The sequence below is a fragment of the Streptomyces sp. NPDC054834 genome (genome assembly GCF_053611185.1).
This window is the reverse complement of record NZ_JBSGZV010000047.1, coordinates 1-55,807: the sequence shown is the minus strand read 5'-3', so window position 1 is coordinate 55,807 and position 55,807 is coordinate 1. Positions and strand designations below refer to the sequence as shown.

The window sequence follows — 55,807 nt, the reverse complement described above, 5'->3', positions numbered from 1 at the left end:
GTCCTGCGCTTCGCCGGGACGGAAGCGCTGGTGTATCTCCCGCGCCGCCGCCGCGGGAGCCGTACTGCCACAAAGGGAGCCGTGTGAACATGCGCCGAAGAAGGACCGCACTGGCCGGGGTGGGGGCCCTGACCGTCGGCCTCCTCCTCACCTCACCCCAGTCCGCCGAGGCCGCCAACCACATCAGGAACCCCGGCTTCGAGACCGCGGGCACGGACGGCATGCCGTACTGCTGGGAGAAGTCGGGCTGGGGCGACAACGACTTCACCTACGACACCACGACCGACGCCCACTCCGGCGGCAAGGCCATGAAGGTCACGCTCACCCGCCGCGTCGGCGGCGACCGCAAGGCCCTGATCACCGAGTCGACGGAGTGCGCGCCGGCGGTGAGCGTGGGCAAGCAGTACGACCTGTCGCTCTGGTACAGGTCGACGACCCCGGACACCTCCGTCACGCTGTTCCGGCACGACGCGACCGCCGGCTGGCAGTACTGGACCGACCTCAAGACCCTGGACATGGCCTCCGCCTGGACCGAGGCCACGGTCCGCACCCCCGAGGTCCCGGCCGGCACCGACCGGATCACCTGGGGTGTGTCGGTGTACGGCACCGGGTCGGCGACCACCGACGACTACACGATGGAGCAGGTCCGGGACACCGTCCCGCCCCCCACATGCACCGGCACCACCGACCAGTGTGCGAACGGCAGTTGGTCGGTGCTGCCCGCGCGGAACCCGGTCCGCTCCATGCACTCCGTCGTCCTCAACAACGGCAAGGTGCTGCTCATCGCGGGCTCCGGCAACAGCGAGGAGCAGTTCGACGCGGGCTCGTTCACCAGCGCCGTGTACGACCCGGCGAACGGCACCTACAAGGTGATCCCGACGCCGAAGGACATGTTCTGCGCCGGACACGTCCAGCTCCAGGACGGGCGCGTGCTCGTCATGAGCGGCAACAAGGCGTACCCGGTCGCGGGCGGGCACGGCTACGAGGGCTTCAAGGACTCGTACATCTTCGACCCGAGGACCGAGACCTACAGCAGGACCAACGACCTGAACGACGGCCACTGGTACCCGTCGGCGACCGAGCTCGGCAACGGTGACGTGATCTCCTTCGGCGGGCTGCGCGAGGACTCGACCGGCTCGGTGACCGCCGAGTACTGGTCGGACGCCCAGCAGAAGTGGCTGGCACTGTGGCAGGTCAACCAGACCTGGTCGTACTGGGGGCTGTACCCCTCGATGATCCTGATGCAGGACGGCCGCCTCTTCTACTCGGGCAGCCACGTCTTCGGCAACAACATTCCGGGCACCGGCTCGGCGGTCTACGACTACGGCGCCAACACGATCACGCAGATCCCGGGCCTGCGGAACAAGGACGAGCGCGACCAGTCGGCGAGCGTGCTGCTGCCGCCGGCGCAGGACCAGAAGGTCCTCACCCTGGGCGGCGGCAACATCGACTCCAACCCGGACGCGAACCGCCTGACCGACATCATCGACCTCAAGCGGGCCGACCCCTCGTACGTCGCCGGGCCGCCGCTGCCGCAGGGCACGGTCGACCTCGGAGGCGGACCACAGCCGGAGACCGGTGGCCAGGGCAAGATGTACGTCTCCGCCGTGCTGCTGCCCGACGGCAAGGTGCTGGAGACGGGCGGCGCGCTGCACAACCGGGCCAATCCGGTGTACGAGTCGTCCATCTACGACCCGGCGACCTCCGCCTTCGATCCGGTGGCCGCCGACCCCGAGGCCCGCGGCTACCACTCCTCGGCGTTCCTGCTGCCCGACGGCCGGGTGATGGCCACCGGTGACAACCCGGGCAACGGCACCTGGAACCACAACGTGTCGATCTACACCCCGCCCTACCTCTACACGGGCACCCGCCCGACGATCACCTCGCTGATCAACACCGAGTGGAAGTACGGCGACACCCAGCGGATCACCGTCGACCGTCCGATCGCCAAGGCGGAACTGATCCGCCCGGCCGCCGTCACCCACTCCTCCGACCCCAACCAGCGTTTCGTCGACCTGCCCCTGTCCGTGGACGGCGACAATGTCGACCTGAACGTGACGAGCAACCCGGACCTGGCCCCGCCCGGCTGGTACATGCTCTTCGCGGTCGACGCCAACGGGGTGCCCTCGGTGGCGAAATGGGTGCATCTCCAGGGGCCGGCCGCGCTCAGCGCCTCCGACGCCTCCGCGCACGTCCACTCCTTCGCCGACTCCCCCCGGGGCAAGGTCTCCGGGCCCGGCAGGAAGCGCGCCGCGCAGAAGGTCAGCCCCACCCTCTCCGGCTGCGACCGGCACTACGGCTCGGTCAACGTGTGCGTGCCGACCGTCTTCCCGCCCGAGGTCAGGAAGACGACGGCGGCCCGCTGCGGCTGGCTCGCGCAGAACCACTACGGCCGCCTGAGGATCAACGGCAAGGACGACCCTCTGGGCCTGGACCCGGACCGGGACGGGGTGGCCTGCGGGAAGGGCGACCTGAGGAGGCGCTAGCCCCGGTCGGTGAACTCCGCGAGGGCGCGCTCCACGATGGCCTCCAACTGGTCGTGGTGCGCGCCCTTCCAGTAGGCGCGACCGCACTCGGCGCACTGGGCGAAGACGTCGTACGAGCGCTGGGTGCCGTGCTTGAGCTGGTCGGCGACCTCCTCCTTCGTGGCGTCCCGCAGCACGCCGTTGCACGCGGTGCAGCGGGTCCAGGGGCGCAGGTCGGGGTGGAAGCGGTCGAGGACGTCGCGGAGCTGGTCGTCGGGGCGGGTGCTGTAGACGTAGGCGCCCGCCCACAGTTCGCGGCGGCGCAGCAGGCCCCGGTCGCGGCTGAGCATGACCCGCTGCTCGGCCGCCGAGCGGGCGGCCAGCGCCGGATCGCCGATGTCCGTCGACTCGTACGCCGTGTCCACGCCGAGCAGGCGCAGCCGGCGGGCCAGGGTGCCGAGATGGACGTCGAGGAGGAAGCGCAGGGGCGCGCCGGGGACGAGCTGGGGGCGCTCGACCGCCCGTACGTCCACCCGCTCGCCGGCCGCCGGGACGTGCGAGGTGGGCACCACGCGGCCGTCCACGACGAGTGCGCCGACCTCGGTCAGCGGTACGCCGAGGGACTCGACGACGTGGCCGAGGGTCGAGACGCCGTCGGTGGGGAGCGGGGTGGCGCCCAGGCGCCGGGCGTGCGGCACGAACAGCCGCAGCTCGGGGGCGACTTCGACGTGGATCTCGGGACCGTTCACCTGGTCAGGATCGCACGGGGAGGGGGCCGGGTCTCAGCGGTTTTCGGTGGGCAGGCCGCGTTCCATGACGTCCAGGGCGCGGTCCATGAGGTCGCGGAGGTCTCCCTGGTAGCCGTTCTCCGCCCAGTACATGGAGACCTCCATCAGTCCTCCGACGAGGGACATCGCCCGGACCCGGACCTCCAGGGAGTCGGGTGCCAGGCCGGTGCGGTCCGCTATCGCCTCACAGAGCAGCCGGCCGGTGGCCGACATGCTCTCCATCATCCGGGAGCGGACCGCCGGCACCTCGACCCCGAGGCGGGCCCGCAGCCGGGCCACCTCGGGATCGTCCTGCATCCCGGCGGCGACGGCCTTGTGCATCACGTGCCGCAGGGATTCGGCCCACGGTTCGTCCGTGGGCCGGGCGCGCAGTTCCTCGAGGAGGACCGGGTCGTACTCGTCCGTGAGGACGATGTCCTCCTTGGTCGGGAAGTACCGGAAGACGGTCGACGGCGAGACCTCGGCCCGGTCGGCGATCTGCTCGATCGTGGTGGCCTCGTAGCCCTGCTCCTCGACCAGGGCGTATGTCGCCGTGCGGATCGCCTCACGGGTCTTGATCTTCTTCCGCTCCCGCAGGCTCAGCTGCGGGCGGTCCGCCGGGGAGGAGGTGCGTGCCGTCATGGTGGTCATTGTCAGGCATCCAGCTCGGAGGCGACCACGCGCGGGGCGGTCGCCAGGGGCTCCGCGGCGGTGGCGGGTCCCTCCGCAGCGGGGGCCTGACCGGCCGTGCTGAGCGCGGTGTCGGTGGCCGCCGCGGGGGCCTGGCCGGGCGTGGCCGGGGCGGGACGCTTGCCGTTCGCGGTCGGCGCGGTGGGCAGGAACGCTCCGGCGAACAGTGCGGTGACCAGGGAGGCGATGCCGCAGACCAGCAGGACCAGGCCCATGCCGTGTACGTAGGCGCCGTTCGCGGAGGCCGCCAGATGGGCCGAACCCGCCTTCTCGGCCACGATGTGCGCGGCGACCACCGACTCACCGGCGGTGTGCGCGGCCTCGCCGGGCAGCCCGGTGACGTCCAGCCGGTCGCGGAAGGCGCTCGCCAGCAGGCTGCCCAGCAGGGCGATACCGATCGCGCCGCCGACCTGGCGCAGCGTCATCAGCAGTCCCGAGCCGCTGCCGGCCCGGTCGGCGGGCAGGGCCGCCAGCGCCCCGTCCATCGCGGGCACCACCGAGAAGCCGAAGCCGAGACCGGCGATCGACAGCCACAGCGCGGTGAAGCCGTAGCCGGAGTCCACGCTGGTACGGCTGCCGAGCAGTGCGGCGAAGGCGAGCACCACCAGACCCGCGCTGACCACGGCCCGCGCCCCGAACCGGGCGACGACCGGCTGAGCGCCCTTCGCGGCGACCATCAGCCCGCCCATCATCGGCAGCAGCCTGAGGCCGGTGCCGAAGGCGTCGTGACCGAGGACGGCCTGGAGGTAGGGCGGCAGGACGAACATCAGGCCGGACAGGACGAACATCACCAGGGTCGCGGCGATGGTGTTGAGCAGGAAGCCGCGCTGGCCGAGCAGCGTCATGTCGAGCATGGGCCGGGTCATCCGGCGCTCACGCAGCACCAGTCCGGTGAGGAGCACGGCGGCGGCGGCGAACATCCCGGCCACCAGCGGGTCGCCCCAGCCGCGGTCGGGCGCCTCGATGATCGCGTAGATGAGGGCGCCGAGGCCGGCCGCGGTGAGCGCGGTGGAGAGCGCGTCGACCTTGGGGGAGGCCGGGTCGCGGGTCTCGGGGAGCAGGAAGACGCAGGCCGCGACGCCGATGCCGACCATGGGCACGTTGATCAGGAACACCGAGCCCCACCAGAAGTGGTTCAGCAGCCAGCCGCCGATGATCGGGCCGAGCGGCATGCCCAGCGCGGAGGCGGCGGAGATGATGCCGACGGCCTTGGTGCGCTCGTCCGACCCGAACAGCGAGGGCAGGATGGACAGTGCGAGCGGGGTGATCAGGGCGCCGCCGATGCCCATGAACGCGCGGGCGGCGATCACCCAGTTCACGTCCTCGGCCAGCGAGCCGACCAGCGAGCCCGCCAGGAAGACGCCGAGGCCGGCGATCAGCATCCGGCGGCGGCCGAAGCGGTCGCCGAGCAGTCCGGCGGGGAGCATCAGCGCCGCGAAGACGATGACGTACGCGTCCGCCATCCACTGCTGTTCGCCGGTGGTGGCCCCGAGCTGCTCCGCCATGCTCGGCAGCGCCACATTGAGGATCGTCATGTCGAAGCCGAGCACCAGCATGCTCGCGACCAGGGCTCCGAGAGCCCACCAGCGGCGGGGATCACGCCGCGTCTCTTCGATGTTCGTGACAGTAGCCATGAAATGAGAGTAACTCCCAAATGCTGGTCTCCGTCAATAACCAGCGAGTGTCATGGCACGAAAAATGGCCACGGCTCTCGCGAGCCGTGGCCACTGGGCGGAGTGGAGCTTCAGCGGTGTTTGTATGCCACCAGAGAGATGCCCACGTAGTGGACGACGAAGGCGGCGAGGGTGAGGGAGTGGAACACCTCGTGGAAGCCGAACCAGCGCGGTGACGGGTTGGGCCGCTTGATCCCGTAGATCACGCCGCCCGCGCTGTAGAGCAGGCCGCCGACGACCACCAGGACCAGGACGGCGATGCCCCCGGTGTGCAGGAAGTCCGGCAGGAAGAAGACGGCCGCCCAGCCCATCGCGATGTAGCACGGGGTGTAGAGCCAACGTGGGGCGCCGACCCAGAAGACGCGGAAGACGATGCCCGCGGCGGCCGCCGCCCAGACGCTCCAGAGCAGCCACTGTCCCTTGGCGCCCGGCAGGAGCAGCATCGTCAGCGGGGTGTAGGTGCCCGCGATGATCAGGAAGATGTTGGCGTGGTCGAGTCTGCGCAGGATGCCGTCCACGCGCGGGCTCCAGTTGCCCCGGTGGTACAGCGCGCTGACGCCGAACAGCAGGCAGGCGGTCAGTACGTAGATCCCGCAGGCGATCCGGCCGCGGGCGGAGTCGGCGAGGGCGGTGAGTACCAGGCCCGCGATGAGTACGGCCGGAAACATGCCCAGATGCAGCCAGCCACGGAGCTTGGGCTTGACCGGGTGCGGCAGAGAGAGCGCGACGGGACCGCGGCCGGCAGCCGGCATGTCCCTGGGCGCGTCGGAGGCGGACGCAGTCATGACCGGCATCGTACCTACGGAACCGTAAGTTACGGCAGAGTCCCGGTCGATGACCGTCGGAGAGTGTCCATTCTCTCACGGGCGACCCGGAGCCGCAGCGCAAAAAATCTCTCAGGCGAACCCAACGTGCACGCAAAGGATCCCGGAGTTATCCCGGAAGGGTGCGGCTAACCGTGGTGTTCCTCACGTCGCTCACTTGTGAGGCACTCTGGACAGATGCGCAGTAGCATCGGATGATCAAATGAGTGCGGTCGGCACCGGATGAGCGGCTACGAAGCGTCCGGGCCGCAGCCCCCACGGGGCCCAAAAGAACAAAATCCCTCATTTAGGAGCAATCGTGGCGCGCGACATCGCGGCTCCCCCCGTCATCCCCACCAAGCACCAGGAACTGATCTCGTGGGTGAACGAGATCGCCGAACTGACGCAGCCGGACAACGTGGTCTGGTGTGACGGATCCGAGGCCGAGTACCAGCGACTGAGCGAGGAGCTCGTCGCCAAGGGGACCTTCAAGAAACTCGACCCCGTCAAGCGCCCCCACTCCTACTACGCCGCGTCGGACCCGACCGATGTCGCCCGGGTCGAGGACCGGACCTTCATCTGCTCCGAGAAGGAGGAGGACGCGGGTCCGACCAACCACTGGAAGGCGCCCGCGGAGATGCGGGACATATTCCAGGGCGAGAACGGCCTGTTCCGCGGCTCGATGCGGGGCCGCACGATGTACGTCGTGCCCTTCTGCATGGGCCCGCTCGGCTCGCCGCTGTCGGCGCTCGGCGTGGAGATCACGGACTCGGCGTACGTCGCCGTGTCGATGCGCACGATGACGCGCATGGGCCGGCCGGTGCTGGACGAGCTCGGCGACGAGGGCTTCTTCGTGAAGGCCGTGCACACCCTCGGCGCCCCGCTGGAGCCCGGCCAGGAGGACGTGCCCTGGCCCTGCAACTCGACCAAGTACATCTCGCACTTCCCCGAGAGCCGCGAGATCTGGTCCTACGGCTCCGGCTACGGCGGCAACGCCCTGCTCGGCAAGAAGTGCTACGCCCTGCGCATCGCCTCCGTCATGGCGCGCGACGAGGGCTGGCTGGCCGAGCACATGCTGATCCTCAAGCTCACCCCGCCGCAGGGCGAGTCGAAGTACGTCGCCGCGGCCTTCCCCTCCGCCTGCGGCAAGACCAACCTCGCCATGCTGGAGCCGACGATCTCCGGCTGGACGGTGGAGACGATCGGCGACGACATCGCCTGGATGCGGTTCGGCGAGGACGGCCGCCTCTACGCGATCAACCCCGAGGCCGGTTTCTTCGGTGTCGCGCCCGGTACCGGTGAGCACACCAACGCCAACGCGATGAAGACGCTGTGGGGCAACGCGGTCTTCACCAACGTCGCCCTCACCGACGACGACGACATCTGGTGGGAGGGGATGACCGAGGAGCAGCCCGCCCACCTGACGGACTGGAAGGGCAACGACTGGACCCCGGCGTCCGACACCCCGGCCGCCCACCCCAACGCCCGCTTCACCGTCCCGGCCTCACAGTGCCCGATCATCGCGCCGGAGTGGGAGGACCCCAAGGGCGTGCCGATCTCGGCGATCCTGTTCGGCGGCCGCCGGGCGTCGGCGGTGCCGCTGGTGACGGAGTCCTTCGACTGGAACCACGGCGTCTTCCTCGGCGCCAACGTGGCCTCCGAGAAGACCGCCGCGGCCGAGGGCAAGGTGGGCGAACTGCGCCGCGACCCGTTCGCGATGCTGCCCTTCTGCGGCTACAACATGGGCGACTACATGGCCCACTGGGTCGACGTGGCCAAGGACAAGGACCAGTCCAAGCTGCCGAAGATCTACTACGTCAACTGGTTCCGCAAGAACGACGAGGGCAAGTTCGTCTGGCCCGGCTTCGGCGAGAACAGCCGCGTCCTGAAGTGGATCGTGGAGCGCCTGGACGGCAAGGCGGACGGCGTCGAGACCCCGATCGGCGTGCTGCCGACCCGGGAGGCCCTCGACACGGGCGGCCTCGACCTCGCCGACTCCGACCTCGACTTGCTGCTCACGGTCGACAAGGAGGTCTGGCGCGAGGAGGCGGCCCTGATCCCCGAGCACCTCAACACCTTCGGCAGCCACACCCCGAAGGAACTGTGGGACCAGTACCACGCCCTGGTCTCCCGCCTGGGCTGACCTGACGCTCCACTGGGGGCCGGATCCGCAACTACGTCGTTGTGGGTCCGGCCCTTTGGCGTGCTTGCGTTGTGGGGCCAGAGGCGGCGTGGGTTGCTCGCGGTTCGGTACCGCCGCAGGCCGCCGCTATGGCTGAGCGCCGTCGCGGCGGATCAGACGTGGCGGCGGATCAGACGTGGCGGCGGCTTCAAGGGGCAGCGGATGGCCGTGCCCGCGGCAACCTCCGCTCTGCGCCAACCTTGGCTCTGCGCCAACCCCGCCTCTGCGGCAACCTCGCATCCGCCGCAACGGCGCTCAGCCGCGAGGGCGTTGACCGGCGGTCTGCACGTCGCTCGGCCCACGACAGGGGACCCGCCGCGCATACACACACCGCCCGACCACGAAACCCGGCCGAAGCCAACGCAGTGCTGTGGCGCCCGGTCCGCGCGTCGCTGCGGGTGCACGCGGACCGGGGCCGTCGAGGGGACCCCGGGGGGTCAGTGGGCGGCGCTGATCGGTTCCTGGGCCGCCGCGTGGGCGTCCATCCGCTCCGCCGCGAGGATCGCCGCCGCCGTGTCGGCGCGGGAGGCCGCGACGACGAGGGCGCGGCCCGCGAGGGCGTGGGCCCGCTGGTGGAGCGTCGACGCCTCGGTGGCCGGAGTCGTGGACGCGCGGAGCGGGCCGTGGCCGCCCCGCAGGCGCGACACCTGCGCGGCGAGCCGTTCGGCCGCCGTGTCCAGGTCGGCCGAGGGGGCCAGTGCGCGCAGTTCGTCCGTGACGGCGAGGAGCGCGGCGAGGTGGCCGGCGAGCTGGATGTCCAGCTCCTCCTCGCGCGACCGGTGGGGGAAGTTCGAGGTGGTGCCGGCCATCGCGCGGTGGACCGACTTGGTGCGGATCGGCTCGTACATGGGAGATGGCCTCCTGTGCTCTGACAGGAAGCCATCCTAGCTTAGATTTCGTCTAAAGTTGGCTGTAGCCGTCGAGGAAGGTCCCGATCCGGGTCACCGCGTCCCGCAGATCGCCCACCGACGGCAGGGTCACCACCCGGAAGTGGTCCGGCTCGGGCCAGTTGAAGCCGGTCCCCTGGACCACCATGATCTTCTCCTGGCGGAGCAGGTCCAGGACCATCCGCCGGTCGTCCTTGATCTTGAAGACCTGCGGATCCAGGCGCGGGAACAGATACAGCGCCCCCTTCGGCCGTACGCACGTCACGCCCGGGATCTGGGTGAGCAGGTCGTAGGCGACGTCCACCTGCTCCTTCAGCCGCCCGCCCGGCAGCACCAGGTCCTTGATCGACTGCCGCCCGCTGAGCGCGGCCACCACCCCGTGCTGGCCCGGCATGTTCGCGCACAGGCGCATGTTGGCCAGGATGGTCAGGCCCTCGATGTAGGAGTCGGCGTGCGCGCGCGGGCCGGAGATCGACATCCAGCCCACCCGGTACCCGGCCACCCGGTAGGCCTTCGACATGCCGTTGAAGGTGAGGGTCATCAGGTCCGGGGCGATGGCCGCGGTCGGCGTGTGCGTCGCGCCCTCGTAGAGGATCTTGTCGTAGATCTCGTCCGAGCAGACCAGCAGATTGTGGCGGCGGGCGATGTCGGTCAGCCCGCGCAGCATCGTCTCGTCGTACACCGCGCCCGTCGGGTTGTTCGGGTTGATGATGACGATCGCCTTGGTGCGGTCGGTGACCTTGCGCTCCACGTCGGCGAGGTCGGGCATCCAGTCGGACTGCTCGTCGCATCGGTAGTGGACCGCTGTACCGCCGGAGAGGGAGACCGCCGCGGTCCACAGGGGGTAGTCCGGCGCGGGTACGAGGACCTCGTCGCCGTCGTCCAGCAGGCCCTGCATCGCCATCACGATCAGCTCGGAGACGCCGTTGCCGATGAAGACGTGCTCGACGTCCGTCTCGATGCCGATGGTCTGGTTGTGCATGACGACCGCGCGGCGGGCGGCCAGCAGGCCCTTGGCGTCGCCGTAGCCGTGGGCCGTGGAGACGTTGCGGAGGATGTCCTCGAGGATCTCCGGCGGGCAGTCGAAGCCGAACGCGGCGGGGTTGCCGGTGTTCAGCTTCAGGATGCGGTGTCCCGCCGCCTCCAGCCGCATCGCCTCCTCGAGCACCGGGCCCCGGATCTCGTAACAGACGTTGGCGAGCTTCGTCGACTGGATCACCTGCATGTCAGGGAGCTTACGGCCCGGTAACGCCCCATGGCCCGTGTTTTCCGACACGTGAGACGGGTCGGTTTGGTCTGTTATCGCCGGTAGCTGTCCCAGGAACCACACAGGTACCTACAATCGCAGGCCATGTCGACGCCCGCCCAGCCGCAACCGGACCGCGAGCCCGTGCCGCCGCCGAACGTGTACCACCCGTCGGCCGTAGCGGCTCCGGCGTACGACGAGTACGCCGACCCGGCTGCCGCCCACGGCTGGCAGAACGCGTACGACGCGACGCGCGAGCTGCCGGTGACCGTCGGCGAGGAGCCGTCCGTCGGCAGCCCCGCCGGGCGCCGCCACGCCGGCGGGCGGGGAGCCCGGAGGCGGGCGGCCGGCCGGCGCGGCCGCCGTACGGCGGTCGCCGTCGGGGCCGTGTGCGTCGTGTCCCTCGCCGCCGTGATCGCCGGGTTGTCGGGCTCGGGGTCGTCGGACGCGCCGCACAGGCGTACGGCGTCGACGGCGGGGGATGACACCACGGCACCGGCGCGGTCGGCGTCCCCGGCCGACTCCTCCGGTGCCGCGACGGCGGGCATTCCGGAGCCCGGCACATCGGCCGCCGTCAGGTCGGGGGGTACGGCGTCCGCCGGCGGCGCCCCGGACGACGCGGCGCGTTCCGCGAGCCCCGGCACCACGTCCGCCGCCCCGTCCGGCGCCCCGTCGACCGCCTCGGCCACTCCGGCGCCCACGGCCTCCGCCACGATGGGCACATCCGCCCCGGGAAACTCCAGGGGGCATGGCCGGGGGAACACCAAGGGTCCCAAGTAGGGCTGTTTCGTGGCGGGTTGACCCTCGCGCGACGCGCGGCGCTTTGTATGCGGCTTATTGCCGTCACCCCCTCTTCACATCACAATGCACATGACAAGACGGGCGGCCGGAAGATCTCCGGTCGCTCACGTCTCAAGAGGGGACCCCCACATGAACAAGCCTCTCCTTGCCGCGCTCGCGACCCTGGTGATCACCGGGGTGGGCATGGCACCGGCGGCCGCCGCCACGGCCACCACCGAGAGCGCCGCCGCGACCAGGGCCGCCGCCTCCGTGACCAAGGCCGCGGCACCCGCGATCAAGGCGGTCAACTTCGCCGGCACCGTCTCGCTCAGCAACTGCTCCGGCTCGGTCGTCCGCCTCCCCGGCTCCGCGGACAGCGACCCCGCGCTGGTCATGACCAACGGCCACTGCCTGGAGACCGGCTTCCCGGATCCCGGCGAGGTCATCGTCGGCCAGTCCTCCAGCCGCACCTTCGGCCTGCTCAACTCCTCGGCCACCCGGGTCGGCACGCTGCGCGCGAGCAAGGTCGTGTACTCGACGATGACCGACACCGACGTCACGCTCTACCAGCTGACCACCACGTACGCGCAGATCAAGAGCTCCTACGGGATCAGCGCGCTGACGCTCCAGGACACGCACCCGGTCGCCGGCACCGCCATCACGGTCGTCTCCGGCTACTGGAAGAAGACGTACGCCTGCAACGTCGACGGCTTCGTCTACCGCCTCAAGGAGGGCGACTGGACCTGGAAGGACTCGCTCCGCTACACCTCCGCCTGCCAGACCATCGGCGGCACCTCGGGCTCGCCGGTCATCGACAACTCCACCGGCAAGGTCGTCGCCGTCAACAACACCGGCAACGAGGACGGCGAGCGCTGCACCGAGAACAACCCGTGCGAGGTCGACGCCAACGGCACTGTGACCGTCCGCGAGGGCGTCAACTACGCGGAGGAGACCTACAACATCCCGGCCTGCTTCACCACCGGCAACAAGCTGGACCTCACCCTCAGCGGCTGCACCCTGCCCAAGCCGTGACAGGGGCATGACGGGCGTGACGTGACGTGACGGGCGTGACGTGACGGGCGGGCGGTCACCGGGGAGTCCGGCGGACCGCCCGTCCCGCCAGCACATCCGTCCGGCGGCCGTCCTCGATCACGAACCGGCCGTCGACCAGGACGTAGGGGATGCCGACGGGCAGCGCGCGCGGCTGCTCGAAGGTGGACCCCGCCGCGACCGTCGCCGGGTCGAACAGGACCAGGTCGGCGCGGTGTCCCTCGCGGACGAGCCCCCGGTCCGGCAGGCGCAGCCGGGCCGCGGGCCGCGCGGTGAGGTGGTGGACGCACTCCTCCAGCGACAGCACGCCCAACTCCCGCACATAGCGGCCGAGGTAGTGCGGGAAGGTGCCGTACGCCCGCGGATGCGGCTTGGCGCCCTGGAGGATGCCGTCCGAGCCGCCGGTGTGCGTGCGGTGCCGCATGATCGCCCGGACGTTCTCCTCGTGGCCGACGTGCTGGAGGATCGTCGAGCCCAGCCGGTCCTCGACCAGCAGCCGCCGGGCGGTGGTCCAGGGGGCCTCGCCGCGCTGCCGGGCCGACTCCATGACCGTACGCCCCACCTGGCCGGCGAGGGCGGGGTCCGCCACGCCGGAGATCTCGATCGTGTCCCACTCGACGGGTACGCCGTGGCAGCCGTCCGAGCCGGTGACCTCCAGGTCGTGCCGGATCCGCTCGGCCGTCGTCCCGTCCGCGAGCCGCGCGAGGACCGCCTCCGGGCCGCCCGCGCTCGCCCAGCTCGGCAGCAGCGCGGCGAGGGTCGTGCAGCCGGGCGTGTAGGGATAGGTGTCGAGGCTTATGTCGGCCCCGGCGGCGAGGGCGTCGTCCAGGAGGGCCAGCAGGTCGGCCGCGCGGCCCTTGTTCACGCCGAAGTTCATGGTGGCGTGGGCCAGATGGAGCGGGCAGCCCGCCTTCCGGCTCAGTTCCACCATCTCCGCGTACGCCTCCAGCGCGCCCGCCCCGTACGAGCGGTGGTGCGGGCAGTAGTAGCCGCCGTACGACCCCACCACCCGGCACAGCTCGGTGAGTTCGGCGTCGTCGGCGTACATGCCGGGCGTGTAGGTGAGCCCGGACGACATGCCGACCGCGCCCTGCTCCATCCCCTCCGCGACCAGCTCCCGCATCCGGCCCAGCTCTTCCGGTGTCGCCGGGCGGTCCTCCCAGCCGACGACGACAGCGCGGACCGTGCCCTGCGGGATCAGATAGGCCGCGTTCACGGCGATGCCCCGGTCCAGCCGGTCCAGGTAACCGCCCACCGACCGCCAGTCGAAGTCGATGTCGTCGCCGTGCCCGTTCCAGCCGGTGATCGCCCGGCGCACCCCGTCGAGCGTACGGTCGTCGACCGGCGCGTACGACAGCCCGTCCTGGCCGACGACCTCCAGCGTCACCCCCTGCGCGGCCTTCGCGCCGTGGTCGGGGTCGCGCAACAGGGCCAGGTCGCTGTGCGCGTGCATGTCGATGAAGCCGGGGGAGAGGACCAGGCCCTCCGCGTCCAGCTCCCGCATCGCGCGCGGACGCTGGCAGCCCGCCGCCGCGGCCTCCTTGACGATGGCGGTGATCCTGCCGTCGTCGATCACCACGTCCGCGCGGTACGACGGCTCACCGCTGCCGTCCACGACGTCGGCGTCCCGGATGACTAGGTCTTCCACGTCCGGCCTCCTAGAAGAACGTGCGGATGTAGTCGACGACCGTGCCGTCCGCCTGGGCCACCGGGATCAGCGGCCACTTGTCGAAGGACGTGCACGGGTGGGACAGCCCCATGCCCAGCCAGTCGCCGACCTCCAGGTCCGCCTCGGCGGTGGTGCTGAGCCAGGCGTGCTGGTCGGACAGGCCGGTGACGGAGATCCCCGTGGCGGGCCGTTCGACACCGTCCCGGCGGACCACCTGGGCGAAGGGCAGGTCGAGGTCGTGGGCCGCGTCCCGCTTGCCCGCGTTCACGAATGCCTGCTCTGCCGACGGGCGGGACACCACCTGCGCCCACAGCCGGAACGCGGGCTCCAGGGCACCCTCCTCGGGCACGCGGTTGAAGGGGGTGAGCTTCCGGTAGTGGCCGTCGTCGTGCGAGACGTACGCGCCCGAGCGCAGCAGCTTCAGGACGGGCAGGGAGAGCTCCGGGACGCCGGCGAAGACGTCGGCCACCGCGTCGAACCAGGCGCTGCCGCCCGCGCTCACCACGATCTCGTCGAGGCCGGCCGTCGAGAACCGCCCCGCCTTGTCGAAGTCGACGGCCAGCGCGACCAGTCGCCGCAGCCAGGCGTCCACCCGCTCCGGATCGGCCTGAGGCACCTCGCCCTCGTAACCGGCCACCCCGACCAGCCGCAGTGTCGGTACGGACGCCACCGCGTCCGCGACGGCCGCGCACTCCGCCTCCGACCGCACCCCGGTCCGGGCACCCTCCCCGGCGGCCAGCTCGACCACCACGTCCACCGGGCGGGCGGCCCCCTTCAGCGCCGCGGCCATCAGCTCCACGCCGCGCACCGAGTCGACGTAACAGACGAACCGGAAGGACGGGTCGGCGTCCAGCTCGGCGGAGACCCAGCGCAGGGCCGCCGCGTCGACCAGCTCGTTGGCGAGGAACACCCGCCGGATCCCGAACGCCCGCGCCACCCGCACCTGGTGGGGCACCGCGAGCGTGATGCCCCACGCCCCGTGCTCGATCTGCCGCTGGAAGAGCTGGGGCGCCATGGACGTCTTGCCGTGCGGCGCGAACGCGAGGCCGTGCCGGTCCGCGTACGTCTCCATGAGCCTCAGATTGTGCTCCAGGCGCTCCGCGGACAGGGCGAGGACCGGGGTCGCGAAACCGTCGGTGAAGAGGTTGCGGCGCTGGGCGGCCAGCTCTCCGACGGTGAGGCCGTCGGCGTCCGGCGGGAGGCCCTTGAAGCGGTGGTCGACGCGTTCCCCGGCCAGTCGGGCGAGCGCTTCGGTGCTCATAAGGCCTCCTGAAATCGGCCGTTGCAATATCTGCAACACTCGTTGCGTATTTCGCTTACCGCTGTCTAACATCTCGGCCACCCGGGGTCAACGGCGCCCGCCGACCCCAGCCGGACCGAGGAGCTACGACGATCGTGACCATCACCGGACCCCGCAAGGCCCCCGGCGTCGTGGACGTCGTCGCGCTCGGCGAGTCCATGGTCACCTTCCTGCCCACCCGGCCCGGGCGCCTCGCGGACGTACCGTCCTTCGACCGCGCGATCGGCGGCGCCGAGTCCAACGTGGCCTGCGTGCTGGCATCCGCCGGTCACTCCGTACGGTGGGTCAGCCGGGTCGGCGCGGACGGATTCGGCGACCACCTGGTCGAGACGATCGGCGGGTACGGCGTCGACGTCAGCGCCGTCCGCCGCGACCCCGCCAGGCCGACCGGCGTCTACTTCCGCACCGCCGGGGACCGGGGCACCGACGCCCACGAGGTGGCGTACTACCGGTCGGGGTCGGCGGCCTCCGCGATGTCGGCCGACACGGTGGACCTGACGGAGGTGCGCGCCGGACGCGTACTGCACCTGTCCGGGATCACCGCGGCACTCTCCCCGCAGTGCCTGGCGCTGACGCGCGAACTGACCGCCCCTCGCCCCGGCCGCCCGCTGATCTCCTTCGACGTCAATCACCGGCCCGGACTGTGGGGCGGCACGGACGGACCCCGGGTGCTGCTGGAACTGGCCCGCGCCGCGGACCTCGTCTTCGTCGGGCAGGACGAGGCGGAGGAGGTGTGGGGCATCGAGGGCAGCCCGTCCGCCATCCGGGACGCGCTCCCGGAACCGGAGCTCCTGGTGGTGAAGCAGGGCGCGCACGGGGCGACGGCCCTGCACGCCGACGGCGCCGCCTTCGTCCCGGCCCTCACGGTCGACGTCGTGGCGACGACCGGCGCCGGGGACGCCTTCGCCGCCGGCTTCCTCTCCGCCACCCTGCGCGGACTCCCCGTCCGCGACCGGCTCCGGCACGGCCACCTCATGGCCGCCGCCGCCCTCACCGTCCCCGGCGACCTCGCCACCCCTCCCGCCCGCGACCGCGCCGACCGGCTGGCCGCCCTCGACGAGCAGGCGTGGGGGACACTTCGACTCGGCCCCGGCTGGACACACGCCGTTGACTGGGCCGACGAGGAGGTACGCACACCATGAGCCAGACCGTCGACCGCGCGCTGAGCATCCTGCCGCTGCTCGCCGAGGGCCCCGCCGACCTCGGCCAGGTCGCCGACCGCCTCGGCGTCCACAAGTCCACGGCCCTGCGGCTCCTTCGCACCCTCCACGAACACGGCCTCGTCTACCGCCAGTCCGACCAGCGCTACCGCCTCGGCGCCCGCCTCTTCGCCCTCGCCCAGGAGGCGATGGAGAACCTCGACATCCGCGAGATCGCCCACCCCCACCTGGCCCGGCTGAACGAGAGCTGCGGGCACACCGTCCACCTCGCCGTGTACGAGGAGGGCGAGGTCCTCTACATCGACAAGGTGGAGAGCCGCTACCCCGTGCGCATGTACTCGCGGATCGGCAAGCCCGTGGCCATCACCGTCGCGGCCGTCGCCAAACTGCTCCTCGCCGACCTCCCCGAACCCGAGCGCCGCGCCCTCGCCGACAAGCTCGACTACCCCCTCTACACGGCCCGTTCCACCCCCAACCCCACCGCTTTCCTGCGGGAGTTGGAGAAGGTCCGCGAACAGGGCTGGGCCACCGACCTCGGCGGCCACGAGGAGTCCATCAACTGCGTCGCCGCACCGATCCGGGGCGCCGACGGCCGGGTGGTCGCCGCCATGTCGGTCTCCGCGCCCAACGTCGTCGTCACCGCCGACGAACTCCTCACCCTGCTCCCCCTGGTGCGCCGTACGGCGGACGCCGTCAGCGGCGAGTACTCCGGCAGGACCCCGATCAAGGAAGCCACATGACCGAGAAGATCGCGCTCACCCCCAAGACCCACACCACCCCGCCCGCGAAGTTCTCCCACGGCGTCAGGAAGGGCAACATCCTCCAGGTCGCCGGCCAGGTCGGCTTCCTCCCGGCCGAGGAGGGCAAGCCGCCGACGCCCGCCGGCCCCACCCTGCGCGAGCAGACCCTCCAGACCCTCGCCAACGTCAAGGCGATCCTGGAGGAGGGCGGCGCCGGTTGGGACGACGTGATGATGATCCGCGTCTATCTGACGGACGTCGACCACTTCGCCGAGATGAACGCGATCTACAACACCTACTTCGAGGAGCAGGGCCTCACCCAGCCGCCCGCCGCGCGCACCACGGTGTACGTCGGACTTCCCGCCGGGCTCCTCATCGAGATCGACGCGCTGGCCGTACTCGGCTGACGCCCCCTCACCTCCCGCACCCCGTACGCCGTCACGGCGCGGCGCCCCACCACCCCCGGGACGCCGTGCCGCGATCCCCCCTGCCCGAAAGCTCCATGTACTTACACAAAGGATCGCTATGCCCCTGCCGCTCGCCGCGACCGCCCCCACCCCCGCCGCCCCACCCCACACCGGAGGCCTGCTCCTCCTCGTCGACGGCACCACCGGCCTGCTGCTGGTCGCCGCCCTCGGCATCACCCTGCTGCTCTTCCTGATCATCAAGGCGAGACTCCAGCCCTTCGTCGCCCTGCTCGCCGTCTCCATAGCTGTCGGCCTGCTGGCCGGCCTGTCGGTCACCGAACTCTTCGGCACCGTCCAGCGCTCGGACGCCGTCTCCACCATCGAGTCCGGCATGGGCGGCATCCTCGGCCATGTCGCGATCATCATCGGCCTCGGCACCATGCTCGGAGCGATCCTCGAAGTCAGCGGCGGCGCGGAGGTGCTGGCCTCCCGGCTGCTCGGCCTCTTCGGCGAGCGACGAGCCCCCCTCGCGATGGGCCTCACGGGCCTGATCTTCGGCATCCCGGTCTTCTTCGACGTCGGCATCTTCGTCCTCGCGCCGATCGTCTATGCCGCCGCGAAGCGCTCCGGCAAGTCCATCCTCCTGTACTGCCTCCCGCTGCTCGCCGGCCTGTCGATGACCCACGCCTTCCTGCCGCCGCACCCCGGCCCGGTCGCCGCCGCCGGTCTGCTGCACGTCCAGCTCGGCTGGATCATCCTCATGGGCGTCGTCTGCGGCATCCCCGCAGTGCTCGCCGCCTGGGCGTTCTCCGCGTGGATCGGCAGGCGCATCTTCGTCGCCGTACCGCAGGACATGGTCGAGGCGGCCGACGAGGCCAAGCGCGCGGTGGCCGAGGAACAGCGGCGCTCCGGCATGGAACCGCAGGAGCAGCCCGTACCCCTCGCCACCGTCCTCGGCATCATCGGCACCCCGCTGATCCTGATCCTCGCCGCCACCTTCTCTTCCGTCGCCCTCGACCCCTCCACCGGCCGCTCGGTCATCGAGTTCTTCGGCCACCCCTTCGTCGCCCTCACCATCGCCCTGCTGCTCGCCTACTACCTCCTCGGCATCCGGCGCGGCTGGTCCCGCAAGTCCCTGGAGACGGTGTCGACCGCATCGCTGAAGCCGGTCGGCAACATCCTGCTGGTGGTCGGCGCGGGCGGTGTCTTCGGCGCGGTCCTCAAGGCCAGCGGCGTCGCCCAGGCCCTGTCGGACACCTTCCACGACGTCGGCCTGCCCGTGCTCGTCCTCTCCTACCTGATCTCCGTCGTCCTGCGGGTCGCCCAGGGCTCGGCGACGGTCGCGATCGTGACGACTGCGGGCATCGTGGCACCCCTGCTCTCCGAAGGCGACCACTCCCAGGCCTTCGTGGCCCTCGTCATCATGGCCATCTCGGCGGGCTCCATCTTCGCCTCGCACGTCAATGACGGCGGCTTCTGGATGGTCGCCAAGTACTTCGGCATCAGCGAGCGGGACACGCTGAAGTCGTGGACCGTGCTGGAGTCTGTGCTGTCGGTGGCGGGGTTCGTGGTGGCGGGGGTGTTGAGCGTGTTCGTGTAGCGGGGGCGGGGTGGGTGCGGGACGTCGTTGTGCCAGCGAGCCGTGGGATTCTCTTCCGCTGCGGGAGAGGGTCCCCGGGCGCCTGCCTGGATGCTCCGTCTTCGCCTCCCACGTCAACGACGGTGCCCGCGCGCGGAGCGCGGTATTGGATGCAGCTGGATGGTGGCCGAGTACTTCGGTGTCAGCGAGCGGGACACGCTGAGGACGTGGACCGTGCTGGAGTCTGTGCTGTCGGTGGCGGGGTTCGTGGTGGCGGGGGTGTTGAGCCTGTTCGTGTAGTCGGGGCGTGGGCAATTGGCGGGCTGGCTGGTTCGGGCACAGGTATGTCGTCCATACTTCCTGCCGTGGAGCAGCGCATAGGTTCGAGCAGCCAGCCCCTGGAGGGCGCCGGATTCGACCCGGCCTTCATCCCCGGGCTCACCTCGCCCGCGGCGGAGGAGCCCGAGGACGCCAAGTCCGAGGGCGCCAAGCCCGAGGAGGGAGAGGCGGTCACGGGGACATCGGCCGACGAGACGGCCCCCGCCGCGCGGGACGAGGCCGAGGACGAGGCGGAGGGAGCGGGAGAGGAAGAGGTCTCTGAGGGCCCCGTCTTCGAGGCCTCCGACCGCCGAGCCAAGATCGTGGCCGACCGGAAGGGCGTCCGTCTCACCCTCGACGAGGAGTCCTGCGAGTTCCGCTGGGACGAGATCGGCGCGGTCGAGACGGAGTCCCCCCGCTTCGGCAAGCGGTACACCGTCACGGTGCACACTCCTGACCGCCGCTGGTACCCGATCGAGATCGAGGCGCCGGCCAGGAGCCGCTTCAAGGAGTGGGACGAGCAGATGGACGCGGTGCTGGACGCCTACTTCGAGGAGTAGCCGCCGGCATCCGCTAGCCGCAGTACTGGGCTTCCTTCCCGATGGACCGGTACATGCAGTCCGCGTTCTCCAGCAGCTGGTACACCGCGTCCTTGTTGCGTGAGGTCTCCCGCTCGATCACCTCGTCGGGCGGGTAGAACCCACCGCCGGAACTGGACGTCGGATACATCTCGAAGGTGTAGTCGAAGATCTTCTGGGTGCCCCAGAGGTAGTCGTCGATCGACCCGTCCGTGATGTAGAGGTCGCTGGACTGCTCCGGCGTGTAGCCGTTGCTCGCGGCCATCTTCTGACCGACGGCCTTGAAGGCGGCGGCGTCGTCCGCCGTCATCCCGGTCGCCGTGTCGGAGTACGTGTACCCGAACGGCCACAGCACCAGCTCGCTGTACGTGTGGAAGTCGATGCCCGCCTTGATCTGCTGCTTGCCGCCGACGACCCGGCTGCGCACGAAGTCGGCGACCACCTTCACCTCGGGCGCCGACTCGGCGCCGGCGCCCCGGTAGGTCTCGGACGAGGTCGACCCCGAAGAGCCGCCGCAGCAGCCCCACTTGTAGTTCCAGTTCCGGTTGAGGTCGGTCCCGACGTACGAGGACCCGGAGTTGGGCTGCCGGTTCTTCCGCCAGGACCGGTACGACCCGGTCGCGATGTCGTACTCGCCGCCGTCCGGGTTGAGATCCGGCACGATCCAGATCTCGCGGCTGTTCACGATGTTCGTCGTGCGGGAGTCGCTCCCGTACCCGGCGCCGAGCTCACGCAGCAGGTACAGCGCCATCTCCACGGTGAGGTGCTCGCGGGCGTGCTGATGGAAGGTCAGGAGCACCTCGGGTTCGTCCTCGTCCGTGCCCACGTTGTCGCTCACCTTGATGGCGACGATGTCCCGGCCCTGGTACGACTTGCCGATCACCCGCTTGCTCATGATGCTCGGGTAGGCGGCCAGCCGCTGGTCGATCTCCGTGTTCATCTCGGCGTAGTTGTGGTACTTCGAGTCGGCCGAGGGGAAGTCGAAGAGCCGCAGTCCACCGGCCCCGCCCGAACGGTCCGGGGCGGCGCCCAACGGGCTCACGTCGTAGCCCAGTTTCCGTAACCGGCTGATCTGGTCGGCCCGCCCGGAGACGACCACCGTCTCCTCGTCGGCCTCGTCCACGGTCACGCCGGTCCGCTGGATCGCGGTACGGGTCACGGGCGTGGTGCTCTGGTGGATCTCGTACTGCCGGATGTCGTCCGCCGACGGCACCGGCTTGCGCGCGCTGCTCGCCGTGGCATGCGTGGCCGCCCCTGTCACGGGCGCCGCGAGGGCGAGGGCGAGCAGGGCGCCGAGCGCGGCGGCACGTCTGCCGGTCCGCAAGCTTGAGCCGCGTGTGCGAAGTCGCATGAGCTCTCCTTGGTCTCCAGGGGTCCGGGGTCGCCGGATGTGGGGTGGAGTGGAGCTGGGGGTGCGGGTGCTGTGCGTCCGCTGTGCGGTTGGCGCTCATGGTGTCGTCTTGACATGATCGGGTCAAGGGTGCATCAAAAGAGGGGGGCGGGGGCATACCGGCCCCCGCCCCCACCTCACGGTGTGGTCTTCGCTCACCGCCCCCTACGGCAGCCCGTGCACATGCGCCCCCACCGCACTCGACCACGCGTTCCCCGACGCCGCGTCCCAGTTGGTGGACCAGGTCATCGCGCCCCGCAGGTCGGGGTAGGTCCTGGAGGGTTTGAAGGAGCCGCAGCCGGTGCCCTTGGCCAGGCAGTCGAGGGCGTTGTTCACCACCGTGGGTGAGACGTACCCGCTGCCGGCCGCGCTGGTCGAGGCCGGCACGCCGAGCCCGACCTGCGAGGGGGACAGCCCGCCCTCCAGCTGGATGCAGGCCAGGGCCGTCAGGAAGTCCACCGAACCCTGGGAGTACACCTTGCCGTCGCAGCCCAGCATGGAACCGCTGTTGTAGTACTGCATGTTGACGACCGTGAGGATGTCCTTCACGTTCAGGGCCGTCTGGAAGTAGGCGTTCGAGGTCGACTGCATGTCGATCGTCTGCGGTGCCATCGTGATGACGAGGGACGAGCCCGCCTTCGCCGACAGGGCGCGCAGCGCCTGGCTCATGTACGTCGCGTTGAGGCCGTTCTCCAGGTCGATGTCGACGCCGTCGAAGCCGTACGTCTGCATCAGCGAGTACACGGAGTTGGCGAAGTTCGCCGCCGAGGTCGTGTCGCTCACCGACACCGTGCCGTTCTGGCCGCCGACGGAGACGATGACCTTCTTCCCGGCCGCCTGCTTGGCCTTGATGTCGGCCTTGAACTGGTCGACCGTGTAGCCGCCCAGCCCGGAGGAGTCGAGGTTGAAGGTCACGGCGCCCGGGGTCGACGTGGCGTCCGCGAAGGCCACCGCGATGATGTCGTACGCGGACGGGACGTCGGCGAGCTTCTGCACCGTGGCCCCGTTGTTGAAGTTCTGCCAGTAGCCCGTCACGGCGTGCTTCGGCAGCGAACCCCCGCCGCCCCCGCCGCCGGTGGCCGCCGTCGTGGCCGTCACCGCCGCCGACTTCGCCGACTCACCCGCCGAGTTGGTCGCCGTGACCTGGAAGGAGTACGACGTGGACGCCGTCAGGCCGGTCACCGTCGCCGAGGTGCCGGAGGCCGATGCCACCTTCGTACCGTTGCGGTAGACGTTGTAGCCGGTCGCGTTCGACACGGCCGACCACGACAGGGACACCGACGAGGACGTCGTACCCGACACGCTCAGACCGCCGGGCGCCGCCGGGACCGTCGGGGCCGGGTCGCCGCCACCGCCGCCGTCCGGGCCGTACACCGAGATGTCGTCGGCGTAGTACGGGGCCTGGCCGTACCAGCCGTGCGTGTACACCGTGACCGACGTCGTCGACGCGCCCGTCGTGAACGTCGTCGACAGCTGCTTCCAGGACGTGGAGTCAGGGGTCCAGTTGGAGACGTCCGTGGTGCCCGTACCCGTCACGCCCAGGTAGGCGTAGCCGCCCTGCACCCACCCGCTCAGGGTGTACGCGGAGTTCGGCTTCACCGCCACCGTCTGGGTGCACTGGGCGTTGTCCTGCCCGGCCGGCGTCGCCTTGAGCGCGGCCGTGCCGCCGTGCACCGGGGAGCCGGTCGTCGTACCGCTGCCCGTGGAGCAGGTCCAGTTGGTCAGGCCGGATTCAAAACCGGCGTTCTTGACGTTGTTCACGTCCGCCGCGGCCGCGGGGGTGGCGGTGAGGCCCGCCAGGGGGAGGGCGAGGGCGAGGGCGCCGGCGGCGGCCCAGCGCACGCGTCTGCTGTGTCCTGTGTGGGGAGGCATGCCTTCCAAGTTGGTCCAGACCAATATGGACTGTCAATAGGTACAGACCAATCCCGGCGACAGGTGAGTGCCGGCCGGATGTTCAACCTGCCCCGTTATGACCGCAGTTGCGCGAAGGCAGTTCCTGTTCAGCTACCCAAACGCTGTTCTCCGGTCACAGAGCCGTGGTTACAGTGCTCACGTAGTCACGCAATGAAGTCGTCTCGGCGTATCGGAGTAACAGCTGCCCGGGCCGACGGGTGTGAAGAGCGGTGAAGAGCGGGGAGCTGCGCGTGCCAACTGCCATTGCCGTGACCAGCGCCGACATGGCGCTGCCGCCGCAGGACGAGCGGACCGTGCCCGCGGTCGTGCTGCGGGACCTCGACCAGCGGCCGCTCGAGGACGCCCTGGCCGAACTCCAGACGCTCGTCGAGCAGCACGGGCACGTCATCGTCGTGTCGTCGCAGGCCGTCCCCGAAGGGGTGACCCGGCGGCTGCACACCCTCCGCTCCCTCATGGAGAGCGACCGCATCGCCCTCTTCCGCCCCGAGCTGCCGCCCCTCGGAGTCGCCGTCCTCGCACGCCAGTTGCGGCAGCTCGCCTCCTGCGACCTCAGCCCGGGCGTGCTCGCCTCCGCCGGCCGGCTGCTCATCCACTACATCCACGCCGGCGCGGTCCTCGGCTCGGTCGCCAAGCTGGACCGCGTACCGGTCGGCCTGAAGGCGCACGCGAAGTCCTGGGTGCCCGGCAGCCAGTTCGCGGTGGCCGCCCACCCCGAGCCGCAGCTCGTGCGGGTCGGGCCCGACGCGGCCCTGAGCGGCCCGGAGTTCAGCACCTGGATGCTGGTCGCCAAGGGGCAGCTCCAGTCCGAGTGGGTCGGGGAAGCCCTGGCCAAGTCCTGGGGTGTGCACGGCCTGCGCGAGACCACGCTGCCCGCCGAGTCCCCGGCCTGGTGGGGGACCGGGAAGGTGGTCGAGTTCTGCAGCCATCTCGCCGACCTGTCGGTGCTCTACCAGCTGGTCACCTCGGTGCGGCGCGGCACCTGCCACTGGTGCGGCATCGACGTCATCGGCGACCGCTGCGTCTTCTGCTCCGCCACCCCGCCGGTCTACGAGCCACCCGCCCCACGCGCACTGGAACAGCGAACGCCCGCCTGACGGCGCCAGCACACCGCTCTCCGCTCACCACCGACCCCGCTCGACCGATTCCCCCAATGAGGTTGCACGGCTCATGAACTCCCGTCAGCGCCGCGGCGTGATACTCCTGATTCTGTCGGTCCTCTGCGCTCTCGGCGCCTTCGCCGGCGTGCTCTCCGTCATGGACGACGTGAAGTCCAAGGTCGGCCCCGAGGTCACCGCGTACCGGATACGGTCCGAAGTGGCGCCCTATACGGCCTTGAACGCCGGGCAGTTCGAGAAGATCAAGATGCCCAGGCGGTGGCTGTCCTCCAACGCGGTCACCAGCCTCCGCGACATCCAGGGCAAGATCGCCGTCACCACCCTGCACGAGGGCTCCCTGCTCCAGACCGACATGATCGTCGACCAGCCCGCGCTCCAGGCGGGCCAGCAGGAGGTCGCCATCATGATCGACGCGGCCACCGGAGTCGCCGGCAAGATCACCCCCGGCTCCCGGGTCAACGTCTACGCCACCTTCGAGGGCAAGAAGGAGGGCGACCCCGACCAGTCGAAGATCATCGTGACCAACGCCCGGGTCCTCGACGTCGGCAAGCTCACCTCCCTGGAGCCCGACAACAAGAACCAGCAGCCCACCGACGCCGTCCCGATCACCTTCGCGCTGTCCACCATCGACGCCCAGCGCATCACGTACGCCGAGTCGTTCGCGCAGCGGGTCCGGCTCGCCCTGGTGGCCCCCGGCAGCGAGACCACCGTCCCCGACAAGGACCGCACGTACGAACTCGCGACGGACAAGTGAGAGGCGCTCCGCATGCCCACCAGGATTCTCCCGGCGGTCGGTGACGCCGACGCGGTCCGGTCCCTCACCACCCTGCTCAGCCAGCTCCCGGACGCCGAACCGGTGCCGCCGGTGGCCGACTCCACCCAGCTCGTCGACACCCTGGCCCGGCTCGCCGCCGAGTCCGTCGACGAGCTGCCCGAGGTCGTCGTCGTACACGAACGCATCGGGCCGGTCCCGGCCCTGGAGCTGATCCGCGAAGTCGCCCTGCGCTTCCCCGCCGTCGGCGTCATCCTCGTCACCTCCGACGCCGGCCCCGGCCTGTTCGCCGCCGCCATGGACTCCGGCGCCCGCGGCCTGGTCACCCTCCCCCTCGGCTACGAGGAACTGGCGATGCGGGTCCAGGCCGTCGCCCAGTGGTCCGTCGGCGTACGACGTCACCTGGGCCACGGCTCCGACGTGCTCGGCGGTGTCGGCGGCACCGTCGTCACCGTCAGCGGCGCCAAGGGGGGCACGGGGGCCACCCTCACCGCCGTCCAGATCGCCCTCGCCGCCCAGGCGTCCGGCAGGAGCACGGCACTCGTCGACATGGACCTCCAGAGCGGCGACATCGCCTCCTACCTGGACATCCAGTTCCGCCGCTCGGTCGTCGACCTGGCGGCCATCACCGACATCTCCCCGCGCGTCCTCGCCGACGCCGTCTTCCGCCACGACACCGGCCTCGCCCTGCTGCTCGCCCCCGGCGAGGGCGAACGCGGCGAGGAGGTCACCGACCGTGCCGCCCGCCAGATCGTCAGCGCCCTGCGCTCCCGCTACGAGGTCGTCGTCGTCGACTGCGGCGCCCAGCTCAGCGGCGCCGGCGCGGCCGCCGTGGAGATGGCCGACACGGCCCTGCTGGTCACCACCCCGGACGTGGTCGCCGTCCGCGCCGCCAAGCGCACGGTGCGGATGTGGGACCGGCTCCAGATCCGCAAGGCCGAGGAGACCACGATCGTCGTCAACCGCCACACCCGCGGTACGGAGATCCAGCCACCCCTCATCCAGCGCATCACCGGCACCGCACTGGCCCGTACCGCCGTTCCCGCCAACTTCAAGGAACTCCAGGCCGCCGTCGACGCCGGGCGGATCCACGAACTCGACAGCCGGAGCACCGTGAAGCAGGCCCTGTGGACCCTCGCGGGGGAGCTGGGTCTGGTCAAGACAGCCGAAGGAGGCCGACGCGGCCGGGCACGCAACGACCGGGCGTCCGTGGGGTTCAGGCGCCGGAGGGAGGCGGGCGGGTGAGACGCAGGGCGGGTGACCGGGGCCAGGTCAGCATCGAGTTCCTCGGCATGACCCCGTTGATCGTGCTGACGCTGGTGCTGATGTGGCAGTGCGTGCTCACGGGGTACGCCTACACGCTCGCTGGGAATGCTGCGGACGAAGGAGTGCGGGCGGGGACAGCGGCGGCGCCGGGGGAGCGACAGGGCGCGTGCGAGCAGGCGGGTCTGGAGGACCTGTCGGAGGCGTGGAAGGGGGGTGCCACGGTGAGTTGCACGACCGGCGGCGGCTACGTCCAGGCCGACGTCTCCCTCAAGGTGCCCGTCCTCTTCCCGGGCAGCATCGACTTCCCGGTGACGGTGCACGGGCACGCGGGCGCGGTGGAGGAGGCGAAGCACTGAGATGTCGTACGACCGCGCACGGCGCCGCGACCGGGGCCAGGTCGCCATCGAGTACCTCGGGTTCATCCCGATCCTCATCCTCGTGGCCATGGCCGGCATCCAGATCGGGGTGATCGCCTACACCGCCCAGCAGGCGGGCACGGCGGCCAGGGCGGGGGCCCGGGCGGCGTCGCTGCGTGACGACGCGCAGCAGGCCTGCGCCCAGGCCGTCAGCAGCTGGCTCGCGGGCGGCACCTCCTGCCCGCCGTCGTACGGCGACAAGGAGGTCACCGTGACCGCCACCGTCCACATCCCCTCCATCGTCCCCGGCTGGGACTTCGGCGACGCCCACAAGACCGCCACCATGCCGCTCGACCACTGACCGAGGAGCCCCCCACCCATGAGTCTCCGCGCACGCATCAACACCCCCGAGGAGCAAGGCAGCCGGGGTGAGGACGGCCATCTGGTCGCCTCCTACCGGGCCAAGCTCCTGGAGGAGATCGACCTCGCGGAGATGAGCTCGCTGGCCGCCGCCGAACGCCGGGCGCGCCTGGAGCGGGTGCTCGGGCACATCATCAGCCGCGAGGGCCCGGTCCTGTCGACGGTGGAGCGCTCCCAGCTGATCCGCCGGGTGGTCGACGAGGCGCTCGGCCTCGGCATCCTGGAGCCGCTGCTCGAGGACGCGTCGATCACGGAGATCATGGTCAACGGCCCGGACGCGATCTTCGTGGAACGCGGTGGCCGGGTCGAGCAGCTGCCGATCCGCTTCGTCTCCCACGACCAGCTGATGCAGACGATCGAGCGGATCGTCTCCACGGTCAACCGGCGCGTCGACGAGTCGAACCCGATGGTCGACGCCCGCCTCCCCTCCGGTGAGCGCGTGAACGTCATCATCCCGCCGCTGTCGCTGACCGGCCCCACCCTCACCATCCGGCGCTTCCCGCGCTCCTTCACCCTCCAGGAGCTGATCGGCCTCGGCTCGCTGGACGAGCACATGGTGTTCCTGCTGGCCGGCCTGGTGCAGGCGAAGTTCAACATCATCGTCTCCGGCGCCACCGGCACCGGGAAAACCACCCTGCTCAACGCCCTGTCCGGCCTGATCCCGGCGCACGAGCGCATCATCACCATCGAGGACTCGGCCGAACTCCAGCTCCAGCAGTCGCACGTGGTCCGCCTGGAGTCCCGCCCGCCGAACGTCGAGGGCAAGGGCCAGGTAACCATCCGCGACCTGGTCCGCAACTCCCTCCGGATGCGCCCCGACCGGATCGTGGTCGGTGAGGTCCGCGGCGGCGAGTCCCTGGACATGCTCCAGGCGATGTCGACGGGCCACGACGGCTCCCTCGCCACCGTGCACGCCAACAGCGCCGAGGACGCCCTCACCCGCCTCCAGACCCTCGCCTCCATGTCCGACGTAGAGGTCCCCTTCGTGGCGCTGCACGACCAGATCAACAGCGCCGTCGACGTCATCGTCCAGCTCACCCGCTTCGCCGACGGCGCCCGCCGCATCACCGAGATCGCCCTGCTGGACAGCCACGGTGGCGAGCCCTACCGCCTCGCCACCGTCGCCCGCTTCGACGCCCGGCCCATGACCCACGACGGCCGCGTGTACGGCAGCTTCCAGTACTTCCCGCTGCCGCGCCGCACCGCCGACCGCCTCTACATGGCGAGCCAGCCGATACCCCAGGCCTTCGGCGTCGCCCACACGCTGGACCAGCTCACCACCCGAGAAGCCAGGTAGGCCACCCCCATGGATCTCCACACCCTCGTCAGCCTCACCACCGGCATCACCCTGCTGACCTGCGTCCTGGCCGTGCTGGGCCTGCACGCCTACGCGGCCGGCCGGGCCCAGCGGGCGGAGCTGGTGGACCGGCTGACGTACACCGGCCAGGTCGCCCTCACCGGCCGCCGGCGCCGCTTCCGCAACCTGGACCGGCGGCTGCGCGGCACCGCACCGGGCCGGAAACTGGAACTGCGGCTGGCGGCGACCGGCCTGGACGTCACCCCGGGCGAGTTCTTCGCGTACATGCTCGCCACGGTGGCGGCGCTCTGGCTGATCGGACAGGCGACCCTGGCCCCCTTCTTCGGCCCGCTCGCCGGACTGCTGGGCGTCTGGGCGGCGTGGCAGTTCCTCAACTGGCAGCGCCAGAAACGCATCGAGCGCTTCATCAACCAACTCCCCGAACTGGCCCGCATCCTGGCCAACGCCACCCAGGCCGGCCTCGCCCTGCGCACCGCCATCGGCATGGCCGCGGAGGAACTGGAGGCCCCGGCGGGCGAGGAACTCGCCAAGGTCGCCGACCAGCTGGCCATCGGCCACTCCATGGACGACGCCCTCGGCGAACTCGCCGACCGCCTCCCCTCCCGCGAACTGGTCGTCCTGGTCACCACCCTGGTCCTGTCCAACAGGGCGGGCGGACAGGTGGTCAGCGCCCTGCGCAACCTCACCGAGACCCTCGAGGAACGCAAGGAGACCCGCCGTGAGATCCGCACCCAGCTCTCCCAGGTGACCATGACCTCGTACGCCGTCCCCGTCCTCGGCATCGGCGCCCTGTTCCTGATGAACGGCGTCAAGGACGGCGCCCTGGACCGCATGACCGGCTCACCGGTCGGCCAGGCCTGCGTGCTCATCGCCTTCGCGCTCTACGCGGTCGGCTTCGTCCTGATCCGCCGCATGAGCCGAATCGACGTCTGAGGGGGTGACCGTCGACATGGGCCTCCTCCTCGCACTCGTCATGGGCCTCGCCGTCCTGGGCGCCTTCATCGGCATCCGCATGTACCGCGCGGACGCCAAACTGCCCGGCGACCTCGCGCTGGCCCTGGAAGTGGGCGCGACCCGCACCGGCGCCGCCAACTCCCTCATCGACCGCATGGGCATGCGCTACGCGCCCGCGGTACTGCGCCTCATGGGCCCCAAGCAGGTCGCCAGGTACCGCCGCAGAATCGACCTCGCGGGCAACCCCGGCGGCCTCACCATCGACCGCTACGCGGCCCGCCGCGCGGTGTACGGAGCCCTCGGCGGCGTCGGCTTCCTGGTGTTCCTGCTGCGCGGCCAGTGGTTCGTCGCACTGCTGCTGCTGGCCTTCGGCGCGTTCTGGACGGAGGTCGGCATCTGGTCGGCGATCCGCATCCGCAAGGACGTCATCGAGCGGACCCTGCCCGACTTCCTGGACGTGCTCGCGGTCGTGGTGAGCGCGGGCCTCGGCTTCCGCCAGGCCCTGGACCGCGTGGCCTCCCGGTACGAGGGCCCCTGGGCCGACGAACTGCGTATCACCCTGCGCCAGATGGACCTCGGCATGAGCCGCCGGGAGGCCTTCGCGGAACTCCGCCGCCGCAACGACTCCGAGCAGGTCGCCATGTTCGTGACCGCACTTCAGCAGGGCGAGGAGCTGGGCGCGCCCATCGTCGACACCCTGGTCGCCCTCGCCAAGGACATGCGCCGCACGGACGCCCAGAACGCCCGCCGCAAGGCCGCCCGCGCGGTACCCCGGGCCACCCTGATGATCACCACCTTCATGGTCCCGGCCACCATGCTCCTCCTCGCCTCGGGCCTGATCCTCGGCTCCGGCGTGGACTTCGGCTCGATCACCGGGAAGTAGAGGGGGGTGGGGTGATGGCGATGGCGACGACGAGGTGGCGGGTGGGACCGGTCCGACGGTGGCGAGCCGCCGACGGCGACGAACTCCCACCGGAGCCACCCGCACCCGAGAAGCTCCAGCTGCGCGCACTGCAAGCCATGTGCCGCCAGGTGTTCGGCTTCCGCCTGGCCATGATCGCCCTGGCCGCCCCCGCGGCCCTGATCAACGCCGCCCCCGGCATCGGCGTCCGTCTGGTGGGCGCGGCGGTGGTCGTCACCTTCATGGCGTCGTACGTCCTGTTCAGGGACTGGGAACGCTTCGGCCCCCTCCTCCTGCGCCACCCCACCCTCCTCGCGGCGGACACCCTTCTGGGCTCCCTGCTCCTGATCTCGGCCGGCCCGGACACGACACTCGCGTACGTGAGCGTCTGCACGCCCCTGCTCGCCGGCCTGGTCTACAGCTGGCGGGGGGCAGCCTGCTTCGCCTCCCTCCAGTCCCTGATCCTGCTCCTGGTCCACGCCACGCTGAAGGGACATCAGCACGCGGACTTGGCCGAGTCGCTGCTCCTGCCCGGCCTGTGCGTCATCACGGGTGCCGTGGGCTCGACACTGCGCAACCTGATGCTCCGCTTCGGCGCGGCCACCCGAACCCTGACGGCGGTCCAGGCCCGCCTGGCGGTGACGGAGGCGGTGAACGCCGAACGCGCGCGCCTGGCCCGCGAGATGCACGACTCCGTGACCAAGACCCTCTACGGCGTGGCCCTGGCCGCGGACGGCCTGGCGGCCTCGGCGTCCGCGGACCGCCAGGACCCGACCGTCCTCCGCGAACAGGCGGAACTGGTGGCCCGATCGGCCCGCAGGGCGGCGTCCGAGGCCAGAGAACTCCTCACCGACCTCCGCCGCGAGAGCGACCCCGCCCACGGCACGGACGTACTGACGGAACTCGCGGCCCGCACCCGTGACTTCACATCCCGCACCGACATCCCGACGACCTACCGCACCCCCACCGACCACGAACTCCCGCCGATCCCCCCGGCGGTGGCCCGCCAACTCCTCACGATCGCCTCGGAGGCGATGGAGAACGCCCACCGCCACGGCGCTCCCACCCACGTGGAGGTCACCGCGGCGGTCGACGGTGACCTCTTCCGCCTGACCGTCTACGACGACGGCCGAGGCCTGCCGCCCGGCACCACCCTCGACCACCTCCGCCGCACGGGCCACTTCGGCGTGATCGGCATGGCCGAACGGGCCGAGTCGGTGGGCGCCGGCTTCCGTATCGGCCGGGGCGACCACTCCCAGGGCACGGAGGTCTGCGTGGAACTCCCGCTGGCGGCCCTGACCCCCGTACCACCTGTATGAGAGGAGGCGCCCCATGCCGCCGAACCCGAGCACGACCCGACCGCTCCGCATCGTGGTGGCCGACGACAACCCGGTGGTCCGGGCGGGCCTGACCGCCCTCCTCTCCGGCCGCGAGGACACCACGGTGGTCGCCGAGGCCGCCAACGGCCGCGAGGCCTGCGACGCGGCCCACCGACACCGCCCCGACGTCGTCCTCCTGGACGTCCGCATGCCCGAGGTGGACGGCCTCGCCGCCCTGCCGCACCTGGTCCCGCTGGCCCCGGTCATCATGCTCACGTACAGCCACGAGTCGGAGACGATCCGGGAAGCGGTACGACTGGGTGCGGCCGGCTATCTGATACACGGCGAGTTCACCGTGGAGCAACTGGTCACGGCTGTACGGGACATCAGGGCGGGCAGGGAGCACTTCACGCCGACGGCGGCGGGGGCGCTGGCCGCCATGCGATTGCCCCGTACGCACGCAACTGCACACGTTGCCGCGAAACTCCCCGCTATCCCAAGCCAATTTGGCCCCCAACGCCTTTCGCAAGTGCAATCATATGTGGGACAGTCAACTAGGTCGCGGTTCCGGCTGAGTACGAGGGAGGCGGAGATCATGGACCTCATCGCAACCGGCATGAACAACCAGCAGATCGCCGCCACCTGCTTCATCAGCGAGAAGACGGTCAAGAACCACATCAACCGGATCTTCGCCAAACTCCACAGCACCAGCCGCTCCCAGGCGGCCGCCAAATGGCTGGGGGTGGCGTGAGATGCCGCGGGATTGGGCCCTGGGGCCCTGTGGCGAGAGGGGCGTTCGGCCGTACGGTGCCCGGGTCGGTAGCGAATCCGGAGGGGAACACCATGAGCAACTGGCTCAACAGCACGGTCACGTACCTACAGGCCCGCGCTGCCCGCAACGACAAGGGTCAGACAGCAGTGGAGTACCTCGGGATCATCGCGGTCGTCGTGGCGATCGTGCTTGCGATCACGGGTACGAGCATCGGCCAGTCGATCTACGACGCGATCACGGCGAAGATCGCCGAAGTCACCGGCTGACGCCTCCCCGCACGTTCGGCGACGCAGGGCAGGCCTTCCCCATCTACATCACGGTGGTGGCGGGTCTGCTCTTTCTCGCGTTCGCCTACCTCGCGGTCGGCCAGGCCGCGGCGAATCGGAACGGCGCCGAGACGGCCGCGGACGCGGCTGCTCTCGCGGCGGCACAGAACAGGCGCGACCAGCTTGCGGACAAGTGGAAGCTGGAGGTGCTCGATCCGACCAAGTGGCAGGAGATCTTCCACGGCAATGTGGATGTCGACCCCTCGTGCTGGCGGGCGTATCAACTCGCTGCTCAGAACGACGCCACCGTGAACGACTGCGCGCCTGATGGGCTGCTGGGCTTCACGGTGCAGCTCAAGACCTCCAAGCCCGTCGGGGACTCCGTCGTCCCCGGCACCGAGAACATGCACTCGACGGCGACCGCCACGGCTGTGATCGAGCCGCTGTGCACGTTCGAGCTCCCCGGTGGGGACGGTGGGCACGACACGCTGCCGCAGCTCAACTGCAAGGATCGGGACTGGGACCTGGACCCCCATGACCTCACCCACCTCCCGAAGCCTGAGGACCTCTTTGACGTCCACCTGGCCGACCCACAAGCGAACGACGAGTGAAGAAGGAAGCAAAGCGATGATCATTCGGTTCACTCCGAAGGCCCGCAGGGGGTTGGTCGCGCTGACGATGACGGCTGGTCTCACCCTCGCTGCGGTCGGCTGCGGTGGCGGTGGCGGCGGCGATGACAAGAAGCCGGAGACATCGGCATCTGCCTCCAAGGGCGGAGGCTCCGATCCGAGTGCCCAGGAGGGGCAGTCGGACGAGCCCTTGGCGGAACTGAAGGGCTCAGACGGTCTGATTCTCCAAATCACCTCCGCGCAGCGTGACTCCGGTGGCTTTGTCACGGTGAACGGCACTTTGAAGAACGACGGGGCGAAGAGCCTCGTCGTCCCGTCTGCCCTGAGTGGCAACGAAACCGAGATCGTCAGAAACGGCAGGTCTCTGGGCGGCGCCACACTGATCGATCCCAAGGGCAAGAAGCGGTACTACGTCCTGCGGGACACGGACGGCCGTCCACTGACCACCACAGGCTTCTCGACGCTCAAGGCCGGCGACAGTCTGACCGTCTTCATGCAGTTCCCGGCACCCCCGGCGGGTACGACCGACGTGGACTTCCAACTGCCCACTTTCGCTGCCGCCTCCATCCAGATCTCCGGGTGAGGCCCCCGTGACCCAAACCCGCCACCTCCCCCTCGCGGTGACCGCCGCCGCCTTCCTCCTGCTCGCCCCGACGACCGCTCAGGCCGACGACACGGACCCCAGCGTCCCCCCGGGCACCGAGCCCTCCGCCTCCGCCCCGGTGAAGATCGACCCCACCGACCCGGACCTCAAGCTCCCCGAGGGTGCCACCCTCGCCGATCCCAAGGTGCTGGACATCAAGTCGGTCGTCGAGGACCAGAGCGGGGACGAACGCCGCGAGGACACCAACGCGGACGTGAAGTTCGCCCTTCAGGCAGAGGTGCTGTTCAGCAAGGACAGCGCCAAGCTGAGCGGCGAGTCGAAGGCCCGTATCGGCGCGATCGCGGAGGAGATCAAGAAGCAGAACGCGACGCAGGTCAGGGTCTTCGGCTTCACCGACAACCTGGGTTCGTCGGCCCACGGCGACGTACTGTCGCGGCAGCGGGCCAACGCCGTACAGGCGGTCCTGGACCAGGACCTGAACGACTCGGACATCACCTTCGAGGTACGGGGCTACGGCGAGCAGTACCCGATCGCGGACAACTCGACGGAGGAGGGCCGCAGGAAGAACCGCCGGGTCGAGGTCACCTTCCCGCGCACGGGAAGCTGACGGACCTACAGCAGGTGATCGGCCTTCCCGGCCTTGATCTCCCGTATGAGAGTGCGGAGCGCTTCGTGGGTGTCGGTGACGTAGCGCTCCTCCTGCCCGGCGACGGTGATGTAGGCGTTGCCTTGGGGGTCGGTGCCTATGCGGAAGCAGTTGTTTCCCTCGCCGCAGAAGGGGTCTTCCCAGGTGATGTCGGTCATGGTGGCTCCCTCAGGGCTCTTGGGCGACGGTCCGGACGAGGTCGCGGGAGGCCGCCGGTGACAGCGCCGCCTCGTCCATCCAATCCAAGTGGGCACGGTACTTGGTGAGCTGCGCCTCGGCGCCGGTGAATCCCGGGCCGTGCGCGGAATCCAGTTGCACCGTATCCAGTTGGGGGACGGTCGGCGTAGAGCAGAGCGTGGCCCGCACCCGGGAAACCATGGGCGACTGGGGCTTCGGCGAAGCACGCGAACCAGGTGGCGGCACGCGTATGTGGGCGGTACTGCCCCGAACCACAGCGCGCGCCTACTTGAGGAGCTGAAGCGTGACGTTTGGCAGATATGGGCCACGCTGCGACCTCCGCACCTGCGGATTTGCTGTCCGGGCCTGGCCCATATCTGCCAAACGGTCACAGGCGCAGGCAGATCAGCCTCCCTCGACCTCGCCCCCGACCTCGACCGCCACCCGCACCCCCACCCGAACCCCCCACCCCGCCATCGCCCCCGCCTCCGCCTCCAGTACGTGCCGGGCGCGGAGCCGGGGCAGGCCCAGGCGGCCGGGTCGCATGGTGCGTACGGCGATGACGTCGAGCCGGCGGTCGAGGTAGGCGACGTCGATGGGCATCCGCATGCGGAAGGTGTGCACACCGCTGGCCGGCGACAGCAGCATGGCCCCGTCCAGGGAGTCCCGCCCCAGAAGCCCCTTCGTGCGGGCGCGGTAGGAGGCCGCGATCTCCAGGGGGATGCCGGCGCCGGCCGATCCGCCGTCCCCGAGGACAGTGAGTCTGCCCCGCCCGTCCCGCCAACGCCCCATGGAAGTGACCGTACCCGGAAACCAGTTGTGGGCCGCGCCGTCGGCGGATACGAATGTGGCATGACTGCACTCGGTGTCGTATTCCGTCCCCAACTGCCCCCGGAACGCCTCCGGGCCGTGGCCCGGCTCGCGGACAGCTCGGGGCTCGAGGAACTCTGGTTGTGGGAGGACTGCTTCCGGGAGGGCGGGATCTCCACGGCCGCCGCCGCGCTCGCGTGGACCGAGCGGGTGCGGATCGGGGTCGGGCTGCTGCCCGTGCCGTTGCGGAACGTCGCCGTCACGGCGATGGAGGCGGCCGGGTTGCACCGGATGTTCCCGGGGCGCGCGACGGTCGTCGTCGGGCACGGGGTGCAGGAGTGGATGGGGCAGGTGGGGGCGCGGGCCGAGTCGCCGGTGACGCTGCTGCGGGAGTATCTGCTGGCGCTGCGGGCCCTGTTGCGCGGGGAGCGGCTCACCACCGAAGGGCGGTACGTGAAGCTGGACGACGTCGCTCTCGACTGGCCGCCCCAGGAGGCCGTTGAGGTGCTCGCCGGTGCCACCGGGCCGCGTACGCTGCGGCTGGCCGGTGAGGCGGCGGACGGGACGTTGCTCACCGCGAGCACGGCACCGGACGGTGTACGCGCGGCGCGGCGACTCATCGACGAGGGGCGGAAGGCGGCCGGGCGGGACGACTCCCACAAGGTCGTCGTCTATCTGCTCGCCGCCACGGGTGACGATGCCGCCGCGCGGCTGAGTGCCGAGCTGGCCGCCGAGGGGCTCGCCGACGTCCCGGATCTCGGTGTCGCCGGGGACGCGCGGGCCGTCGCCGAGGCCGTGCGGAGGATCGCCGACGCCGGGGCCGACACGGTGGTCCTCCAGCCGACGGCCGACGAGCCCGACCCCGAGGGGTTCGTACGGTTCGCGGCCGAGGAGGTGCGGCCCCTCGTGCCGTAGGCGGGTAGTGGCTCGGGCGTGCCGTACCGGGGCAGAGGCATCGGCAGCCGGGCCCCTGACGCCGGGAAAATCAGCGGCGCCCCCCGACACCCGCCTGCCACGATCACCGCATGGCAGAGAGCCGTACGTTCGAGGACCTGGTCGCCGAAGGCGTCGCCGTGCCGACCGAGGGGTGGGACTTCTCCTGGTTCGAGGGGCGGGCCACCGAGGCGCGGCCCTCGTGGGGGTACGCCCGCTCGGCGGGGCACCGGCTGGCCGGGGCCACGGCCGTGCTCGACGTCCAGACCGGGGGCGGGGAAGTGCTCGACTTCGCCCTCGGTACGGCGGCTCCCGGCCGGCCGGTGCTGGTCGCCGCCACCGAGGGCTGGCCGCCGAACGTGGCCAAGTCGACGGCTCTGCTGCGGCCGCTGGGCGTTGCGGTGGTCGCCGCGCCGGAGGACGCGCCGCTGCCCTTCGCCGACGAGGCCTTCGACCTGGTCCTCAGCCGGCACCCGGTGCGCCCGCAGTGGGGGGAGATCGCCCGTGTGCTGAGGCCGGGCGGGGCCTACTTCGCCCAGCACGTCGGGCCGAGCAGCGTCTTCGAGCTCGTGGAGTACTTCCTCGGGCCCCAGCCGGACCAGGTGCGCAGCGGCCGGCATCCCGAACGGGAGCGGGCCGAGGCCGAGGCGGCGGGGCTGGAGGTCGTCGATCTGCGGGCCGAGCGGCTGCGGATGGAGTTCCACGACATCGCCGCCGTCGTCCACTTCCTGCGCAAGGTGATCTGGATGGTGCCCGGTTTCACGGTGGAGGCGTACGAGTCCCGGCTGCGCGACCTGCACGAGCGGATCGAGACCGAGGGGCCGTTCGTGGCGCACAGCACCCGGCATCTCTTCGATGCCCGGAAACCGGCGGAGTAGCAAATCGGGCTATGAGGGCAAAGGTGGATGGATTGCCCGGGTGTTCATCTTTCATCTCCCTGGAGTTTCCGCATCGTTATCCCTGGCGACTCGTGTGCGCGGCGCGGCTCGCGTAAGTTCAGACCAAGGTAATTCGCGCATGCAAAGTCGCGCGGGTGGTACCGCGCAGTGGAGGGGGCTGCGCGGTGCCGGAATCCGCTCGGCGTGTGCGTCAAGCGCCCGTTCGCGACCGGGTCGCCCGTCGGAGGGATGCGGGGTTCGGCCGACCGGGTGGTGCCCGAGGGGGTGCGGATCCTCTTGATCTCTCCGTATACGGCCTGTTTGCCTGGGAATCCGCTGTGTTTCAGCCAGACGAACCCCTTGAATGAAGCATTCCGTGCTCACCGCCGCGTCGTCGGGCGACTTCGGAGAGTAGTTGTCCGGCGTTGATGCACGCATTCGCCCTTACGAAGGGTTATGGTGGAACCCCCCCCTCGGGCCGGTCCGTCTCCCCCCCACGGACCGGCCCGTTTTTTTTCCGGCCCCACGAGTTCCCCAGGGGTCGCGCCCGACTGACCGCCTCGGGCCCGGAATCCCCCGCCAAAGCCCCGCAGGGGTAGGCTTCGCCCGCGGGGACCGCCATACCGGAGGGGCTGACAATCACGTGAACCTGCGCGACAGGCTGCGCGGCCTGCTGGTCAGGCTGTACGCACGCCGGGTGGAAGGCCACCTGGACCACGCTCAGGTGCCCAAGCACATCGGCGTCATCATGGACGGCAACCGCCGCTGGGCGAAGGCCGCCGGCTCCAGCACCGTCCACGGACACCGGGCCGGTGCCGACAAGATCGAGGAGTTCCTCGGCTGGTGCACCGAGACGGACGTCGAGGTCGTCACCTTGTGGCTGCTGTCCACGGACAACCTCGACCGGCCCAAGGAGGAGCTCGTCCCGCTCCTCGGCATCATCGAGGGCGTCGTGCGCACCCTGGCCGCCGACGGCCGCTGGCGGGTGCACCACGTCGGCACGCCCGACATCCTGCCCTCCCAGATGCAGACGGCGCTGAAGGAGGCCGAGGAGGCGACCGCGCACGTCGACGGGATACTGGTCAACGTCGCCATCGGCTACGGCGGCCGCCAGGAGATCGCCGACGCGGTCCGCTCGATGCTCCACGACGCCCAGGGCAAGGGGGTCTCCCTGGAGGACCTCGCCGAGTCCGTCGACGTCGACATGATCGGCCGTCACCTCTACACCCGCGCCCAGCCCGACCCCGACCTGGTGATCCGCACCAGCGGCGAGCAGCGGCTGTCCGGATTCATGCTGTGGCAGACGGCCCACTCGGAGTACTACTTCTGTGAGGTCTTCTGGCCGGCCTTCCGCAAGGTCGACTTCCTGCGCGCCCTGCGCGACTACGCCGCACGTCACCGGCGTTACGGCGGCTGAGCGGCGGGTACCCGCTCCCAGGACGTACCCCTGGGAGAAAGGGTCGCGTATACCCCGTTTCAGGCGGATGTAACAAGGAGTTCACCGGCGCGCCGTCTCATGCATTTGCATGGCGCCGCTTGTTCGAGGGCATAAGCCAAGCAGGTCGACACCCGAACCACGGGCGTCGCATCTCAGCGGACGGCACGGGGCCGTCCGCCCGGGAGGCCCTTTGCACCAGCCCGACCGTGCGTTCTCTGCACGGAAGCAGCCGCGGAGGGCCGGTTCTCGGCCCGCCGCGCGCGGGACCGGCTACCGGCCCGACTGGTTCCCGTCCACCCGGCCCAGTCTCCTTCTCGTCGCTCCCCGACCTCATCCGAGGGGGTACGTCCTTCCGTGGTGACCAGCACAAAGCGCCACAAGCCAGACCGGCGCACCTATGTTCTCGACACCAGCGTCCTGCTGGCCGATCCGAACGCCCTGACCCGCTTCGAGGAGCACGAGGTCGTGCTCCCCATCGTCGTGGTGACGGAGCTGGAGGCCAAGCGGCACCATCCCGAACTCGGCTACTTCGCCCGGCAGGCCCTGCGCCTGCTCGACGACTACCGGGTGAAACATGGTCGCCTCGACGCCCCCATCCCGACCGGGGAACTCGGTGGAACCGTCCGTGTCGAGCTCAACCACTCGGACCCCAGTGTGCTGCCCAGCGGCTACCGCATGGGGGACAACGACTCCCGCATCCTCGCGGTCGCCCGCAACCTGCAGGCGGAGGGGTACGACGTCACCGTCGTGTCGAAGGACCTGCCGCTCAGGATCAAGGCGTCGTCCGTGGGCCTCCTCGCAGAGGAGTACCGGGCCGAACTCGCCATCACGGACTCCTCCGGCTGGACCGGGATGTCCGAACTGACCCTGCCCGGCGAACAGGTGGACATCCTCTTCGAGGAAGGCCATGTGTACGTGCCGGAGGTCTCCGACCTCCCGGTGCACACCGGCCTGACGATCCAGTCGGAGCGCGGCAAGGCGCTCGGCCGGGTCACCGCCGAGGGGAACATCCGGCTGGTGCGCGGCGACCGGGAGGTGTTCGGCATCAAGGGCCGCAGCGCCGAGCAGCGGATCGCGCTCGATCTGCTCCTCGACTCGGACGTCGGGATCGTCTCGATGGGCGGCCGGGCCGGCACGGGCAAGTCGGCGCTGGCGCTGTGCGCGGGCCTGGAGGCGGTCCTGGAGCGCCGCCAGCACCAGAAGGTGATGGTCTTCCGCCCGCTGTACGCGGTCGGCGGCCAGGAGCTGGGCTATCTGCCGGGCTCCGAGGCGGAGAAGATGAGCCCTTGGGCCCAGGCGGTCTTCGACACCCTCTCCGCGGTCACCAGCCGCGAGGTCATCGAGGAGGTCACCGCGCGCGGGATGCTGGAGGTCCTGCCGCTCACCCACATCCGTGGCCGTTCACTCCACGACGCGTTCGTGATCGTGGACGAGGCGCAGTCGCTGGAACGGAACGTTCTGCTGACCGTTCTGTCCCGAATCGGCGCCAACTCGCGGGTCGTTCTGACCCATGACGTGGCGCAAAGGGACAATTTGCGAGTCGGTCGTTACGACGGTGTGGTCGCCGTGGTGGAGAAGCTGAAGGGGCATCCGCTCTTCGCGCATGTCACGCTGACGCGGTCCGAGAGGTCCCAGATCGCTGCACTTGTGACCGAAATGCTTGAGGACGGCCACATCTGAAGCAAGTGACCAATTAGGTCGATTCGGCAGTCAGTTGGCGCCGTCCGGCAAAGGCGTAGAGCCTAGCCGGGCGGCGCCTTCGTGTGTGGGCGTTTCTTGAAATCCCCAGGGCCAAACCGGATGTGAGCTTTCACACGCAACACGGAATTGCCACCCACCGTCCGGTTACGGCAGAGTCTCACTCCTGTCAGGCCCCGCATACGACACACCTGTACCCCCAGCGGTACGGCACTACTTGAGCACCATCTTCAACTCCATACCGAATGTCGTATGCCGCCCGAGCACCACACGGCTCTCCTCCGGGAGTCGCCCACCGGGCCCGTGCCTCCCGTGACCCCGCAGTTGGGAGGCCAGAGTTCAGGGGCACGATTGCGTCCGCCAGGGTCACCGAAGCGGGCGATGCTGGAAGGAAACCGTGTGAGCCGGATTTCGGTCCGGGGATTCGCAGTGGCCTCGGCCACCGCGGTCACCGCCGTGGGAAGCGTCGTCGGAGTTGCCTCGGGCAGCGTCGCGCAGAACAACGACGCCGAGCCGACGGCTGCCGACACCACGCTCCTCGCGGACATACCCGCGGGTCAGCAGGCCGAGGTGCAGACCGCGTCCCTGACGCAGCAGGCCGACACACAGGCCATCGCCGCGGACACGAGCGCCAAGAAGGACGCCGAGGAAGCGGCCCGTAAGGCCGCCGCCCACTCGGCGATCCAGAAGAAGGCAGCCGCGGAGAAGGCCGCCCAGGCCGCGAAGGAGCGCGCCAAGGCGAAGGAAGCGGCCAGCCGCGACGACGTCCGCACCGAGTCCGCCAGCGGCAGCTTCCCCGTGCAGAGCTCCTACACCGTCGCGCAGGTCCAGGCGATGGCGCGTCAGATCGTGGGAGCCGGGCAGTTCCAGTGCTTCAGCAACATCGTGGACCACGAGTCCACCTGGAACTACAAGGCGGTCAACCCCTCCTCCGGCGCCTATGGCCTCGTGCAGGCCCTGCCCGGCTCGAAGATGTCCTCCGTCGGTGCCGACTGGCAGACCAACCCGGCCACGCAGATCAAGTGGGGCCTGCAGTACATGAACGAGCGCTACGGCAGTCCCTGTGACGCCTGGTCGTACTGGCAGGCCAACGGCAACTACTGAGTCCGGCCGCCGCTCTCAACCCCGCACAGCCCCTTCCCGTCCTACGGGGAGGGGCTGTTGCCCTGTACGGTCGGAATGGAACGACTCCAGGGGGGGGAGTGGTGGAGAGCACCCGGGGACACGAGGGACACGGGGGAAAAGGACGCATCATGTCACGAGTGCCAGGGTGGCTCGGCAAGCTCGGCGCCGGTCTCACCGAGATGAGCGAGCGCCTGGACGAGCGCCGCGTCGAGGTGGAGCGCGAGAGCGCCCCGGATTCCCCGGGCACCCTGCCGGAACCCGCCGCCTCCAGCCCCGCCGCCGCCGCGACCTACGCAGGCGACGCGACCTACGCCGGCGACGTGACCTCCGTCGGCGACGTGGCTCCCGCACCCGACGCGGCCCCCGCACCGCCCGCCCGCAGGACCGCGCCCCCGGCCGGCCCCCGCCCCGACCCCGCCGAGGCCGTGCCCTGGGGGGTGCGGGTGGCGGCCGAAGCCGGGTGGCGGCTGCTGGTCCTCGCCGGCACCCTCTGGGTCCTGATGCGGGTCATCAGCGCGATCCAGCTGGTGGTGTTCGCCTTCGTCATCGCCCTGCTGGTGACCGCGCTGCTCCAGCCGACGGTCGCCCGGCTCACCCGCCGCGGAGTGCCGCGCGGCCCGGCCACCGCGCTCACCGCCATCAGCGGGTTCGTCGTCATCGGGCTCATGGGCTGGTTCGTGACCTGGCAGGTCATCGAGAACATCGACACACTCTCCAGCCAGATCCAGTCCGGCATCGACGACCTGCGCGACTGGCTGCTGAAGAGCCCGTTCCACGTCACGGACAAGCAGATCAACCAGATCGCGAAGAACCTCCGCGAGGCGATCGGCGCCAACGCCGACCAGATCACGTCCGCGGGCCTGGAGGGCGTTCAGGTCATCATCGAGGCCCTCACCAGCATCCTGCTGGTGTTCTTCTCGACCCTGTTCCTCCTCTACGACGGCAAGCGCATCTGGGAGTGGTTCCTGAAGCTGGTGCCCGCCGCGGCCCGCCCGGGTGTGGCCGGCGCCGGTCCGCGCGCCTGGCGCACCCTGACCGCCTATGTGCGCGGCACGGTCCTGGTCGCCCTGATCGACGCGATCTTCATCGGCATCGGCATCTACTTCCTCAACGTGCCGATGGCCGTCCCGCTGGCCGTCTTCATCTTCCTGTTCTCGTTCATCCCGCTCGTCGGCGCCGTCGCCTCCGGCGCGCTCGCGGTGATGGTGGCGCTGGTGACCCAGGGCGTCTTCGCGGCCGTCATGACCCTGGCGGTCGTTCTCGCGGTCCAGCAGATCGAGGGCCACGTCCTTCAGCCGTTCATCCTCGGCCGCGCGGTCCGCGTCCACCCGCTGGCCGTCGTCCTCACGGTCGCGGCCGGCGGCATGGTGGCCGGCATCGGCGGCGCGGTGGTGGCCGTACCGCTGGTGGCTGTGACGAACACGGTGGTGGGGTATCTGCGCGCGTACTCGGCGGAAGCTGCCGCGAACCAGAGCGAGCCCTCAGCCGTAGAGGGCGACCATGGAGGCGAGTAGCAGCACGGCCGAGGCTGCGAGGGCCGGAATCCGGTAGCGGCTCCACGCGGCGAGCGCGCACGAGTACGACCAGGCCCCGCCCACGAGGGCGACAGCCCACCAGCCGGCCGTCGTGTGTGCGGCCGAGAGAAGAATCGGCGCCGGCATGAGCGTCGGCGGGATGACGGCGAGCCGTGGCCCGATGCCCAGCCTCTTGTACACGACGAGCATCACGATCAGGGAGCCCGTGAACAGGAGTGGGAGGGCGGTCAGATTCCATCCGGTGACGCAAAGGCCGTCGGTCGTCCGGCAGATCTGGCCGCTGCGCTGCCCGACCCAAGAGAGGTAGGCAAGGGCGCCGACGGCCAGAGCCGCTCCTGTGACGGCGGCGCCCAGGACCCCTGGCAGGGCGGCGGCCCCTGGTTCGGTGCGGGGGGTGGTCATGTCCGGCAGCCTTCCGTATGCGACGGCCGGGGGCCTGAGTACGGATACTCAGGCCCCGGGGCCAGTGGTCACTGGAAGAGGCGGACGGGGGCCGGATCCGGATCAACGAGCCGGGGCTCCACGCGTGTGATGCGTGGAGCCCCGGTTCACGGTTCGTGCAGCGCCTGCTAGTTGCAGTTCGTGCTGTCCTGAACGTTGTTGATGATGTAGGTGCTCGAGCTGGAGGAGGACTTCATCAGCGACGTGACCGTGCCGCAGCCGCCGTGGTTGCGGTAGACGGGGCCCGCGTACTCGGAGTAGGTGCCCGAGTCCTCGGCGCAGCCCTCTGCCGTGTAGTTCGAGCAGAGCTTGATCTTCATCCACTTCGCGCCCGACGTGTTGTTGTCGAGGATGGCGCACGTGGGGGCGTCGTTGCTCGCGGGGTTGCTGCCCTTGACGTAGACGAAGAGAGTTCCCTTGCGCGACGCGTCGGGCAGTTGTTCCGCCTTGTAGAGGTTGTATCCCGTACCGCAGACGGTCGCGGCGGCAGCGACAGCGGTGGGCTGTGCCGCCGCGATCGCCTTCGTGTGCCTGTCGGCCTTGGCGGAGATGCTGGGCACCGGCTGGTCGGCGGCGGCGACCTGCGGAGCGGTCACGCCGAGGAGGCCCAGGCCGGCTACGGCCGCGGCAAGCGCGGTCCTCGACGAGACACGGCTTCGAATGGACATGAGGTCCCCCTTGGAATGCACTTGAGCAGCCGCCGGAAAACGCGGGCCGACGGCACAAATGTGGTCCGTGGGAGCCAATCAGATCCTCGTTGCGGCTGTCGATCGGCTATTCGGCAGCGAAGTGGAGACTTGAACTCCGCTATGACTCTCGGCGTGTGGAGCTTCTTCGCTCGAAGGGGGCAATCGGACATTGCTCGATGGCTTCTTCACTTATGGTTCCGGCCCTGAGCGGAGTGAGTGGTTCATGTCACACCAGTGAGCGCACGACGGCCCCTGCCCATCGCATGGGCAGGGGCCGTGATGTGCCGGAACGGTTTACTCGGCGGCCTGGGCCAGCGCCGCCTCCGCGTCGAGGGTCACGCCGACGGCCTGGACCACGGACGCGATCTTGAACGCCTCCTGGACGACCTCACGGTCGATGCCCGCCTTGCGGAGCACCTGCTCGTGCGAGTCGAGGCACATGCCGCAGCCGTTGATGGCGGAGACCGCGAAGGACCACAGCTCGAAGTCGACCTTGTCGACACCGGGGTTGCCGATCACGTTCATCCGCAGACCTGCCCGCAGGGTGCCGTACTCGTGGTCCGACAGCAGGTGACGCGTGCGGTAGAAGACGTTGTTCATCGCCATGACGGCGGCAGCCGACTTCGCGGCCGTGTACGCCTCCGGCGTCAGGTTCGCCTTCGCCTCGGGCTCCAGCTCGCGCAGCACGATCGGGGAGCGGGAGGCGATCGCCGTCGCCAGCACCGTGCCCCACAGCTGCTGCGCCGGCAGCTCGGAGTTGCCGATGACCGAGCCCAGGTTGAGCTTCAGGTCCTTGGCGTAGTCCGGTACCCGGGACTTGAGGGAGTCGAGCGACATGTCAGGTCACTCCCCGGCCAGCAGCTTGACCGGGTCGAGCGTCTCGTCGCCCTTGCTCCAGTTGCACGGGCAGAGCTCGTCCGTCTGGAGCGCGTCCAGCACTCGCAGGACCTCCTTGGGGTTACGGCCGACCGAGCCCGCCGTGACCATGGAGAACTGGATCTCGTTGTTCTGGTCGACGATGAAGACGGCGCGCTTGGCGAAGCCGTCCTCGCCCTCGATCCCGAGGTCCCGCATCAGCTCGTGCTTGGAGTCGGCCATCATCGGGAACGGCAGGTCGCGCAGGTCGTCGTGGTCCTTGCGCCAGGCGTGGTGCACGAACTCGGAGTCGCCGGAGAAGCCGAGCACCTGGGCGTCACGGTCGGCGAACTCGTCGTTCAGCTTGCCGAAGGCGGCGATCTCGGTCGGGCACACGAAGGTGAAGTCCTTGGGCCACGCAAAGATGACCTTCCACTTGCCCTCGTAGGTCTTGTGGTTGATCGTGTCGAACTCCGCACCCTTCTCCAGCGAGACGCAGGCGGTCAGTTCGAACTCGGGGAACTTGTCACCGACAGTGAGCACACGCTCTCCTTGCAGCGAAGAAACACCCGTATTGCGGTGTTTCCCATGGGTTGGACGCTCTCGATGTTGGCACGGAGTGCATTGATCCGGGAAATAGCTACACTTGGTCGGGTTGATCGGAGGTGGCTATCAGTGACCATGAGTGGCAGCAAACGGCGCCAGCCCAGCCTGTCCCAGCTGCGCGCGTTCGCCGCCGTCGCCGAGCACCTGCACTTCCGGGACGCGGCGGCCGCCATCGGCATGAGCCAGCCCGCGCTGTCCGGGGCGGTGTCCTCCCTCGAGGAGACCCTCGGGGTCACGCTCCTCGAGCGTACGACCCGCAAGGTGCTGCTCTCACCCGCCGGTGAGCGTCTGGCCGTACGGGCGAAGGCGGTGCTGGACGAGGTCGGGGCGCTGCTGGAGGAGGCCGAGGCGGTCCGGGCGCCGTTCACGGGCGTCCTGCGGTTGGGGGTCATCCCCACCGTCGCGCCCTACCTGCTGCCCACCGTCATCGACCTGGTCCACGACCGCTACCCGCACCTCGACCTCCAGGTGCACGAGGAGCAGACCGCCAACCTCATCGAGGGACTGACCAGCGGGCGCCTCGACCTGCTGCTGCTCGCCGTCCCCCTCGGGGTGCCCGGTGTCGTCGAACTCCCCCTCTTCGACGAGGACTTCGTGCTCGTCACCCCGCTCGACCACTGGCTCGGCGGCCGCGAGGGCATCCCGCGCGAGGCCCTGAAGGAGCTCAACCTGCTGCTCCTGGACGAGGGGCACTGCCTGCGCGACCAGGCGCTCGACATCTGCCGGGAGGCCGGACGGGAGGACGCCCCGGTCACCACCACGGCCGCGGGCCTGTCCACCCTGGTCCAGCTCGTCGCCGGGGGACTCGGCTGCACCTTGCTGCCGCGCACCGCCCTCAAGGTCGAGACGACCCGCAGCAACCAGCTCCTCACCGGCTACTTCGCCGACCCCGCGCCTTGTCGCCGCGTCGCCCTCGCCATGCGCGCCGGCGCGGCCCGCGGCGCGGAGTACCAAGAGCTGGCGGCCGCACTGCGCGAGGCATTGCGACCGCTGCCCGTACGGGTCCTGGACGGGGACGGCTAGTACCCCATCCCGTCAGTACCCCATCTCCCCATCCCGCCAGTACCTGATTCCGTCAGTGCCTCACTCCGTCCGCAGCCCCTCCGGCCGCATCAGCCGCAGCAGGGGCGGCAGGCTGAGCAGGGTCACCGTGAGGACCACCGCCGCGCCCACGCCGGTCATCGACAGGACGCTCGCCCAGTCGACGCGCACCGGTGTGGCCGTCATGCGGAGCAGTACCGCGCCCAGGGTCAGGCCCACCGTGGAGGCGAGGAGCAGGCCCAGGGCGATCGGGACGGCCGTCTGCCACAGCACCGACAGGCTCAGCGTGCGGCGCCGGGTGCCGAAGGCGACCAGGGCGGACAGCAGTTTCCTGCGCTCGCGCAACTGCTCCAGCTGCGACACCAGCAGGCTCGCGCCGATCAGCGCCAGCACGCAGGCGGCGCCGACGAGCAGTCCGGTGCGGATGGAAGTGAACTGCTTCGTCTGCTCATTGGCCGACCACTCCATGGCGTCCGCCGCCGGCGAGAGCTTCGCCGCCGTGTTGCGCGCGTACTCCTTCACGTCCGGCACGGACTCGTCCAGCGACAGGTAGACGCGCCCGTACAGCGTCCCCGCCGCCTGCGCGGGCACGGCGCCGGGAGTCATCAGGAAGCCACCGCGCCGCACGTTCGTCGGGTCCTTGATGGACTGGGCCTGCTTGATGCTCCGGGGCACGGTCCAGGAGGCCTCGACGCCCCGCTCGCCGGAGTAGGTCGGGTCGAGGTACAGCGTCCGGCCGGCATGCGCGAGTTTCGGCGTGTCGGTGTCGTACTCGCCGCCCCGGACGACGAAGACGTCACCGTCCCGGCAGGAGGGCAGCGTGGCCACCTCGCGCAGGGCGGCGCAGCCGCCGACGGTGAGCTGGCTGGAGGTCTCCGGGTCCTTGCGCCTGGTCGCGAGTTCGCCGGAGGCCAGGGCGGTGGCCTTGAGCACGCCCTTGGTGCCCGAGAACTTCTCGGCCGCCGTGGTCAGTCGCACCCCACTCGGCACGGACACCTCCATCTGCGCCCGCGACACGTCGTTCTTCGACTGCTTGGTGTAGTCGCTGTCCACCCCGGAGAACAGCATCTGCAAGGCGATCGCCCCGGCCACCGCGACCGCGATGCCGTTGACCAGGCGCGCGGCCGTGCCGCTGCTCATCTGAAGCCGCCGTACGGCGAGTTGCCAGGCGACACCGCCGGAGCCGAGCCGGGCGACGACCGTCTCCACCACCCACGGCAGCAGCGCGGTGACACCGATCAGCAGCAGGAGGACACCGCCGGCGACCAGGTACTGGTTGAAGTCCCCGTGGCTGCGGCCTTTCCCCAGCATCGGGTAGAGCATCCCGAGCCCGGCCAGCGGCAGCAGCAGCCGCCACCACAGGCGCCGGCGCGCCGGCCGTGCCGTACGGACCACGCCCAGCGGCTCGATGACCACCCCGCGCATCGCGAACAGCGTGACCGCCACGGCCGCCGCCGGGACCGCGACCGCGACCAGCGCGGCGAGCCCGGGGGAGGGGTCGAGATAGCTGGGGAAGACGCTGATGTCCATGAGCTCGACGGAACCCGCCGCCTGACGGCCGATCAGGAAGAAGACCGTGCCGAGGACCAGGCCGAGCAGCGAGCCCGCGAGGGCCTCGCCCGCCGCGATCCGGCGGGTCATCCGGCTGTCGGAGCCGACCAGCCGCAGCGCCGCCAGCCTGCGGTCGCGCCGCTCGCCGCCGAACCGTACGGCCGCGGCGATGAACACGGCGACCGGCGTCAGCAGCACGATGAAGACCACGAGGGTGAGCAGGAACAGCACCGGGTCCGTCTCGTCCGGCGACGGGTTCGGGTCGCCGTAGTGGTCGATGCGGTCGATCTGGGAGTGGTCGATCTTCGCCGCGAGGCCCTTGACGCCGGCGTAGTAGGAGAGTTCTTGCGAGCCGACCAGCCCGGGCTCCCCGATGGTCCCGGCGATCCGGTACGGCAGCCGCTGCCGCAGCAGCTTCCCGCTGTCGGAGGCGAGCAGCGACTTCAGTGCCGGCGAGACCACCATCTCGCCGGCCGCCGGGTACCGCTCCACGCCCGGCGGCAGCGGGGCGTGCGGTCCCTCGGGCTCCACCAGGCGCCCGCGGAGTTCGCTGCTGCGGAACGTGGAGTCGATGTCGGCGATGACGAGGGTGTCGTCCGCCTTGGGCAGCGTCTTCGAGCTGTACGTGTAGTCCAGCCGCGCCTCCTCGCGTTCGTGCCGCACCGACAGCGCGTTCGGCACCGCCGTCGTCAGCAGCAGCAGCGCCACGCCGAGCCCGACGCCGACGCCGGTCAGCAGCATCCGTACCCAGCCCTCGCGTCCGCCGGCGACGGCGAACCGGACCCCCATGGCCAGATCCCTGGACCACTGACGCACGCTCATATGGCGCGCTCCATATCGCGGGACTTGCCGTCCCGTACGACGATCTCGCGGTCGGAGTAGGCGGCCACCCGGGCCTCGTGCGTGACGAGCACGACGGCCGCGTTGGTCGACCGGGCCGCTTCCGTCAGCAGCTCCATCACGCGCTCGCCGTTGAGCGAGTCGAGCGCGCCGGTCGGCTCGTCGGCGAACAGCACCCGGGGACTGGTGACGAGCGCCCGCGCCACGGCGACGCGCTGCCCCTGGCCGCCGGAGACCTCGCCGGGCCGCTTGCCCTTGAGGTCGTCGACCTCCAGCCGTTCCATCCAGGTGAGCGCGGTCCGCTCGGCCTGCTTACGGGGCGTGCCGTTCAGCCGCAGCGGCAGCGCCACGTTCTCCACGCAGGTCAGCTCGGGCACCAGCTGGCCGAACTGGAACACGAACCCGAACTCGCTGCGCCTGAGCGCACTGCGCTCGGCGTCGCTCATCGTGGCGAGCTCCCGCCCGTCGTAGGTGATCGAGCCCGAGTCGGGCGGCACGATGCCGGCGAGGCAGTGCAGCAGCGTGGACTTGCCGGACCCCGAGGGGCCCATCACCGCGACGACCTCGCCGGGGTGGATGGAGAACTCGGCGCCGTCGAGCGCGAGGGTGGGGCCGTAGGCCTTGCGCAGGTCCTCTGCGGCGAGCAGGGAGCCGGGGGGAGGAGTCATCGGGCAACCGCCTCACGGAGCTTGTCGAGGCGCGCGGCGGTCAGCTCCAGCCAGCGCAGGTCGGCCTCGAGATGGAACAGGGCATGGTCACAGATCAACTGGTCCGCCAGATCGCCCTTGCGCTTGCGGTCCGTCAGGATCCGCATGCTGCGCAGGTGCTCGGCGCGCTGGGTGTCGAGGATGTCGGCCGCGTTCCGGTGGGTCAGCAGCGCCAGGACGACCTTGGTGTACAGGGTCGACTGGAGGTACGGCTCCGGCTGCTCCGGAGTCGCGAGCCACCGCTCCACGTCGGTGACGCCGGCGTCCGTGATCGCGTACCGCTTGCGCTCGGGGCCGCCGCCGGCCTCGATCCCGTCGACCTCGACGAGGCCGTTCTTCAGCAGCCGGGACATCGTCGAGTAGACCTGGCCGTAGTGCAGCGGCCGGTCGTGACCGAACTTCTCGTCGAAGGCCCGCTTCAGGTCGTAGCCGTGGCGCGGGCCGGACTCCAGGAGCCCCAGAAGGGTGTGACCGATGGACATGCCGAGGACTCTACACATGGTGTATACGTCGTATGTATACGCGGAGTGTGTAGCCCGTGGCGGCCCGTACGCCCATGCAGGTGGGAGCCCATTGTCACGGTTCTGCTACACGCCCGGGCGGGCTCGGAGGCCGGGGTCGTTCGTGAGAGTCCGGGGTCGGGGTGTCGCCGGCGCGCGGTGGATAGCAGGGTGTCCGAGTATCGGCTGCGCTGTTCTTACGGCTTGTGCGCGGTGGTGAGGAAGTCCAGGACGAGGGGGCTGGCGTGGGTGCGGCACTCCTCGAAGTAGGCGTGCCGGCCATTGGGGACCAGGTGCAGTCGGGCGTCGGGGATGCGGTCGGCGAGCAGGGGTGCGTTGGCGGTGGGGTTGAGCAGGTCGTCGCTTCCGTGGACGACCAGGGTGGGGGCGCTGATGCCCGGCAGGAGGTCCCAGGCGTTGTGCTGGTTGCTGGCCGCGAGGTGGTGGCGCCGGGCGTGGGCAGGCATGCGAGGGTCGCCGAGGGTGTGGTGCGGGCCGGGATGGGAGGCGAGCCATCGAGGGGTGTACATCAGCTCCAGCAGGGCCTGTCGCGCGGCTCCAGGCTGAGGTTGCGTCAGGGCTCGGCGGACGTCGTTGCCGCGTTCGACGCCGTGCGGGCCGCCGGGTGAGGTGCAGCCGAGAACCAGGGCGCCTACCCGGTGGGGGTGGCGGGCCGCGATCTGCTGGGCCACTCGTCCGCCCATGGACGTGCCGTAGACGTCGGCCCGGTCGATGCCGAGTTCGTCGAGGACGGCGATGACGTCCTGGGCGAACAGTTCGGTGCTGTAGGGGGTGTCCGGCTTGTCGCTGTCGCCGGTGCCGCGGTAGTCGAGCGTGAGGGTGCTGCGAGCGGGATGGAAGTCGGCACGAACCGCATCCCACCAGTGGTGGTTGTTGGCCTGGCCCGCCAGCAGGACCAGCGGCGCCCCCTGGCCCTGGAGCTGGTAGGCGATGCGGGTTCCGTCCGGTGTCATGGCGTACGTCATCGGCTTCCTCGCTCCTGTGCCGTCGGGCAGAGTACCCGCGTGGCTCCGGGCCTGGGTGGACGGCGAAGCCGGGTGATCGTTTCGGTGTGCTTCGTCGCCACCGGTCATACAAGGCAACCTCATGGTTGCCAGTACACAAAGCGGCAGATGCCTCGGGCCGCGGTCGGGCGCTGGAAGAAGTACCGGGCCGGCCCTCGGACACCTCACCGCACGGAGCCTGAAAAGCCCCGGTTCCTGCTCGTGCTGCTGCGGTCGCCGTGCGGGTTATGCGGCGGGGCCGGTGGGTGGGCGGCCGCGGCGGGGGAGGGGGCCGGTTTCCTTCGGCAGGCGGCCTGCCTCGGCCAGTGCCTTGCGGAGGAGGAACTCGATCTGGGCGTTCGCCGACCGCAGTTCGTCCCCGGCCCAGCGGGCCAGCGCCTCGTACACCGACGGGTCCAGCCGCAGCAGCACCTGCTTGCGCTGCTGCGGCCGACGCTGGGGGGCCGAACCCCCGGAGGGATCTGTCACTGGTAAAGGGTCCCTGTGTTCAGTACGGGCTGCGGCGCGCGGTCACCGCACAGTACGACCATGAGGTTGGACACCATCGCCGCCTTGCGCTCCTCGTCCAGCTCCACGATGTCCCGCTCCGCGATCCGGGCGAGCGCCGCCTCGACCATGCCGACCGCCCCGTCCACGATCTGCCGCCGCGCGGAGACCACCGCGCCGGCCTGCTGCCGCTGGAGCATCGCCGAGGCGATCTCGGGAGCGTACGCGAGATGCGTGAACCGCGACTCGATGATCCGCACGCCGGCCGCCTCCACGCGCGCGTGCAGCTCCACCGCGAGCTTCTCGGTGATCTCCTCGGCGTTGCCGCGCAGCGAGAGGCCGTCCTCGTCGTGGGCGTCGTAGGGGTACTCGATGGCGATGTGCCGCACGGCCGTCTCGGTCTGCGTGGCGACGAACTCCGTGTAGTCGTCCACCTCGAAGGTCGCCTGGGCGGTGTCCTGGACCTTCCAGACCACGACCGCGGCCAGCTCGATCGGGTTGCCGTAGGCGTCGTTGACCTTCAGGACGGCGGTCTCGTGGTTGCGGACCCGCGTCGATATCTTCGTGCGCGAGGTGAACGGGTTCACCCAGCGGAGCCCGTCCTCGCGGATCGTCCCCCGGTACCGCCCGAAGAGCTGGACGACCCGCGCCTCGCCCGGCGCCACCGTGTTCAGCCCGCACATCGCGAGGAACGCGGCGACACCGACCAGGATGCCGCCGACGATCAGCGCGGCCTTGCCGCCGCTCGCCGTGACAACCGTGGCGGTGACGATCATCCCGGCGCCGAGCAGCAGTCCGACAAGGCCGAGCAGCAGGGCCAGGCCGCCGCCGATGCTGTGCGCCGTGAACTCCCGTACGCGCGGGGCGGGCAGCTCGGGTACGTCGGCCGTGGCGGACGCGTCGTGCGTGGACATGGGTGGGCCCCCGTTCTCGCGGCGCCGGCCTTCGGCGCCTAGCTTCGTTCTAGCTAACTGATATCACTTTACCCCGCCCGAGCAACCCTCCAACCCCGCAAACCGTCGGTTCCGTTGGGACGGCGTGCTGATTGTCACGTCCGTAAAAGAGCGGATCGAACCTCCTTTGTCATATAGAGCGGTGTTAGCTTTCTGAGCTGACCTGAGACGGAAGCGGAGCGTAGGTACTCATGGGACGAGCGGAAGAGAGACGAGCGCGACAGCGCGGTGGCCGCCGCGCGGCGCCCAGGCGCCGCCGCTCGGAGCCCACGGCGAACGCCCAGCCCACGGCGAACGCCCAGCCCACGGCGAACACCCGGGCCGCGGTGACCGGCAAGCCCGCGAAGGGCCGAATACGCAGGCTGTTCACCTGGAAGAAGATCCTCGGCACGTTCTTCGGGTTCTGCCTGCTGTGCATCGGCGGATTCATCGCGCTGTACCTGGCCGTCGACATCCCCGCGTCGGCCAACAAGCTCGCGCAGGGCGAGAGCAACGTCTACAAGTACAGCGACGGCAAGATCCTGGCCCGCGACGGCGAGATCAACCGGGAGTCCGTGGATCTGTCGAAGGTGCCGAGGAAGGTCCAGTTGACCTTCGTGGCGGCGGAGAACAAGAGCTTCTACCACGACTCCGGCGTCGACCTCCGGGGCACCGCCCGAGGCCTGATCAACACCCTGTCCGGCAAGGGCAAGCAGGGTGGTTCGACGATCACCCAGCAGTACGTCAAGAACTACTACCTCGACCAGGACCAGACCGTCACGCGCAAGCTGAAGGAACTGGTCATCTCGTTGAAGGTGGACCGCGAGGAGCACAAGGACGACATCCTCGCCGGCTACATCAACACCAGCTACTACGGCCGCGGCGCCTACGGCATCCAGGCCGCCGCCCAGGCCTACTACCGCGTCGACGCCCAGAAGCTCAACGTCGCGCAGGGCGCCTACCTCGCCGCGCTGCTCCAGGCACCGAGCCAGTACGACTGGCAGGCCGCCACCCCCACCGGCAAGAAGCTGGTGAAGGCGCGCTGGAACTACGTCCTGAACAACATGGTCGAGGAGCACTGGCTGGACGCGGCCAAGCGCAAGGATCTGAAGTTTCCGATACCCAGGGAACCCAAGGGCGCCCCCGGCATGGGCGGCCAGAAGGGCTATCTGGTCGAGCTCGCCAACCAACAGCTCGAACAGCAACTGATGAAGGAGCAGAACCTCTCCGCGTCCGACGCGGAGGCGAAGGTCGTGCGGCAGGGCTGGACCATCACCCTGAACATCGACGAGAAGAAGCAGGCCCAGCTGGAGAAGTCGGTCAAGGAACAGCTGATCAGCAAGCTCGATCCGAAGAAGCGCAAGGTCGACGACGCCGTCCAGGCCGGGGCCGTCTCGGTCGACCCCAAGACCGGCAAGATCGTCGCGTTGTACGGCGGGGTGGACTACTTCAAACACTTCCGCAGCAACGCGACCCGTCGGGACTACCAGCCCGCCTCGACGTTCAAGCCCGTGATCCTCGCCGCCGCACTCGAGGCGGGCGCGAAGACGCAGAACGGCAAACCGATCACCGCCGACACCGTCTACGACGGCACCAGTGGCCGCCAGGTCGTGGACAACGGCACCAAGGTCGGCTTCGGCCCGCCCAACGAGGACAACCATAGCTACGGCCCGATCACCGTCCAGCGGGCGATGAACCTGTCCGTCAACTCCGTCTTCGCACAGATGGGCGTCGACGTGGGCATGCACAAGGTCATGAGCACGGCGAACACGCTCGGCATGGACACCAAGGGCATGCAGCCGGTGTTTGCGCAGACGCTGGGCTCCATGGGCGCCAGCCCCCTGGAGATGGCCGGGATCTACGCCACCCTCGACAACCACGGCAACAAGGTGACGCCGTCCATCGTCAAGTCGGCCGAGAAAAAGGACGGCCCGGTCGAGATGCCCAACCCGATCGGCAGCAGCGTGATCAGCCGGACCACGGCCGACACGGTGACCTCGGTACTGACCGGTGTGGTCGACGACGGTACGGCCAAGGACTCCGTGGCGCGCAACCCCTTGCGCGACGGCCAGCAGGTGGCGGGCAAAACGGGTACGTCGGACAAGGACAAGTCCGCCTGGTTCACCGGCTACACACCGGACCTGGTCACCTCCGTGGGCCTGTTCGGCGAGGCCAGGAAGGGCGGCGCCCAGGTCCCGATGTACAACACAGGTGGTGGAGGGCGCGTCAACGGCGGCACCTTCCCGGCGGCTATCTGGGCGGCATACACCTTCGGCGTCACACACAAGGCCAAGTTCGACCTCAACACCACCCAGGGCGCGGCGGTCGAGCCGACGGAGAGCTTCTCCTTCTCCCCGCCGCCGAGCGCGAGCACGTCCGCGCCGCCGTCCTCGGCCCCGCCGAGCTCCAACTCCCCGTCGTCCGCGCCCCCGTCGACCCCGGCGACCAGCAGCGCGCCGCCGCCGTCGTCCCCGCCCCCGTCGACGTCGCCGCCGCCGAGTCCGTCGAACTCACCGACGACCGGCAACCCGGACGACCCGATCAACCCGCTGAAGCCCGAAGGCCAGTAGGGGGAAGGAACGCGGAAGGGCGCCCGGTGGGAAC

The 55,807-nt window shown here is 70.1% G+C and carries 55 protein-coding genes and 2 pseudogenes (1 of these 57 cut by a window edge); 33 read left to right on the top strand and 24 right to left on the bottom strand.

All coding sequences use genetic code 11. From position 1 onward, the window contains the following. Both ACWGJM_RS39860 and ACWGJM_RS39855 read left to right on the top strand, forming a co-directional pair. Positions 1 to 87: the final stretch of a glycosyltransferase gene (locus tag ACWGJM_RS39860; protein WP_453416639.1), read on the top strand. It extends 1,110 nt beyond the left edge of the window; only the last 87 of its 1,197 coding nucleotides appear in the window; its start codon lies off the left edge, out of view; its stop codon occupies positions 85 to 87. Between the two features lie 2 nt (positions 88 to 89). After that, positions 90 to 2,486 (top strand): galactose oxidase-like domain-containing protein, encoded by a 2,397-nt coding sequence (locus tag ACWGJM_RS39855; RefSeq protein ID WP_453416638.1) that lies wholly within the window; start codon positions 90 to 92, stop codon positions 2,484 to 2,486. On the opposite strand, the gene ACWGJM_RS39850 is transcribed toward ACWGJM_RS39855, so the two are convergent. The 4 genes from ACWGJM_RS39850 to trhA all read right to left on the bottom strand — a co-directional run bounded on the left by ACWGJM_RS39850 (position 2,483) and on the right by trhA (position 6,380). Next, positions 2,483 to 3,214, bottom strand: coding sequence for a Mut7-C RNAse domain-containing protein (locus ACWGJM_RS39850; protein WP_453416637.1), 732 nt, complete (start codon positions 3,212 to 3,214; stop codon positions 2,483 to 2,485). The two genes, ACWGJM_RS39855 and ACWGJM_RS39850, sit on opposite strands and share 4 nt — an antisense overlap. 33 nt (positions 3,215 to 3,247) lie before the next feature. After that, complete coding sequence (locus ACWGJM_RS39845; protein ID WP_453416636.1) at positions 3,248 to 3,883, bottom strand: TetR/AcrR family transcriptional regulator; 636 nt, start codon at positions 3,881 to 3,883, stop codon at positions 3,248 to 3,250. Positions 3,884 to 3,885: 2 nt separating this feature from the next. Next, positions 3,886 to 5,556 carry a DHA2 family efflux MFS transporter permease subunit gene (locus tag ACWGJM_RS39840; RefSeq protein WP_453416635.1) on the bottom strand — a complete coding sequence of 557 codons (1,671 nt, stop codon included), beginning with the start codon at positions 5,554 to 5,556 and terminating at the stop codon, positions 3,886 to 3,888. Between the two features lie 110 nt (positions 5,557 to 5,666). Beyond that, on the bottom strand, positions 5,667 to 6,380 hold the full coding sequence (trhA, locus tag ACWGJM_RS39835) for a PAQR family membrane homeostasis protein TrhA (protein WP_453416634.1): 714 nt from the start codon (positions 6,378 to 6,380) through the stop codon (positions 5,667 to 5,669). Between the two features lie 337 nt (positions 6,381 to 6,717). Here trhA and ACWGJM_RS39830 point away from each other — a divergent pair, with 337 nt between their 5' ends. Continuing rightward, positions 6,718 to 8,541 (top strand): phosphoenolpyruvate carboxykinase (GTP), encoded by a 1,824-nt coding sequence (locus ACWGJM_RS39830; RefSeq protein ID WP_453416633.1) that lies wholly within the window; start codon positions 6,718 to 6,720, stop codon positions 8,539 to 8,541. Positions 8,542 to 9,017: 476 nt separating this feature from the next. Here ACWGJM_RS39830 and ACWGJM_RS39825 read toward each other — a convergent pair whose 3' ends face one another. From ACWGJM_RS39825 to ACWGJM_RS39815, 3 genes are all read right to left on the bottom strand, one after another. Continuing rightward, positions 9,018 to 9,428: an SCO4983 family protein gene (locus tag ACWGJM_RS39825; RefSeq protein ID WP_453416632.1), complete on the bottom strand. Its 411-nt coding sequence runs from the start codon at positions 9,426 to 9,428 to the stop codon at positions 9,018 to 9,020. A 52-nt stretch (positions 9,429 to 9,480) separates the two neighbouring features. After that, on the bottom strand, positions 9,481 to 10,692 hold the full coding sequence (locus ACWGJM_RS39820) for a pyridoxal phosphate-dependent aminotransferase (protein ID WP_453416631.1): 1,212 nt from the start codon (positions 10,690 to 10,692) through the stop codon (positions 9,481 to 9,483). Between the two features lie 74 nt (positions 10,693 to 10,766). After that, entirely contained in the window at positions 10,767 to 11,426 is a 660-nt protein-coding gene (locus ACWGJM_RS39815; protein WP_453416630.1) for a hypothetical protein, read from the bottom strand. A 217-nt stretch (positions 11,427 to 11,643) separates the two neighbouring features. Here ACWGJM_RS39815 and ACWGJM_RS39810 point away from each other — a divergent pair, with 217 nt between their 5' ends. Next, positions 11,644 to 12,525, top strand: coding sequence for a S1 family peptidase (locus tag ACWGJM_RS39810; RefSeq protein WP_453416629.1), 882 nt, complete (start codon positions 11,644 to 11,646; stop codon positions 12,523 to 12,525). A gap of 55 nt (positions 12,526 to 12,580) precedes the next feature. Here ACWGJM_RS39810 and ACWGJM_RS39805 read toward each other — a convergent pair whose 3' ends face one another. Both ACWGJM_RS39805 and ACWGJM_RS39800 read right to left on the bottom strand, forming a co-directional pair. Next, positions 12,581 to 14,191, bottom strand: coding sequence for an N-acyl-D-amino-acid deacylase family protein (locus ACWGJM_RS39805; RefSeq protein ID WP_453416628.1), 1,611 nt, complete (start codon positions 14,189 to 14,191; stop codon positions 12,581 to 12,583). 10 nt (positions 14,192 to 14,201) lie between these two features. Then, entirely contained in the window at positions 14,202 to 15,473 is a 1,272-nt protein-coding gene (locus ACWGJM_RS39800) for an amino acid deaminase (protein ID WP_453416627.1), read from the bottom strand. 134 nt (positions 15,474 to 15,607) lie between these two features. Between ACWGJM_RS39800 and ACWGJM_RS39795 the strand changes: the two genes are divergently transcribed. The 6 genes and pseudogenes from ACWGJM_RS39795 (at position 15,608) to ACWGJM_RS39770 (ending at position 20,276) form a co-directional block, all read left to right on the top strand. Further along, entirely contained in the window at positions 15,608 to 16,654 is a 1,047-nt protein-coding gene (locus ACWGJM_RS39795) for a sugar kinase (protein WP_453416626.1), read from the top strand. Further along, positions 16,651 to 17,412: an IclR family transcriptional regulator gene (locus tag ACWGJM_RS39790; RefSeq protein ID WP_453416625.1), complete on the top strand. Its 762-nt coding sequence runs from the start codon at positions 16,651 to 16,653 to the stop codon at positions 17,410 to 17,412. The genes ACWGJM_RS39795 and ACWGJM_RS39790 overlap by 4 nt, the downstream gene beginning before the upstream one ends. Then, the gene (locus ACWGJM_RS39785) at positions 17,409 to 17,819 is read left to right on the top strand and encodes a RidA family protein (RefSeq protein ID WP_453416624.1); all 411 of its coding nucleotides are present in this window, start codon (positions 17,409 to 17,411) and stop codon (positions 17,817 to 17,819) included. Before ACWGJM_RS39790 ends, ACWGJM_RS39785 begins: the two co-directional genes overlap by 4 nt. A 118-nt stretch (positions 17,820 to 17,937) precedes the next feature. After that, a complete protein-coding gene (locus ACWGJM_RS39780) occupies positions 17,938 to 19,419 on the top strand; it encodes a GntP family permease (protein ID WP_453416623.1) in 1,482 nt (493 codons plus the stop codon). A gap of 94 nt (positions 19,420 to 19,513) precedes the next feature. Next, positions 19,514 to 19,698, top strand: a pseudogene (locus ACWGJM_RS39775) (GntT/GntP/DsdX family permease); the annotation flags it as partial. Between the two features lie 65 nt (positions 19,699 to 19,763). Next, positions 19,764 to 20,276 carry a hypothetical protein gene (locus ACWGJM_RS39770; RefSeq protein ID WP_453416622.1) on the top strand — a complete coding sequence of 171 codons (513 nt, stop codon included), beginning with the start codon at positions 19,764 to 19,766 and terminating at the stop codon, positions 20,274 to 20,276. Between the two features lie 13 nt (positions 20,277 to 20,289). Here the strand turns inward: ACWGJM_RS39770 and ACWGJM_RS39765 are convergent, their stop codons facing one another. Then, complete coding sequence (locus ACWGJM_RS39765; RefSeq protein ID WP_453416621.1) at positions 20,290 to 21,645, bottom strand: M14 family metallopeptidase; 1,356 nt, start codon at positions 21,643 to 21,645, stop codon at positions 20,290 to 20,292. A gap of 204 nt (positions 21,646 to 21,849) precedes the next feature. Beyond that, positions 21,850 to 23,556 (bottom strand): chitinase, encoded by a 1,707-nt coding sequence (locus ACWGJM_RS39760; RefSeq protein WP_453416620.1) that lies wholly within the window; start codon positions 23,554 to 23,556, stop codon positions 21,850 to 21,852. Positions 23,557 to 23,861: 305 nt separating this feature from the next. On the opposite strand from ACWGJM_RS39760, the gene ACWGJM_RS39755 reads away from it, so the two are divergent. The 14 genes from ACWGJM_RS39755 (at position 23,862) to ACWGJM_RS39690 (ending at position 34,897) form a co-directional block, all read left to right on the top strand. Next, a complete protein-coding gene (locus ACWGJM_RS39755) occupies positions 23,862 to 24,692 on the top strand; it encodes a hypothetical protein (protein ID WP_453416663.1) in 831 nt (276 codons plus the stop codon). A gap of 73 nt (positions 24,693 to 24,765) precedes the next feature. Then, positions 24,766 to 25,467 (top strand): Flp pilus assembly protein CpaB, encoded by a 702-nt coding sequence (cpaB, locus tag ACWGJM_RS39750; protein WP_453416619.1) that lies wholly within the window; start codon positions 24,766 to 24,768, stop codon positions 25,465 to 25,467. Positions 25,468 to 25,479: 12 nt separating this feature from the next. Further along, positions 25,480 to 26,730 (top strand): AAA family ATPase, encoded by a 1,251-nt coding sequence (locus ACWGJM_RS39745; protein WP_453416618.1) that lies wholly within the window; start codon positions 25,480 to 25,482, stop codon positions 26,728 to 26,730. Between the two features lie 47 nt (positions 26,731 to 26,777). Continuing rightward, positions 26,778 to 27,107, top strand: a complete 330-nt coding sequence (locus tag ACWGJM_RS39740) for a pilus assembly protein (RefSeq protein ID WP_453416662.1) — start codon at positions 26,778 to 26,780, stop codon at positions 27,105 to 27,107. A 1-nt stretch (position 27,108) separates the two neighbouring features. Beyond that, entirely contained in the window at positions 27,109 to 27,468 is a 360-nt protein-coding gene (locus ACWGJM_RS39735) for a TadE/TadG family type IV pilus assembly protein (protein WP_453416617.1), read from the top strand. A gap of 18 nt (positions 27,469 to 27,486) precedes the next feature. Beyond that, positions 27,487 to 28,824, top strand: coding sequence for a CpaF family protein (locus ACWGJM_RS39730; RefSeq protein WP_453416616.1), 1,338 nt, complete (start codon positions 27,487 to 27,489; stop codon positions 28,822 to 28,824). A gap of 9 nt (positions 28,825 to 28,833) precedes the next feature. Beyond that, a complete protein-coding gene (locus ACWGJM_RS39725) occupies positions 28,834 to 29,778 on the top strand; it encodes a type II secretion system F family protein (protein ID WP_453416615.1) in 945 nt (314 codons plus the stop codon). Positions 29,779 to 29,794: 16 nt separating this feature from the next. Further along, a complete protein-coding gene (locus ACWGJM_RS39720) occupies positions 29,795 to 30,682 on the top strand; it encodes a DUF5936 domain-containing protein (RefSeq protein WP_453416661.1) in 888 nt (295 codons plus the stop codon). A gap of 20 nt (positions 30,683 to 30,702) precedes the next feature. Further along, the gene (locus tag ACWGJM_RS39715; RefSeq protein ID WP_453416614.1) at positions 30,703 to 32,019 is read left to right on the top strand and encodes a sensor histidine kinase; all 1,317 of its coding nucleotides are present in this window, start codon (positions 30,703 to 30,705) and stop codon (positions 32,017 to 32,019) included. Positions 32,020 to 32,032: 13 nt separating this feature from the next. Then, a complete protein-coding gene (locus tag ACWGJM_RS39710; protein ID WP_453416613.1) occupies positions 32,033 to 32,770 on the top strand; it encodes a response regulator in 738 nt (245 codons plus the stop codon). Positions 32,771 to 32,862: 92 nt separating this feature from the next. Further along, positions 32,863 to 33,057 carry a Flp family type IVb pilin gene (locus tag ACWGJM_RS39705; RefSeq protein WP_453416660.1) on the top strand — a complete coding sequence of 65 codons (195 nt, stop codon included), beginning with the start codon at positions 32,863 to 32,865 and terminating at the stop codon, positions 33,055 to 33,057. Beyond that, complete coding sequence (locus ACWGJM_RS39700; RefSeq protein ID WP_453416659.1) at positions 33,054 to 33,668, top strand: pilus assembly protein TadG-related protein; 615 nt, start codon at positions 33,054 to 33,056, stop codon at positions 33,666 to 33,668. The genes ACWGJM_RS39705 and ACWGJM_RS39700 overlap by 4 nt, the downstream gene beginning before the upstream one ends. 16 nt (positions 33,669 to 33,684) lie before the next feature. Next, positions 33,685 to 34,269, top strand: a complete 585-nt coding sequence (locus ACWGJM_RS39695; RefSeq protein ID WP_453416658.1) for a hypothetical protein — start codon at positions 33,685 to 33,687, stop codon at positions 34,267 to 34,269. Between the two features lie 7 nt (positions 34,270 to 34,276). Beyond that, complete coding sequence (locus ACWGJM_RS39690; RefSeq protein WP_453416612.1) at positions 34,277 to 34,897, top strand: OmpA family protein; 621 nt, start codon at positions 34,277 to 34,279, stop codon at positions 34,895 to 34,897. 5 nt (positions 34,898 to 34,902) lie between these two features. Here the strand turns inward: ACWGJM_RS39690 and ACWGJM_RS39685 are convergent, their stop codons facing one another. Beyond that, positions 34,903 to 35,094, bottom strand: coding sequence for a hypothetical protein (locus ACWGJM_RS39685; protein ID WP_453416611.1), 192 nt, complete (start codon positions 35,092 to 35,094; stop codon positions 34,903 to 34,905). Between the two features lie 10 nt (positions 35,095 to 35,104). Further along, positions 35,105 to 35,314 (bottom strand): Scr1 family TA system antitoxin-like transcriptional regulator, encoded by a 210-nt coding sequence (locus tag ACWGJM_RS39680; RefSeq protein ID WP_453416610.1) that lies wholly within the window; start codon positions 35,312 to 35,314, stop codon positions 35,105 to 35,107. 1 nt (position 35,315) lies between these two features. Here ACWGJM_RS39680 and ACWGJM_RS39675 point away from each other — a divergent pair. After that, positions 35,316 to 35,414, top strand: a pseudogene (locus ACWGJM_RS39675) (ATP-binding protein); the annotation flags it as partial. Positions 35,415 to 35,518: 104 nt separating this feature from the next. Here the strand turns inward: ACWGJM_RS39675 and ACWGJM_RS39670 are convergent. Beyond that, positions 35,519 to 35,905 carry a DUF192 domain-containing protein gene (locus ACWGJM_RS39670; protein ID WP_453416609.1) on the bottom strand — a complete coding sequence of 129 codons (387 nt, stop codon included), beginning with the start codon at positions 35,903 to 35,905 and terminating at the stop codon, positions 35,519 to 35,521. A gap of 60 nt (positions 35,906 to 35,965) precedes the next feature. Between ACWGJM_RS39670 and ACWGJM_RS39665 the strand changes: the two genes are divergently transcribed. The 6 genes from ACWGJM_RS39665 (at position 35,966) to ACWGJM_RS39640 (ending at position 43,509) form a co-directional block, all read left to right on the top strand. Continuing rightward, positions 35,966 to 36,838 (top strand): LLM class flavin-dependent oxidoreductase, encoded by an 873-nt coding sequence (locus ACWGJM_RS39665; RefSeq protein ID WP_453416608.1) that lies wholly within the window; start codon positions 35,966 to 35,968, stop codon positions 36,836 to 36,838. 110 nt (positions 36,839 to 36,948) lie between these two features. After that, positions 36,949 to 37,734 (top strand): methyltransferase domain-containing protein, encoded by a 786-nt coding sequence (locus ACWGJM_RS39660; RefSeq protein ID WP_453416607.1) that lies wholly within the window; start codon positions 36,949 to 36,951, stop codon positions 37,732 to 37,734. Between the two features lie 643 nt (positions 37,735 to 38,377). Then, entirely contained in the window at positions 38,378 to 39,151 is a 774-nt protein-coding gene (locus tag ACWGJM_RS39655) for an isoprenyl transferase (protein ID WP_453416606.1), read from the top strand. A gap of 375 nt (positions 39,152 to 39,526) precedes the next feature. Further along, complete coding sequence (locus ACWGJM_RS39650; protein ID WP_453416605.1) at positions 39,527 to 40,852, top strand: PhoH family protein; 1,326 nt, start codon at positions 39,527 to 39,529, stop codon at positions 40,850 to 40,852. 417 nt (positions 40,853 to 41,269) lie between these two features. After that, a complete protein-coding gene (locus ACWGJM_RS39645) occupies positions 41,270 to 41,974 on the top strand; it encodes an aggregation-promoting factor C-terminal-like domain-containing protein (RefSeq protein ID WP_453416604.1) in 705 nt (234 codons plus the stop codon). A 149-nt stretch (positions 41,975 to 42,123) separates the two neighbouring features. After that, complete coding sequence (locus ACWGJM_RS39640) at positions 42,124 to 43,509, top strand: AI-2E family transporter (protein WP_453416603.1); 1,386 nt, start codon at positions 42,124 to 42,126, stop codon at positions 43,507 to 43,509. Here ACWGJM_RS39640 and ACWGJM_RS39635 read toward each other — a convergent pair. The 4 genes from ACWGJM_RS39635 to ACWGJM_RS39620 form a co-directional block, all read right to left on the bottom strand. Continuing rightward, positions 43,477 to 43,932, bottom strand: coding sequence for a hypothetical protein (locus tag ACWGJM_RS39635; RefSeq protein WP_453416602.1), 456 nt, complete (start codon positions 43,930 to 43,932; stop codon positions 43,477 to 43,479). The two genes, ACWGJM_RS39640 and ACWGJM_RS39635, sit on opposite strands and share 33 nt — an antisense overlap. A 167-nt stretch (positions 43,933 to 44,099) precedes the next feature. After that, positions 44,100 to 44,639 (bottom strand): hypothetical protein, encoded by a 540-nt coding sequence (locus ACWGJM_RS39630; RefSeq protein WP_453416601.1) that lies wholly within the window; start codon positions 44,637 to 44,639, stop codon positions 44,100 to 44,102. A 315-nt stretch (positions 44,640 to 44,954) separates the two neighbouring features. After that, entirely contained in the window at positions 44,955 to 45,497 is a 543-nt protein-coding gene (locus ACWGJM_RS39625; protein WP_453416600.1) for an alkyl hydroperoxide reductase, read from the bottom strand. Positions 45,498 to 45,503: 6 nt separating this feature from the next. Next, positions 45,504 to 46,058, bottom strand: a complete 555-nt coding sequence (locus ACWGJM_RS39620) for a peroxiredoxin (protein WP_453416599.1) — start codon at positions 46,056 to 46,058, stop codon at positions 45,504 to 45,506. A 138-nt stretch (positions 46,059 to 46,196) separates the two neighbouring features. Here ACWGJM_RS39620 and ACWGJM_RS39615 point away from each other — a divergent pair, with 138 nt between their 5' ends. Further along, entirely contained in the window at positions 46,197 to 47,144 is a 948-nt protein-coding gene (locus ACWGJM_RS39615; protein WP_453416598.1) for a LysR substrate-binding domain-containing protein, read from the top strand. A gap of 60 nt (positions 47,145 to 47,204) precedes the next feature. Here the strand turns inward: ACWGJM_RS39615 and ACWGJM_RS39610 are convergent, their stop codons facing one another. The 6 genes from ACWGJM_RS39610 to ACWGJM_RS39585 all read right to left on the bottom strand — a co-directional run bounded on the left by ACWGJM_RS39610 (position 47,205) and on the right by ACWGJM_RS39585 (position 53,185). Further along, on the bottom strand, positions 47,205 to 49,535 hold the full coding sequence (locus ACWGJM_RS39610) for an ABC transporter permease (RefSeq protein ID WP_453416597.1): 2,331 nt from the start codon (positions 49,533 to 49,535) through the stop codon (positions 47,205 to 47,207). Next, a complete protein-coding gene (locus ACWGJM_RS39605; protein ID WP_453416596.1) occupies positions 49,532 to 50,221 on the bottom strand; it encodes an ABC transporter ATP-binding protein in 690 nt (229 codons plus the stop codon). Before ACWGJM_RS39605 ends, ACWGJM_RS39610 begins: the two co-directional genes overlap by 4 nt. Then, the gene (locus ACWGJM_RS39600) at positions 50,218 to 50,742 is read right to left on the bottom strand and encodes a PadR family transcriptional regulator (protein ID WP_453416595.1); all 525 of its coding nucleotides are present in this window, start codon (positions 50,740 to 50,742) and stop codon (positions 50,218 to 50,220) included. The genes ACWGJM_RS39605 and ACWGJM_RS39600 overlap by 4 nt, the downstream gene beginning before the upstream one ends. Positions 50,743 to 50,957: 215 nt before the next feature. Continuing rightward, positions 50,958 to 51,746 (bottom strand): alpha/beta fold hydrolase, encoded by a 789-nt coding sequence (locus ACWGJM_RS39595; RefSeq protein WP_453416594.1) that lies wholly within the window; start codon positions 51,744 to 51,746, stop codon positions 50,958 to 50,960. Between the two features lie 264 nt (positions 51,747 to 52,010). Then, entirely contained in the window at positions 52,011 to 52,253 is a 243-nt protein-coding gene (locus ACWGJM_RS39590; RefSeq protein ID WP_453416593.1) for a hypothetical protein, read from the bottom strand. Further along, positions 52,250 to 53,185 carry an SPFH domain-containing protein gene (locus ACWGJM_RS39585; RefSeq protein ID WP_453416592.1) on the bottom strand — a complete coding sequence of 312 codons (936 nt, stop codon included), beginning with the start codon at positions 53,183 to 53,185 and terminating at the stop codon, positions 52,250 to 52,252. Before ACWGJM_RS39585 ends, ACWGJM_RS39590 begins: the two co-directional genes overlap by 4 nt. A gap of 230 nt (positions 53,186 to 53,415) precedes the next feature. On the opposite strand from ACWGJM_RS39585, the gene ACWGJM_RS39580 reads away from it, so the two are divergent. Further along, on the top strand, positions 53,416 to 55,773 hold the full coding sequence (locus ACWGJM_RS39580; RefSeq protein WP_453416591.1) for a transglycosylase domain-containing protein: 2,358 nt from the start codon (positions 53,416 to 53,418) through the stop codon (positions 55,771 to 55,773). Positions 55,774 to 55,807 lie beyond the last annotated feature (34 nt).

Bases quoted from the DNA above. Each gene is read 5' to 3' on its own strand.
- ACWGJM_RS39855 (WP_453416638.1), top strand. From the start codon at position 90: ATGCGCCGAAGAAGGACCGCACTGGCCGGGGTGGGGGCCCTGACCGTC.
- ACWGJM_RS39845 (WP_453416636.1), bottom strand. From the start codon at position 3,883: ATGACCACCATGACGGCACGCACCTCCTCCCCGGCGGACCGCCCGCAG.
- ACWGJM_RS39840 (WP_453416635.1), bottom strand. From the start codon at position 5,556: ATGGCTACTGTCACGAACATCGAAGAGACGCGGCGTGATCCCCGCCGC.
- trhA (WP_453416634.1), bottom strand. From the start codon at position 6,380: ATGACTGCGTCCGCCTCCGACGCGCCCAGGGACATGCCGGCTGCCGGC.
- ACWGJM_RS39825 (WP_453416632.1), bottom strand. From the start codon at position 9,428: ATGTACGAGCCGATCCGCACCAAGTCGGTCCACCGCGCGATGGCCGGC.
- ACWGJM_RS39820 (WP_453416631.1), bottom strand. From the start codon at position 10,692: ATGCAGGTGATCCAGTCGACGAAGCTCGCCAACGTCTGTTACGAGATC.
- ACWGJM_RS39810 (WP_453416629.1), top strand. From the start codon at position 11,644: ATGAACAAGCCTCTCCTTGCCGCGCTCGCGACCCTGGTGATCACCGGG.
- ACWGJM_RS39800 (WP_453416627.1), bottom strand. From the start codon at position 15,473: ATGAGCACCGAAGCGCTCGCCCGACTGGCCGGGGAACGCGTCGACCAC.
- ACWGJM_RS39790 (WP_453416625.1), top strand. From the start codon at position 16,651: ATGAGCCAGACCGTCGACCGCGCGCTGAGCATCCTGCCGCTGCTCGCC.
- ACWGJM_RS39785 (WP_453416624.1), top strand. From the start codon at position 17,409: ATGACCGAGAAGATCGCGCTCACCCCCAAGACCCACACCACCCCGCCC.
- ACWGJM_RS39780 (WP_453416623.1), top strand. From the start codon at position 17,938: ATGCCCCTGCCGCTCGCCGCGACCGCCCCCACCCCCGCCGCCCCACCC.
- ACWGJM_RS39765 (WP_453416621.1), bottom strand. From the start codon at position 21,645: ATGCGACTTCGCACACGCGGCTCAAGCTTGCGGACCGGCAGACGTGCC.
- ACWGJM_RS39760 (WP_453416620.1), bottom strand. From the start codon at position 23,556: ATGCCTCCCCACACAGGACACAGCAGACGCGTGCGCTGGGCCGCCGCC.
- ACWGJM_RS39755 (WP_453416663.1), top strand. From the start codon at position 23,862: ATGGCGCTGCCGCCGCAGGACGAGCGGACCGTGCCCGCGGTCGTGCTG.
- cpaB (WP_453416619.1), top strand. From the start codon at position 24,766: ATGAACTCCCGTCAGCGCCGCGGCGTGATACTCCTGATTCTGTCGGTC.
- ACWGJM_RS39745 (WP_453416618.1), top strand. From the start codon at position 25,480: ATGCCCACCAGGATTCTCCCGGCGGTCGGTGACGCCGACGCGGTCCGG.
- ACWGJM_RS39740 (WP_453416662.1), top strand. From the start codon at position 26,778: ATGACCCCGTTGATCGTGCTGACGCTGGTGCTGATGTGGCAGTGCGTG.
- ACWGJM_RS39735 (WP_453416617.1), top strand. From the start codon at position 27,109: ATGTCGTACGACCGCGCACGGCGCCGCGACCGGGGCCAGGTCGCCATC.
- ACWGJM_RS39730 (WP_453416616.1), top strand. From the start codon at position 27,487: ATGAGTCTCCGCGCACGCATCAACACCCCCGAGGAGCAAGGCAGCCGG.
- ACWGJM_RS39725 (WP_453416615.1), top strand. From the start codon at position 28,834: ATGGATCTCCACACCCTCGTCAGCCTCACCACCGGCATCACCCTGCTG.
- ACWGJM_RS39720 (WP_453416661.1), top strand. From the start codon at position 29,795: ATGGGCCTCCTCCTCGCACTCGTCATGGGCCTCGCCGTCCTGGGCGCC.
- ACWGJM_RS39715 (WP_453416614.1), top strand. From the start codon at position 30,703: ATGGCGACGACGAGGTGGCGGGTGGGACCGGTCCGACGGTGGCGAGCC.
- ACWGJM_RS39710 (WP_453416613.1), top strand. From the start codon at position 32,033: ATGCCGCCGAACCCGAGCACGACCCGACCGCTCCGCATCGTGGTGGCC.
- ACWGJM_RS39705 (WP_453416660.1), top strand. From the start codon at position 32,863: ATGAGCAACTGGCTCAACAGCACGGTCACGTACCTACAGGCCCGCGCT.
- ACWGJM_RS39695 (WP_453416658.1), top strand. From the start codon at position 33,685: ATGATCATTCGGTTCACTCCGAAGGCCCGCAGGGGGTTGGTCGCGCTG.
- ACWGJM_RS39685 (WP_453416611.1), bottom strand. From the start codon at position 35,094: ATGACCGACATCACCTGGGAAGACCCCTTCTGCGGCGAGGGAAACAAC.
- ACWGJM_RS39680 (WP_453416610.1), bottom strand. From the start codon at position 35,314: ATGGTTTCCCGGGTGCGGGCCACGCTCTGCTCTACGCCGACCGTCCCC.
- ACWGJM_RS39670 (WP_453416609.1), bottom strand. From the start codon at position 35,905: ATGGGGCGTTGGCGGGACGGGCGGGGCAGACTCACTGTCCTCGGGGAC.
- ACWGJM_RS39665 (WP_453416608.1), top strand. From the start codon at position 35,966: ATGACTGCACTCGGTGTCGTATTCCGTCCCCAACTGCCCCCGGAACGC.
- ACWGJM_RS39660 (WP_453416607.1), top strand. From the start codon at position 36,949: ATGGCAGAGAGCCGTACGTTCGAGGACCTGGTCGCCGAAGGCGTCGCC.
- ACWGJM_RS39640 (WP_453416603.1), top strand. From the start codon at position 42,124: ATGTCACGAGTGCCAGGGTGGCTCGGCAAGCTCGGCGCCGGTCTCACC.
- ACWGJM_RS39635 (WP_453416602.1), bottom strand. From the start codon at position 43,932: ATGACCACCCCCCGCACCGAACCAGGGGCCGCCGCCCTGCCAGGGGTC.
- ACWGJM_RS39630 (WP_453416601.1), bottom strand. From the start codon at position 44,639: ATGTCCATTCGAAGCCGTGTCTCGTCGAGGACCGCGCTTGCCGCGGCC.
- ACWGJM_RS39625 (WP_453416600.1), bottom strand. From the start codon at position 45,497: ATGTCGCTCGACTCCCTCAAGTCCCGGGTACCGGACTACGCCAAGGAC.
- ACWGJM_RS39615 (WP_453416598.1), top strand. From the start codon at position 46,197: ATGAGTGGCAGCAAACGGCGCCAGCCCAGCCTGTCCCAGCTGCGCGCG.
- ACWGJM_RS39610 (WP_453416597.1), bottom strand. From the start codon at position 49,535: ATGAGCGTGCGTCAGTGGTCCAGGGATCTGGCCATGGGGGTCCGGTTC.
- ACWGJM_RS39605 (WP_453416596.1), bottom strand. From the start codon at position 50,221: ATGACTCCTCCCCCCGGCTCCCTGCTCGCCGCAGAGGACCTGCGCAAG.
- ACWGJM_RS39600 (WP_453416595.1), bottom strand. From the start codon at position 50,742: ATGTCCATCGGTCACACCCTTCTGGGGCTCCTGGAGTCCGGCCCGCGC.
- ACWGJM_RS39595 (WP_453416594.1), bottom strand. From the start codon at position 51,746: ATGACGTACGCCATGACACCGGACGGAACCCGCATCGCCTACCAGCTC.
- ACWGJM_RS39585 (WP_453416592.1), bottom strand. From the start codon at position 53,185: ATGTCCACGCACGACGCGTCCGCCACGGCCGACGTACCCGAGCTGCCC.
- ACWGJM_RS39580 (WP_453416591.1), top strand. From the start codon at position 53,416: ATGGGACGAGCGGAAGAGAGACGAGCGCGACAGCGCGGTGGCCGCCGC.